Raw genomic sequence first — 57,671 nt, forward strand, 5'->3', positions numbered from 1 at the left:
ACACCATCGACCCAACCACGGGTTACCCCGTTACCCACTCGCTGCTGAGCGCTACAGTTATCGATAAGACTTCGGCACGCGCCGATGCCCTTGCCACCGCTTTCATGGTGATGGGAACCGAGCGAACCCAAAAATGGCTAAGCGCCAACCCAAAGGTTGACGCTTACCTTATTTTCTCCAACGAAGCCGGAGAGTATGAAATTTGGATGACCGAAGGGATGAAAAAGAGAGTGGTTGAGTAAACCAATGCTCGTTAACCTTTTTGGCGATCAACAGGCATTCCACAAGCACCTGTTCCACAACCACAGCCAAACGATCGGGCATTACTGGTGGCTGTTGAACAGTCGTCGCCTTCGGGCTCCTTTTTCTTTAGCAACGAGAAGGCTACAAAGAAAAACCCGACTATCAATGCAAGCATCCCTAGGGTAATAAGTGTAAGCTTAAGCGTTTCCATTTACTACAATTTAATTTGATTGTAGTTTGTAAACGCAGAGGGCCTGATATTGTTCACTAATTGCGGGCGTGTTCGTAGCAAGTTCCGCACGTAGCTTTTGCACCTTTCTTGGACCAGCACTTTATCTCATCCTGCCTAGCGCAGGTAATGCCACGCTTGCGCATCTCGCGGTTATGCCCCGCCGAGGTCTCGGGGAACTTGTGCGATTTATGAAAAATAACCTTCACGCCCATCAGTAGAAATACCATGGCCATTAAACCTACAACAACGGAAAGAAGTACTAAAAACTGCATCGGTATAATATTTTACGCAAAGTAAGTTAGAATTTTGTTCTAAAGGAACATTTTAAATCAATTTTGAAGATCCTTGAGCTGCTAGAATGTATAAAGGCATACTTTTTGCAATTACCTCAACCTATATATCAACAGTTTACACATTCCACTTATTACGCAGCACATCAGAACTACTATGAGAACAGGATTATTGGCACTATTATTAACCATTCTGATTAGCCTACCAGCCTGGGCAAGCCAAGAGGAGGAGCTTAAGCAGCAAATTGAACGGCTAGCCACAGAGCTGGAGGCAAAATATAGAGGTAGGGGAAAGGTAAAGGTGGCTATCCTTCAGTTTCGCACCAGCGATAATAGGCTTACCCCCTTTAACCAGTTTATGCAAGATGAGCTCAATAGGATTTACAGCTCAAGCGAACGCTTTCAGGTGATTGACCAGAAAGCTGTAAACCAGGTGCTAATCGATTTTAAATGGTCGCTTGAGATGAGTAGCGATTTTAGGCAGTACTCCAATCTTAGCGAGTCAATTTTTATGGCAGTAAGAGAGGTACCCGAGGTTTTTATATATGGGCAAGTAGATGATAAGGGTGGTAAAGTTCGCTTAACCTGTTACCTTGTTCCAAACGGACTAACCAGCACCAACCTATACTCATCGCAGGAATTCTCTGCATCTGATTTCACCAACCGATTACTGGGGAAACCACATCAATAACCGAAAAACAAAACATAGTGGTATAACTTCGCCATAAAGGAATTTAAATCGACCCTAAAACAAACCTAAAACACAGAATCATGAAAAAACAACTCATCGCAATTGCAATTATTTGCCTTGCCACATCGGTATTTGCACAGAACAACAAGCAAACTAAAACACCAAAGGATAACCCACAGGATTACTGGGTTGCCGTTGAGCGAAATGGGCTGGTTGGCTATATCGATGGATTTGGGAAAGAGGTAGTTGAAGCAAAATACAATAGCATATCGTCGTTTGGCGAGTTCGCAGCAAGCTGGGCTCTAGTTGAAAAAGATGGCTTGCTTGGCTTTATTGATAAAACTGGTGCCGAGGTAGTTGAACCAAAATACGAAGCCATTGATAGGTTTGACGAGTTTAAGGAGCACTGGGCGTTGGTTCAGAAAAATGGATTACTCGGGTTTATCGACCTGTTTGGAAAAGAGGTTGTTGAGCCCAAGTACGATGCCATTTCGCCATTTGGCAACCATATGCCAGAATGGGCATTGATTGAGAAGGACGGGCTGCTAGGCTTTATCGACAAAGCTGGCGAAGAGGTGGTTAAGCCTATGTACGAGACGATTGACGGCTTCAAATCAGCATCGAGAAAATAGGCATTTCAATCCCCAACTCATAGCACAAAACACATAATCAGGGTTAATAAAATGTTTGATCGACTTGCTAAATTAAATTTAAACAGTCTCTTAAATAAAGAAATATTTTAATTAATTTTGATTACCCGTTAACCCTAACACGAAAACTATGAGAAAACTTACTTTTTCCCTGATCTGCATTCTGGCCTTCTCCTTTTCGGGATTTGCCAACAACGAGGAAGCTCTTAAACAGAGCATTAGTAAAATTGCTCAGGAACTCGAGTCCAAATACCCCGGCAGAGGTAAAGTAAAGGTGGCAATTCTCCAATTCCGTACCAACGACAACCGCCTGTTGCCCTTTAACCAGTATATACAAGATGAGTTAAACTTCCTTTACCGTTCGAGCAACCGCTTTGAGGTGATTGACCAAAACGCTATGAACCGGATAACAGAGGCTTACGAATGGTCGCTCGAGATGAGTAACGACTTTAAGAATTACTCCGACCTGAGCGAACAGATTTTCAGGGAAATTGGTATGGTTCCCGAGGTTTTCATTTACGGCCAGATTAATGACCGGGGTGATAACATAAGTCTTACAGGATATCTTGTTCCCAACGGCTTAAAAAGCACAAATATCTACTCTACCCTTCTTTTCCCATCGTCGAAGATTACCGACAAGTTACTGGGCAAGCCCATTCGTAAACCACAGTCCAAACCCCAACAACCTCAGGTTGTAGTGGTGGAAAAACAGGTAATTGTGGAAAAACCAGTGTATATCGAGAAAGAGGTTGTTGTTGAGAAACCAGTTTATGTTGATAGACCCACCCCTCCGGCACAACCCCAAGGGAAATTCACCGGCAAAATTGGCGATATGGAATTTGAACTAATTAAGGCCAAAAACTTTGGTGACAGGGTTGAAGTTGAAATGAGCGTTGTTAACAACAAAGCGGACGATAAAATATACTACGTTAACTCCCGCTTTATCGATCCAAATGGAACTGAGTTTGAAAGCCCATATATGCATAGCACTTTACGCAACAGAGATCTGATAGAGGGTATTCAGATTAAAGGAACCATAACTTTCCGTAGGGGCAGTTTCCAGAACGTTACTAGGATGGCTGTCATCGAGATTCAGGTAGTTGGCGATGGTAACAAGCAGCTAGGCACATTGCGATTCCGTGGAGTACCCGTTGAGAAATAATCTATTTACACACTACTTACAAAATGCCCCGAGCGACAAACTCGAGGCATTTTTTTGTAAACCTTATTTGCAGTTCTTTGTTTGAATTATTACCCTATAGGAAACTATTTAATACCTTTACTAAAACAAACATCTAGGAAAATGGCAAGTAAAAAAACCAACATCGAATTCGATAAACAAGAGATACTAAACGACTACTATATTGCAAGGCTAAGCCGCGAGATTAGCTTACTGGGCCGCAAAGAGGTACTAACCGGCAAGGCCAAGTTTGGTATATTTGGCGATGGTAAGGAGCTTACCCAAATTGCGATGGCCAAAAACTTTAAGGATGGCGATTGGCGCTCGGGCTACTACCGCGACCAAACCTTTATGATGGCTGCAGGGCTTTTTAGCGCCGAAGATTTTTTTGCTCAACTCTACGGGCAAACCGATGTGGAGCTTAACCCCGGTAACGCTGGCCGTTCGTTCAACAACCACTTTGGCACACGCTCCCTAAACCCCGATGGCACATGGAAGGATCTAACGGCCATGAAGAACTCATCGGCCGATATCTCCCCCACCGCCGGACAAATGCCCCGATTACTTGGCTTGGCATGGGCCTCGAAGCTTTTCAGAGAGAACAGGGAGCTACACCAGTACAAAAACTTCTCGAACAAAGGCAACGAGGTTGCCTTTGGCACCATTGGCGATGCCAGCACCTCAGAGGGGCACTTTTTCGAAACCATAAACGCTGCTGCTGTGCTGCAAGTCCCTATGGCCATGACTGTGTACGACGATGGCTACGGAATTTCGGTGCCCCGCGAATACCAAACCGCCAAAGGGAGCATCTCCGAACTGCTTTCGGGTATAGAGAAGAAGAAGGGCGATAAAACAGGAATGAAGATATACAAGGCCAAGGGCTGGGACTACCATGGACTAATTGAAACCTTTAGCCAGGGTGTGGATGAGGCACGCACAACGCACACGCCGATCCTTTTCCATATCACTGAAATTACTCAGCCCCAAGGGCACTCCACCTCGGGGTCGCACGAACGTTATAAATCAGCCGAGCGATTACAGTGGGAACAAGATTTTGACTGCAACAACAAGTTTAGACAATGGATAATTGACAACAAGCTGGCCAGCAACGATGAGCTAAAAGCTATTGAGGAAAAAGCCGCTACTGATGCCCGTGAGGCAAAAAATGCCGCTTGGAAAAAATACACCGAGCCCATTAAAGCCGAGCGCGATGCCCTAGTTAAGATTATCGACAACCGCTCATGCGTTTGTAAGCGCGAGCATATCGACAAGGTTGGCCTAATAACCGCCGAGCTAAAAAAGTTTCCCAACCCCATCCGTAAGGATAACATGAGCTCCGCCAAGCGAATTTTAAGGCACGTATGCACCGACTGCTCCATCCGTAAGCAGCTGCAAAGCGACCTATCGATATGGATGAAGGAGAACTACGAGAAGGCCAACGACCTTTATAGCACCCACCTATACTGCGAAACCGAAAAATCGGCGCTACGAATTAAACCGATACCCGCCAAGTTCTCCGATAAGTCGGTAACCGTAACTGGCCGTGAGGTGCTTCGCGACAACTGGCACAAGCAGTTTGAGAAAAACCCTCTGCTAGTAGCTTTTGGCGAGGATGTGGGTAATATTGGCGGGGTAAATCAAACCTACGAAGGCCTGCAGCAAAAATTTGGTGAGATTAGGATTACCGATACCGGCATTCGAGAAACCACCATAATTGGGCAGGGCTTAGGTGCTGCTCAGCGTGGACTTAGACCCGTTGCCGAAATTCAATACTTCGACTACCTACTTTACGCCCTGCAAACCCTGAGCGACGACCTGGCCACCCTACGATGGCGCACCAAGAACGGGCAGATGGCACCGCTAATCATCTCCACCCGTGGCCACAGGCTCGAGGGTGTTTGGCACTCAGGCTCACCGCTCAGCATGGTTATCAACTCCATTAGGGGGATATATGTTTGCGTTCCACGCAATATGACCCAAGCCGCGGGTATGTACAATACGCTGCTTGAGGCCGACGATCCAGCCCTGGTAATTGAACCGCTAAACGGCTACAGGTTAAAGGAGAAAATGCCCGACAATATTGGCGATTTTAAAGTTCCGCTTGGAGTACCCGAAGTTCTCCGCGAGGGAACCGATATAACCCTTGTAACCTACGGTAGCTGCGTTCGCATTGCACAGGAGGCCGTAGAGCAGCTGCATGAGTTTGGCATCTCGGTTGAACTAATTGATGTGCAAACCCTGCTCCCATTCGACTTGCCCAACATGGTGCTCGAATCGGTGAAGAAAACTAACCGCGTGGCATTTTTCGATGAGGATGTTCCCGGCGGTGCCACAGCATTCATGATGCAAAAAGTACTTGAGGAGCGTGGGGCATTTAACTACCTCGACTCGGAGCCCAGAACCATCACCGCCAAGGAGCATAGGCCGGCCTACACCACCGATGGCGACTACTTCTCGAACCCCAATGCCGAGGATGTGTTCGAAACGGTGTATGAAATTATGCACGAGGTTAACCCAAAAAGGTATCCAGACCTTTACAAGTAGGGTGCAAATTAGATATCTAAAGATTGTTAACGGTTGAATATGGCTTAAAACCTATTCAACCGCTTTTAATTTTATAGAGGTAGGTGGTGGTTATGAACAGAGCGTATCAAAATACTTCGGGTCGATATATGAAAACTCTAAATGGGAAGAGTAGGTACCCTGGGGTGTAATTGACATTTTTTCTAGACAACGAAATTGACACGAATGAACTATTGGATTCCAAAAACCTAATCTATCGTCATTGGTTGCAACCACAACTTTTTGTTACCATTCTCCCCCTCACTCAATACGCTGCTTAGAACAGACTTATTTTTCTACATATTTAGGATTTTGGGTTAGGTTGAACAAACTAGCACTTAGTATGGGTTCTAAAGTGAAAGTATTATCCCATCACATTTACAATTTCATTCTTCTTATACAATTTCGGTAGAAATTTTGACTTAATCCTAAACTGGCTTCTTTTTTTTATTTTAGGTTTTGTAGATATATTCTCAAGTTTAATGCCTGGGTCGTAATAAATATTACCCGCAGCCAATTGAGAAAGGAATAACTGGAAATCAGTACCTGTACCTAAAATCACATTATTTCCAAACTTATATTTCCTATCTCCAGTAGTTATAGACTGTGAAGGGACATAGCACGCTTTATCATGTTTTCGATTCCAATGCAAAAGCATTGATGAAAAACTCCATGAAGCTGTTTCGTTCTCATTTTGATCAAGCAGAGCTATTTTTCCGTTGGTGTTTCTAATTTTTCCACTTTCATGATCAAAACCTATTAGCCTCAACTCTAATTGAGTAGTTGAATGGACTTCCCCTGACTTGTGAATTCCCCCAAAATTCATTCGGTCTGGGCGTCCGGTTTTATCAGGGTAACCGTAAGTTCTTACAAAATAATCTGCACCGTGAGTTTTGTAAATTCCACCAGTTGGCTCAGGTGTCATAAGTGTAATTACAGATGAATTTATCCTTTCAAAATTTGTGACACCAAACTGCTTTATCTCCCAACCCAAAAAGTCAGGTTCTGAATAACCATTAGGAGTTATTCCTAGTTCTGCCTCTAAGGTATATCCACAATCATTTTAAGACATTTCTACCTTTGAAAACGAAATTCATTGTGATATTTTAAGAACTCACTATCTGGCAAGAATCTTGATGGCAAAAATATTTCCTTATCTTGATATTGAAAAAAATACTTTTCAAGAATTTCTGTTTTTTTTTGTTTCAACAATACATTTGAAACCTTGATTTTATATTCAGGAGTGATTGTAATTAATCCATTTTCAAAAGCCTTATCATGCAAAGCATTAATTGCTATTCCATTCCTTGGATTCAATCTGTTTTTTTTGTCTTCGCTCCAGGGTTTTATATGCCCTGCAATTAATAAGTCACTTTGATTTAAACCAGTTATGCAACAGGTGTAATTATATGAAGCTAGAATCAAGTGTCGAAAGAATGATTGATTCACTCTAATTTTAATCATCTTTTCTTTTGATTTCCCTTCAGGCAGATCTTTTAAATCTATCTTGGAAATATTCTCAATAGGTTTATTCTCAATTTTAGCAAGAAGTTTCTCGCTTTCAAATGGTAAATCTTCCCAATTATTATAAAATTCATCCCAAATTACTTTGTCCAACCTACTTGCATTATATGCTCCTTTAATTCCTTTGGCTTTGAGACTTGGATCTAGGCTTGCAAAGTTTACAAGCTTGTAAGCTATTGAGCTTGGAGTTCTGTTAATTAAAACCGAGAGGTTAATAACCTGAGGATTATGCCTATGTAATTTTCCAAATGGCAATTTACAATACAAGTTAATGGCTAAAATTAGTTCATCTCTTGTCCATAAACGTTGTCCCTTTTTCATCAGATATCTTCTTCGGTTAAAAACTCAGTTTCACAATCTTGCGATAAACAATGATGAACTTGTGTTTTTTCTGGCAAAAAATATAAGTCTATCAATATTTCTGTTCTACAACCACAATGAGGGCATATTACTGGTTGATCATTATAGATATAAACTTCACTAGTTTCTTGCATAGGGTTAAATTTATGCAGCGAACTGCGTTAAAGGTTGATGTGACGGCCTTTTCTTTGGCCTTAAAGTTTTGTGTAGCGAAGGAGCGACCAGTGGAAACACCTATAACAAACATTTGTAATTATACTGAATTAAAGTTGGAAATACCTAATATAGAGAAGGATTGGCAAGGAAACCCGGCCAATAAAACATCATGTTCTGGAATACTATTCTCGCTAATTACTGTAATATCATCAAATGGCACCTCTCCAAAATTTGCTTCATAAGTCACTTTGGCAAATTTGTTATATTCGGAAGAAAAAACACATTTCCCACCAACCTTTTGGTAAGCTAATCTTATTCCACCTATCCCGGCAAAAAGATCAATGAACTTGAATTTTGGATTCTCCGGGGCAGGAAATGGAATATCCCATTTAAAATTCAATTTCGCTTGCACATTTACACTATGTCTAGTTAAATATGAAATTGCAGGCTCTTCAAAATACTTTACAACAGAATCCCCAAAATTATGAAAATAATGGGTCACGTAAGCCTGCTCATTTTCTATATCTCTTAGCGGATCAATCTTTATCTTATCCTTTAATTCAGAATATCTTAACATAGCATTCTTCTTTCTATCTACTTTTCAATCTTTAGTCTACAAAGGTCTAGGTTTTTTTTGATTTATTTATTCAAATTCTGATTTACTTACAAACCATTTTTCTAATAAAACCTATTATAATCAATGATTAGTTTATTGTTTCTGAACATCCTATAATCTTTTCATTGGCAAAATTTGGCTCTTTTGCAAATTGAATTACCTGCTTTTATGCTGAGACAAGCAATAGTATCAATTGTGATACGTAGTTGGGTGAGCGTCATAACTACTGAATTGTTCTAATTTTAAAAAGCCAATAAACATCTACTTCTCCCCAATATCCTTACCCATAACCTCAAACATTTGGTCAACCCCGCTGGGTCTTTGAGTGAAAAGGCTTACCACAATGGTGGTAATAAGCGATAGCGAAAATGCAGGGATTAGCTCATAGATTAGGTTTTTAAGGAAACCAACCTGATTCCAAACAATTACGGTAATGGCACCCACCACTATTCCGCTAATAACTCCTGCTGTTGTAGCACGTTTCCAGTACAATGCCAGTATTGATGTGGGACCAAAGGCAGCACCCAAACCTGCCCAGGCAAACAGCACCAGCCAAAACACCAGCTCCCCTGCAATAAAACCCATGACCAATGCAATTACCACAACCAGAAATACTACCAAACGGCTGAGAAAAACCAATCGCTTTTGGGGAACCACTTTCCCACGCATCCACCATTTTTCGTACACATCGCGAACAACCGATGAACCGGCAACAAGGAGCTGAGAGTCAGCGGTGGAAACAATGGCAGCAAATATGGAGGCAATTACTAACCCAAAAGCCACCGGGCTTAAATGGCCGTAGGCCAAAACGGGATAGAGGTTCTCGGTATCGGAAGCTGGAAGAGCTGTCACATCGGGAAAGTATAACCTGCCCACCAATCCTATAAATAAAGCGCCAACAGCCATAACAATGTTGGCCAATGTGCCAATAACAGCAACCGAAGGCAACTGCTTGGCACTCTTAATGGACATGTAGCGAGATATGATATGCGGATTGCCCGGCGAACCCAAGCCAATGCCCACAAACCCTATGGCTGCACCTGCGCTTATGGCAATAGGACTAGCAAAACTTCCAGAGTCGACCTGCCTAAGCATATCAATAAACTGTGCGAATCCTCCAAAGTCGAGTATCGACTTAATGGGAACCACCACCAGTGCAATAATTATTATAAAGGCTTGGATGGTATCGTTTAGGCTTACAGCTAAAAATCCCCCTAAAACCACATACACCAGAATTATGGATGTTGTGATTACCAATCCCCACGAGTAATTGATACTAAAACTTGTTGCCAGCGCCTTACCACCCGCAACAAACTGCGCCGAAACGTAAGATACCATAAAGATAAGAATGATAAGCACTACGGCTAGCCTAAGATACCCCTTGGGGTCGGGAAAGCGGATGGTAAAAAAATCGGGAACTGTAATGCAGTCGTACTTCTCGGTGAATCGCCTAAGCCTAACGGCATAAAAGAAGAACAGCAGGAACTCTACCACAATGTAGCCCACGGCTGCCCACAGAGCCGATAATCCCATTGTGTAGGCCATACCTGTAAAGCCCAGTAGTAACCAGGCGCTCCTACCCGACACCACTGCCGACATGGCCACAATTAGCCGCCCCATTTTACGGCCACCAATAAAGTAGTTGCTAATATCCTTTGATGAAAATCGGCTAGAGAAGATACCAATAAGCAGGATAAGCAAAAGGTACCCAATAAATGTGACAACTGTGGAAGTGTTTACCGTCATTTCAGTCACCAAAGATTCGTCCATAGCTTAGGTGTTTTATGTTTTACAAAAACTAAAGTAGCCATTTGCTTCAGCAGAACATACGCAAGGATTAACTTGTGAATGCTCTTCAAATTTATTAAATTTGCCTTAACACCTTTTACTAAACCAAACAAAATTCAACTACTATGGCATTTGAACTTCCAAAACTACCCTACGGATTGGACGACCTAAACCCAATCATTAGCAAGAACACGTTAGAGTTTCACCATGGTAAGCACCACCAAGCCTACGTGAACAATCTGAACAACCTGGTTAAAGGCACCAAGTTCGAGAATGCCGATTTGCAAACCATTATTAAGGAGGCCGATGGGGGCATTTTCAACAATGGTGCACAGGTTTGGAACCACACCTTCTACTTCGAGGCATTCTCTAAAAATCCGCAGAAAGAGCCCATGGGCAAGTTGGCCGAGGCCATTGAGCGCGACTTTGGCTCATTTGCAAAGTTTAAAGAGGCTTTTGCCAAGGCTGCCGCCACGCTGTTTGGCTCGGGTTGGGCCTGGCTAGTGAAGGATGCCTATGGTCATCTTGAGATTGTGCAGGAGTCGAATGCCGGCAACCCCATACGCAATGGGCTTACCCCCATTTTAACCTGCGATGTGTGGGAACACGCCTACTACCTCGACTACCAAAACCGCCGCCCCGACTACATTGAGGCCTTCTGGCAGCTGGTGGACTGGAAGGTGGTTGAGCAACGTTTCTAGCCAAATCAAATTACAGCTATAACCCATCCACCTTTTAGGGGATGGGTTTTTTATTTGTTTAGCAACAAACAACTCAGAACGATTATTAAACATAAAATATTTTCCAATCTCTACATAGCAATCAATCCAATAATTACTAGCTTTGCGGCTTCAAACAGAAATACTTTGAACAGGTTACAACCCATATACAGCAAAATGTTCCCAGCAAACAGCATAATTGGCAAAAGCCACATTATTGCCAGAAATTGCAGGCACGCGCTAAAGTGGGATATTGAGCACACTGGCTAATATTCTACTTTCGAAATGTAGAGTAAATCTCTATGCTTCACATCAACAACCTAATTACAAAAAACATACTTACAAAACCTTATTACACCAGTTAGCATATTGGTGTAACCCTTACTAATAGACAAATGAACAGCATTTTCAAACCAAAACTATTCAGCATCCTGCGCGAGGGGTATAGCAAGCATCAGCTGCAAAAGGATGTGATGGCGGGGGTAATAGTTGGCATTGTGGCTCTTCCGCTGGCCATTGCCTTTGCCATAGCATCGGGCGTTTCGCCTGAGAGGGGTATAATTACTGCAATTGTTGCAGGATTCCTGATCTCCCTACTAGGCGGTAGCCGGGTGCAAATTGGGGGCCCCACGGGCGCCTTTGTGGTTATTGTTTTCGGAGTAATTGAGCAGTACGGAATTGAAGGACTGATTATATCAACCTTTATGGCGGGGTTAATGCTTGTTGCCTTTGGGTTGCTCAGGCTAGGCACCATCATAAAGTTTATCCCCCACCCGCTAATAGTTGGGTTCACCAGCGGTATTGCAATAATTATTTTCTCAACCCAAGTAAAAGAGTTCCTTGGGCTAGGCCTCACAGAGATCCCTTCGGCCTTTATACCCAAGTGGGGAGCATACTTCACCTCACTCGGAAGCATTAATACTTACGCGGTTCTAATCGCTGTTTTCACCGTGTTGATAACCATTTTCTCAAAAAAACTTTTCAAAAAGATTCCTGGCTCGTTCATAGCCATTGTGCTTATGACAGTTGCTGCAATACTTTTCAAACTTCCGGTAAATACCATAGGTTCGGTTTATGGCGATTTGCCTACCACCATCAACCTGAGCTTACCAACCATTAACTTGGGTAGCTTAACCCAGTACATTGCACCTGCATTCACCATTGCGCTGCTGGGCGCAATTGAGTCGCTGCTATCGGCTGTGGTGGCCGATGGGATGATAAGCGGAAACCACCGCTCTAACACCGAACTTATTGCACAGGGTGTGGGCAATATGGCTTCGGCCATTTTTGGGGGCATTCCTGCTACAGGCGCCATAGCTCGTACCGCAACTAACGTGAAGAACGGTGGTAGAACCCCAGTTGCCGGTATGGTTCATGCCGTTACCCTGTTGCTTATTGTTATTTTCTTTGGAAAATGGGCAGCCCAAATTCCACTTGCTTGTCTTGCCGGTATCCTTGTGGTAGTGGCCTACAACATGAGTGAGTGGCGATCATTTTACTCCATCCTTAAAGGGTCGAAGTACGATGTGCTGGTACTGCTAACCACATTCTTTCTAACCGTGCTTGTAGATTTAACCGTAGCCATACAAATTGGAATGGTGCTGGCAGCACTCCTATTCATGCAACGAATGGCAAACACCAGCAATATAATTGCAGCCGACGCCGATATGGATGCTCTGGAAGACTACTCCGATTTACCAAAGGATATAGAGGTGTACGAGATTAAAGGACCTTTCTTTTTTGCTGCAGCCCAAAAATACAGAGAGACCCTCAAAAACTTTGGGAAAACAAACAAGGTGCTTATCCTCAGGATGCGACATGTCCCATTTATCGACTCCTCGGGTATACACAACTTTAGGGAAACGATAAAGTACCTGAAGGTTCGAAACGTTAAAATAATTCTTTCGGGGGTACAACCAGGGGTGAAAAAGGAGCTAGAGAAGACTAGAATTGATTTTCTGATTGGCCGCAACAATATTTGCGACAACTACAACGAGGCTAAAACCAAAGCCCTGAAAGTGCTTGGTTAGAGTCCGACATATGTCCACACGAACATATAACAACCACTCACGGGGTGACTATTTGCTCAGCAATTAGTCACCGTGAGTTAACCTGAAGATTAAAGTAGCGTTATTGCAAAAAAAGAGTGGCCACATTGGGCCACTCTTTTTATATACAAATAGTAAAATCAACTATTTCAGCCACTTATCGAGCCAGCCAAAGAACTCGCGCTGCCATACAACTGCATTCTGAGGTTTAACCACAAAATGTGTCTCATCGGGGAAAACCAGCAAACGGCTAGGTACGCCAAGCAGCTGGGCTGCATTAAATGCCTGCAGTCCCTCGGAGTAGGCAATACGGTAATCGTGCTCACCCACAACCACCATTATGGGCGTGTTCCAGTTCTGAACCAGCTTATGCGGGCTATTAGCATAGGTACGCTGTGCAACCCTGTTGGTTTTGTCCCAATAGGGGCCACCAAAATCATGGTTGGGGAAGAATGTCTCCTCGGTAGATGCATAGAAACTCTCGAAGTTGAACATGCCGTTATGTGCAATAAATGCCTTAAAGCGATTTTGATGTACGCCAGCAAGGTAGAATGCAGAGTATCCGCCATAACTTGCACCAACAGCGCCAAGCCTATCCTCATCCACCCAAGGCTCCTGCTTCACATTATCAATGGCGCTTAGGTAGTCCTTGATATTCTGTCCGCTATAGTCACCCGATATTTGTGCGTTCCACTCCTGACCAAACGAAGGCACTCCCCTACGATTGGGCGCAACAATTACATAGTCGTTAGCCGCCATAATCTGAAAATTCCAGCGATAGCTAAAGAATTGGCTCACGGCGCTTTGTGGCCCACCCTGGCAGTAAAGTAGTGCTGGGTACTCCTTGTTTGGGTCGAAGTTGGGCGGAAGAATTACCCAAACCAGCATATTCTTACCGTCGGTGGTTTTAACCCAGCGCTGGGTAACCTCACCCATCTTGATATTATCGTAGATATGCTTATTGATAAAGGTTAGCTGCGTGTCCTCACCCGTTTCGGGGTTGATGGTGAACAGCTCAGTGGCCATGCTCATGCTCATTTTTTGGGCAACCAGTGTTCCCTTTGCTGGCGAAAACCAGCTGTAGTTGTGCCATCCATCGGTTACTTGAGTAATCTCTTTCGACTCAAGATTGATTTTATAGATTTGCTGGGTAGCATTAATCTCGCTGATAAAAATTAGATTGTTACCACATCCACTCCAGGTAATGCTATTGGCGTTTTGGTCGAACCCTTTGGTCATGTAGGTACGCTCGCCAGTCTCGAGATTAAGCACGTAAAGGCGTGCCTTGTCGCTCTCGTAGCCAGGAGTTTCCATACTCTGCCAAGCAATCATCTTGCCATCGGGCGAGAAAACAGGGTACTTGTCGTAGCCCATCATCCCCTCGGTGATGTTCTCGGTTGTGCCATCCTCAATGTTGTACAAATAGATGTCGGAGTTGGTGGTAACGGCCAAATCCTTACCATGGAATTTTTTTGATGTGTAGGCAATTATCTTTCCGCAGGGACTCCACGCAAGCTCATCGTCGCTAAAATATGGCGACATGGGCGAATCCCAAGGCTCACCCTCCATAATATCCTTGCCTGTGCCAACCTTACCGTTGGTGTAGTCGGCAACGAAGATATGCCTGAAGCTACCATCGCGCCAGTAGTTCCAATGGCGATACATCATATTATCGGTAATACGCACGTTAACCTTGGGCATATCGGGATGGAGATCCTTAGGCGTTTTCTCAATCTGCACATTCTTGGTGTACATAATCCTATCGCCTGTTGGCGCGTAGGCAAACGAGCTAATGCCTCCCTCGATATCAGTTACCTGCACAGGGTTTGCACCATCAACGTTCATTTCCCATAGCTGGGTTGCCCCACCACGAGTCGAGAGGAATCCAATTCGACTGCCATCAGGTAGCCACTGTGGGCTAAAATCGTTGGTGGCATTGGTGGTTAGCTCCTTGGGCTCTCCTCCCTCAACAGGAACGGTGTAGATATTAGTCACACCCTTGTTAGCATCCATAGAGTAGCGGGTTACCGTAAACAGAACGGTTTTTGCATCGGGCGAAACGGATGTGCTTCCAATTCTTCCGAATTTCCATAGTACTTCGGGGGTTAATACTCCATTCTGAATTTCCTGAGCAGTAAGCTCAACGTCGGGGGTAACGGGCTCGGACTGGTTACTAGAACCATCGCCTTGGCAGCCCAGTAGCGTGGCAGCAAATGCCATAACGATAACTGTTTTTAATTTGTGTACTTTCATATTCTACTTGTATTTAGGAGTTTATTTTATGATTGATACTTTCATTTTTCCCCTTTGATGGATTTATTTACCCTAAAGTTTAGCTTCAATATTAAACTATATATGGAGCAAACAACACTACTTGAACTCGCTTAGGGTTTCATGAATACCCTTATGAATCTCGTACCAGAAGTCAAGGGCTGCGGATTTCTTGTTATCTTCAAACCGTTGGAGCCACTGCTCAAGGTCAACGTCTTGCACCCCATCCTCGTCGCGCTTCTTCATCAAAAAGGTATGCACAAAGTCGATGCTACGTTCGCTCTCCCAGAATATGGATGCATTTCGGCTGTTTATTCGGCTTGCAGTAAGCAACAACGACTTCAGAAATTGATCCTTAAGCCCATAGAGAGACCCTATAATGTCAGGCATAATATCTTCGGCCCACGCTCTATGGAAACGGCACACCCCAGTATTATCCATCATCAGCTCCTTTACCATACGGCGGCCATTCTCGCGGCCAAGTTCGCGTGGCGGGATAAACTCTTTGCCATAGTTCATATAGTATTTCCCCATAATTGCCATGGGCGACATAGCCCCAGGTGTCCAGTACTGGTTGGGGACAACCCATCCCTCACGAGCAAAAGCGATATAAACAAACCTATCGAGTATCGCCACGCCTTTCTTTCGGGCTAAACGCCGGCCAAACTTCCTTGCCCCATGCGAAAGGTCTATTGCTCCTCCCTCAATAGTCATCTGATCGAGTAGAGCAATACCCAACTTTGCGTTGTGCATTGAATCTTCCACCACATTAAACTTCTCCGGAGAGAAAACAGGGACATCCTTAACGCCCAAATCTTCGGGCTTAAGTAACCCCTCATGCAGACACTCCATGAGCCACGCCAAAACGCCCCCTACCGATATGGCATCGAACCCAAGGGTATCGGCATGGTGGTTAAGCAGCTCCGCTGCACGCTGATCGAAAATTCCGCAGAGAGGCCCCATGGTTTGGTATGGCTCGTAGTCCTTCTTGAACTTTCCATTCATCTTTTTGCAAACGGCAGCACAGGGCTCTCCACAGTTTTTCTGCTGCTTAGGCTTTATGGTCTCCTCGTTAAACTGCTTAAGGTAATGATTTAGGATGAAGTCATTATGAATTTTCAATCGCTCATCCTTAGGCATATAAATGCTTTTGTAATTGAAAGCAATTATTCGTTCGTTTATAGTGGCATAGTTAACACCCAAAGTTCCTCCCGTATCGAAGTTGGGGTCGAATCGGTATTTGGTTGTGGCCTCAATATCTTTGGCTGCCAGCTTCTTATTGTATTTATCTTGAAACCACTGATCGGCCACATTGCGGTCGCGAAAATCTTCATCAACATGGGTTCCTCCGTATATTATCCCCACTATGCCATGCTCCTGAAGCATCTTGGAGCCAAAGCCTCCCCTGCCAGCCCAAGTATCGACGTACGTTAACTCACCATTCCGAATGGGTGCCGAGGCAATACCACCAAAATCGGTGAACATCGATGCAGGCCCTGCGGCAAGAACTCGGGGATCATTCTCGTATCGGTGCCCAAAATGCTCCATTGCTTTCTCCATAACGGCGTAAACGCCTCCTCTACCCGTATTCCAAACCTCTCGTCGTCTCACTGGTAGGAGTTCAAGCTCAATGTCCTCGCCATGGTTTCTGTTAAGATATAAAATGGAGGGCGTGTAACTTTTACCCACAATGGAAAACATATTAATTCCTAGGTTATCGAACACAAGGCCGGCACCACCCATTGAAGAAATGTAAAAGCCATGCCAACTGGGCGACACCCCAGTAAATATCAAACGATTAGATCCAGGAAAAATGGAACCAGCAAGTAAACCAACGCCCACATTTAGGCTATTGTACTTGTGAGCTAGGTGTATTCCCAGATCGACTGGCCCAAAAAAGTCACCAACGCTGTACCTGTTTAGCTTGTAGTAGGAGTTGGATGCATCAATCATTAATACTTTTTGGGTAGGAGCAGTTGGATTTGTCATTCCAGGAAATTTTAAGTATGGTTCGTATCCGTTTATCCACAAAAATAGAGAAATTTAGCAAGCCTTACTATCATTTGGTGGAGATTACAAAACTTTTTAGCCAACAACAACCTTCGAATTGATTAATTGCTTATCTTTAAAAAACAAACAGCTGGCTCGCTCAAAAAAAACTGAGTTTGGCAACTGCCCTGAAATTACGTGAAAAAAAACCCCTTTATACCTTCAAGTTTTAGGCTGTGGCTTTCGTCACTTCTAACCCTAGCATTTATACTGGGGCATTGTGGCTCTATGGCACAAATACCATTTTCTCTTTCGGGTGAACTTCATAAGAGATACAACATAAATCATCACGTAGAGATACTACCAGACGCAAAGGGAACCATGGATTTTGGTGATGTTCTTAAAAAAGAATACGCCCAGTATTTCACTGGAGACACGAACCTTACCCGAGGGGCGGCATACCATTGGATAAGGTTTTCGGTTGAGAACAGAATGTCTGAGCATATCAACTGGCATTTGTATATAATGCCAAAGCAATACAACGAGATTTTTAGGGTTTGCCCAACAGACACCTTCTATTTGGCTAAAAATGGAGAGTATGTGAAAAACTCGGAGAGTATATTCCCCGAAAACCCTTCGGTGATACCGATAAAAATACCTAGCAACCAAACGTCTACCTTCTATGTTAAGGTAAACACCGAGATCTACCAAGAGTTTAAACCATTGGTTAGCATAAGCCTTAGGCCAGCCGAGAAGGAGATGAAAGCATACACACGCAACTGGATTATACTGGCCGTTCTGGTAGGCGTACTGTTCTCGCTGGGGTTTTACATCCTTTTTCAGTACATCCTTTTTCGCGATAAAAGTTTCCTATACTTCTTCCTCGCATTCACCTCAATGGCTCTGTACTTCATCGCTTTCGAGAGGGTTGGCTACGCCATTACTGGTTGGGAACCATTTACCCGTTTTACGGGTAATTACATTGCGCTTCTATGCACATTCTCGTACATAGGTTTTTCGCGCTATTTCCTCGACTCGGAGAAGAGATTCCCCAAATGGCATAGGTTCTTTAGGTATTTTCAGGTGTTTTATGCTATTCCACTTACTTTAATTATTCTCATTAACCTAGGGTTCTTTTGGAACTTTACTCCCTACATTCACATCATCCATATTATTGCATTTGTTTTTCTGCTAACCTTTGCCATCACCACGTTTCGCAAAAACCACTACCTGGCGGGTTACTACCTATGGGCCAACACCATATTCTTTATCTTTTTATGCATTTTTGTGATATATGTAATTATTAAACCAAGTGCTGAGACCCTCACTACACACCTCATGGCTAACAGCCTAAAAATAGGATCGTTTGGTCAGGTGCTCCTGTTCACCCTAGCGCTATCGAACCGAGTAGGACTGCTTAATCGGAAGGTGGTAGAAACTGAACTGGAAAAAGAAAGGTTAGAAAAGGATCAGATTCTCAAAATTCAAGACATTATCAGAAACACAAACCTTGAACTTGAGCAAAAGGTAAAGGAACGCACCATCGAGATAAATCATCAGAAGGAGGAGCTACAAGCACAGGCCGAAAATATTGAAGCGGCTTACCAAGAGATTTCTCAGCAAAAGATGATAATTGAGAATGCTCACTCGCAGATAACCGACAGCCTATACTACGCATCGCTTATTCAGCGAGCTGTACTACCAAGCCAAGAGGTAATATCAAAACATTTTGAACAAAACTTCATCCTTTACTGGCCCCGCGACATTGTAAGCGGAGATTTTTACTGGACTGCTGAGGTTAACAACCAGAAGCTTTTTGCTGTTGGCGACTGTACGGGACACGGGGTTCCAGGTGCCTTCATGAGCATGCTAGGCATATCACTACTTAACGAGATTGTAAAAAGGGAGCGCTTAACCAAACCTGAAGAGGTTCTTAATAACATTAAAGACAACCTGCTAAATGCCCTCCAGCAGGAAGACGAGGAAAACGAGGTGCGCGATGGAATGGTAATAGCATTTTGCGCACTCAGCGAGAAGAATGGGAAAATGACCCTGGAGTACGCAGGTTCGCATACCCCATGCTATATTGTAAAGAGCGAAAACCAGAATGTTGAGATTACTACCCATATCGAAAAAACCACGAGTAATGGAGAGGTTGCACTCTACACTATAAAACCGGATATTATTCCCATCTCGAAACATTTTAAGGATAACTCATTTAAAAGCTACAGCATTGAACTAGAGAGAGGCGATATGGTTTACCTCACAAGCGATGGAATAATCGATCAGCTGGGTGGGCCGAGCTACAAAAAATTCTCGACAAAACGTTTACAGAAAATTTTACTTGATATACATTTGCTGGATGGCGATGCGCAAAAAGACTATATCGAGAAAAAGCTACTTGATTGGATTAACTTCCCCGATCCAGAAACGGGATCGCCCAGCGATCAAATCGATGACATCTGCTTAATGGGCATACGGATTTAACTAAACACACAAAAATATGAAGGTAACAACCAAACTATTTGGCCATACACAAAATGGCCATGAGGCACAGCTTTTCACCTTTGAAGCCAGCAACGGCCTCTCCATAGGCATAACTAATTTTGGAGGCATTATTACCTCTGTGAAAGCACCCGATCGATTAGGCAATATTGAAGAAATAACTGCAGGATTCGATAACCTAGAGCAGTACCTAAAAGGCCACCCACACTTTGGCGTTGTTGTGGGGCGATTTGCCAATAGAATTGCCAAAGGAAAATTTTTGATTGATGGCGTTGAGTATAACCTCCCCATAAACAATGGGCCCAACCACCTTCATGGTGGCGACAACGGATTCCATAGCAAGCTGTGGGACTCCGCATTGGAAAGCGATGAAGCTAAGGGCACCCTCACCCTCTCATGCAAAAGCGATGATATGGAAGAGGGTTACCCGGGTAACCTTAAAGCAACAGTAAAGTACACAGTGCATGACAACAACACGTTAGATATTGAGTTTTTTGCAACAACCGATGCCCCTACCCATATAAACCTTACCAGCCACGGATACTTTAATCTTAGTGGATTTAAGGAGGATGTTTGTTCGCATGTACTACAACTTAACGCTAGCCACTACCTTGAGATTGATGGCACTCAAATCCCTACAGGAAAATTGGTTGCATGCAAAAACACCCTCTTCGACTTTAGCCAACCACGCCCACTTGGCCCTAGCATTAAGGGTATAGATGGTGGTATTGATCACTGCTTTGCGCTAAATAATCGCACCAATGATGCATCGGCAGCCATACTAACCCATTCACATAGTGGCAGACGGCTTAGCATAAGCTGTACACATCCTGGCATTCAGGTCTACACGGGCAACTCGCTCGACGGGGTTCATACTGGTCATAATGGTACTGCATATAACAAGAATTGGGCTGTTTGCCTCGAGATGCAGCACTTCCCCGATACCCCAAACCAACCTCATTTTCCTTCTACACTTCTTAAGCCGGGGGAAGAGTACTACCAAAAGGCACGTTTGACTTTTGATACCATCTAGCCACGCAATCAATTTGTTAAATATTGATAAAAGAGCAATGCGATAATCGATAATATTTTCACACACACGACTGATTATGTGCAGTATGCAAACACACTGTGCTTGTTTGGTTATTTAGCAAGGAGAAATCCATTGTACAATTATATATCTTTGCAAGGCAAACTTTATTTTATGGCAACCATATGGCATTATCACTCGAAACGAAGAATTTAGACAAGCTAATTGTAGTTGGCGACAGGGTGCTAATAAAACCGAAAAACCCCGATGAGAGAACAAAAGCGGGATTACTTCTCCCGCCCGGTGTGCAGGAGAAGCAAAAGGTGCAGTGCGGGTTTGTTGTAAAGGTTGGCCCCGGATATCCTATTCCCGCGCCAACCGATTACGAGGAGCCTTGGCAAAAAAGCAGGGACAATTCCCGCTACTTCCCCCTACAAGCCAACGTGGGTGACATGGCTGTATACCTACAAGATAATGGCACCGAGATTGAGTTTAGCAACGAGAAGTATATCGTGGTACCGTTCCAGGCTATCCTTCTGCTTGTTCGTGATGAGGGTCTTTTTGAGTAATTTTTTTAACATACCTTTTTTTATTGAGCATAATCAATATATTTGCAAACGTTTCTATACTAAATACTATTTGTTTAACAAGCCGGTTCAACATCTCAATTTCCGGTTCAACCAATCTTAAGAAATGAAAAATACATCGCTAGTAGTAAACATCGTTTTGGCCATTGCCATTGTAGCGCTTTACGTTTTACATTTTACTGGAACTCCCAAAACTAAAACCACTCAAAGCGAAGACGGGGTTGCCTCCGAACAGTTTGTAGGTGAGCACGCAATTGCCTGGGTGAACATGGACTCGCTACTGAACAACTACGATATGTACTTTGACATTCAAGCAGAGCTTGAAGGCAAGGGTCGCAAAATGGAAACCGACATGACCACCCGCACTAGAGCCTTCGAAAGGCAGATGATCGATTTTCAGGATAAAGTTCAGAAAGGACTAGTAACCCGCTCAACAGCACAACAAATGCAGCAAGATCTTGCCACCAAGGAGCAAGAGCTATACCAGTACAGAGATGAGCTGCGGATGCAATTTGCCGAGGAAGAGCAAGTGATGCTTCGCAGAATCCAGCACAGCATTACCGACTTCCTAAAAGAGTACAACAAAGAAAAGGGTTACCAAGTTATCCTTAGCGGTGCATTTGGCGGCCCAGTGCTTTACGGAAATCCAGCCATCGAAATTACAAGAGAGGTTCTAGTTGGACTAAACGCTGAGTACAGCAAAAGCAAAACAAAAAAATAAGATTTTTTTAAGCAATACACCAAGCCCCAACCCTAACAAGGGAGGGGCTTATTTTTTTTTGATTTAGATGTAACTAAAATTCCCAATGCAGCACCCCTACTTTAAACGGCACAAATCATTTAGCCCAACGCTGACTAGCAATCCAAGCCCCAACCTTGGCATTGCAATTGTGCTGCCATCGTTCAATGAGCCCAACCTATGGCAATCGCTCCAGGCGCTTGCCAACTGCAATGCCCCAACCTGCGATGTGGAGGTGCTAGTTGTGGTGAACTACCCCGAAGAATCATCTCCTGAGGTGATTAACAATGCCCTTAGCTGCATACAGGAAGTTCATCGAGCCAACGAGCTTAGCAAGTATGGCGGCCTAAAGTTTTACCCCATCGACGCATCTAACCTACCCAAGAAACACGCTGGAGTTGGGCTGGCTCGTAAAACAGGAATGGACGAAGCGGCGTGGCGCCTTCTGCAATCCGATTGTGCAACCAGAGTAATAGCATGCTTCGATGCCGATGCAACATGCACAACAAACTACTTGGTTGAACTGGAAAAACTCTGGCTAAGGTACCCTGCAACTGCCGCATGTTCCATCAGGTACGAGCACCCCATTGAGGGCAACGACTTCCAAAGCGAAATATACCAAGGGATAGCAGAGTACGAACTACATCTTCGATACTATGTTCAGGCAGGTAAGTACATTGGCCACCCCTTCTCTGAACAAACGGTGGGCTCAAGCATGGCCTGCAGTGCCGATGCTTACCTCCGGTTCGGAGGGATGAACAAGAACAAGGCAGGCGAGGATTTTTACTTTCTGCAAAAGATTATCCCCCACGGTAATTTCCGCAACTTGAACACAGCCGTGGTTTACCCATCGCCCCGAACCTCGTACCGTGTTCCTTTTGGTACCGGGCGGGCTATGACCAAGTACATTGAGAACAATAGTACTGGCTATTTAACCTATAGCATCAGGGCGTTTCAGGAACTAAAAAGTTTTATCGACCTTGCCCCCACATCACTCTTCAACTCAACTGACGATTACACATACAACTTCATGAAGGGGCAACCAGAACCGCTGAGACTTTTCCTAGAGCAGAACAGTTTTGCACAAGCAATCCAAGAAATTAACAACAACACATCCAGCTCCGAAAATTTCGCCAAGCGCTTCTTCCTTTGGTTCGATGCCTTTAAGCTACTAAAGTATCTAAACTTTGCCCATGAAAAGCATTACCAACGGCAACCCGTTGTTAACGCAGCAAAAACACTGCTAGAGTTACTTGGCAAAAAGACGGACAGCGGATTGCCTGACGCTAAGCAAACGCTATGTACCTATCGTTTGCTTGACGCTGAGAGGATTTAAGGTTGATTCGTGGTTTGGTTACAACAATTATTTTCAGATAGAAATAAAATCAAATAATAAATAGATCCCAGCAAATAATAATTGAAACCCAGCGAATACTTAATCACTATTTTCAATTAGGATTTGCCTAACTATTTTGGCCAAAATTGATTCTATGGTCAAAGTGCTAGTTGTGCCCCATGAGGATATAATTCTTGGAAACCCAAGTACATCAATTGTACTAACAACCTGGTTTAGTATAAATTCTATTCCAGAGCAATCTTTTTCCCTTGAGGAATGGAGCCAGCAAAGCCTGCTTTACTCCAATGGTGAAGTTGAGATAGAGGTTTTAACCAAGGGCGATAATTACTGCTTTTTGCCCATCCCATCAATTGTTAGGGTTGAGCGCGACCTGAATAGTAGCGTAATGTACCTGTTAAATAAACAGGAGTTGATTACCCCCTTTGAGCTTGAGTATTGGGAGAATCTGCTAAGGCTTCACAACTTTTTTCTAATCCATCCAAACCACCTAATAAACATAATGCATATGCAAAGCTATGTGAAGTGCAATGCTTTTGTGAAGCTTAGCAATTCCGATGCAATACCCGTTGTAACCAACGAAGCAGAGGATCTTATTAATTTTTTGGACAAACAAACAATACTATAACAAACAGTAAACTTGGAGGAAAAACTATGAAAAAAATTTACCTAACCTTGCTACCGATTTTCTTATTCTTTTTTACCTCATTTGCTCAGGTAGAAATGGTTAAGCAAATCAATTCGAACGTATCAAACTCTAGTTCCAATCCGCTTGGGTTTTGTCAAGCAGGTGATAAAACATTCTTTACAGCAACCAATCATTTTGGTTATGAACTTTGGGTTACAGATGGAACAGAGGAGGGAACTCAAATGCTTAAGGATATTTATGCTGGTGCAGTAGGTGGCATAGACCAAATGCAACCACAAATAGTTTACGCCAGCGGTAAGGTTTTTTTCCCTGCCAACGATGGAGTTCATGGGAGAGAGCTATGGATGAGCGATGGAACAGTTGAAGGAACCGTTATGGTTAAAGATATTAATCCCGGTTCAGCAGAAGGAAGACCTGATAAGTTGACTGAGGTGAATGGAATACTATTCTTTTCTGCCAATGATGGGGTTAATGGTTTTGAACTATGGAAAAGTGACGGAACCCCTGAAGGAACTTTAATGGTTAAGGACATAAACCCAGGGGTAAACTCCTCATCTCCACAACTTTTCTTCAACTCAAACGGAACGCTATACTTTGCAGCCAGCAATGGCGTTACGGGACTGGAACTTTGGAAAAGCGACGGAACAGAAGAAGGAACGGTATTAGTGAAGGATATATATCCTGGATCACCCAATGGATTTCCCGTCATACGTGCTACTGTTAATGGATTAATTTTCTTTAGAGCAGAAACATCAAGCGGATACGGTCTCTGGGTTAGCGATGGCACGGAGGAAGGAACTATATTGTTAAGAAATGGCAATTTTGGGGGTGGAGTTGAGCATAATGATAAGTTTATTTTTCAAGGTTCAGATTACGAACTGTGGATAAGTGATGGCACAAGCGATGGAACATATTTGCTTAAGGATATTTATCCCGGATCTACGGGTTCGTTTCCAAAAAATTTTACAGCGCTTAATGGCGAAATTTTTTTCAATGCTAGAGATGATGTATATGGCTATGAACTTTGGAAAACCGATGGTACCCCTGAAGGAACTGTAATGATTAAGGATATTAATGTTGGTGCAGGTGATTCAAATCCATCTGAATTGGTGAACATTAACGAAACAATCTACTTTAGGGCTAATGATGGGGTAAATGGAGAGGAACTATGGAAAACAGATGGAACTGCCGAAGGCACTGTTATGGTAAAAAACATAAGGCCAGGAAACTCCTCCTCCCCTCAATATCTTACTAATGCCAATGGTACCCTTTTGTTTAGAGCAAACGACGGAATTAATGGCGCTGAGGTTTGGAAAAGCAATGGGACTGAGGAGGGTACCCTTTTGGTGAAAGATATAAACCAAGCATCAAGTAGTGGTTTAGCGTATTTTGCCGATTTAAATGGCGAACTATTTTTTAGAGCCAACGATGGAGTTTATGGAATTGAACTATGGAAAAGCGATGGCACCCACGAGGGAACCCAGATGGTAAAAGACATAAACCCTGGTTCGGGTACTGCTTTTATTGAATCGATTACCAATGTAGATGGCACACTATTTTTTAGTGCGAGTCACCCCACATATGGTTCAGAACTTTGGAAAAGTGATGGAACAGAAACAGGAACTGTGATAGTTAAGGATATTAACCCGGGAACTGGGCATTCCTCACCACAAATGCTTAGAAATGTAGATGGAACTCTTTTCTTCAGAGCAAATAATGGTGTTAATGGCATTGAACTATGGAAAAGCGATGGCACTGAGGCAGGAACTATTATGGTAAAGGACATTAACCCTGGCACGGGCCATTCAAGTGCTAGCAGTCTAATTGATGTAAACGGAATGCTATTCTTTTCTGCCTCCAATGGTAGTAATGGGACAGAACTATGGAAGAGCGATGGAACAGAAGCGGGTACCGTAATGGTTAGGGATATTAGATCTGGATCATCATCATCGAGCCCATATTTATATGCCAATGTTAACGGAACTCTTTTCTTTAGTGCCGATAATGGTTCAAATGGTCGAGAACTATGGAAAAGCGATGGAACATATTCTGGAACTATATTGGTTAAGGATATTAATCCTGGAGGAAGTAGTTCTTTACCCTCTGGAATAGGTTTTGACAATAAATTTCTTTTTTCAGCAAACAACGGTGTAAATGGCAATGAACTATGGATTAGCGATGGAACCGAATCAGGTACATATATGCTTAAGGATATTTATTCTGGATCAGAAAGTTCTTACCCAAGCAACTTTGTTAACCACAATGGAGTAGTTTACTTTTCTGCTGATGATGGTGTTAACGGAAGAGAGCTTTGGAGAACCGATGGAACATTTGAGGGAACTCAGCTAGTAGTAGATGTAATACCTGGAAATGAAAGTTCATTGCTATCTGCTAGCATTACGTCCTTTAATGGTTATATTTATTTCCATACCTCCACTGGTCAGAACTCTAAACTATGGCGTAGCGATGGAACTGAAGAGGGGACATTCCAAGTTGGAAATGTAACTAATGGTTACATTGGCGGGAGCTTAATGGCTAGCGACAAATATTTATTTTTTGTTGCAACTGACCATAGAGGGGAGCAGCTTTGGAGATATAAGCCTGAGCCTTTTACTCAGGCAAGCAATATCATATTTAGCAACATTACCAGCACCGAAGTAGATATTAGTTGGACCAAAGGAGATGGAGAATCACGTGTGGTTTTTGTTAAGGAGGGTGAGGGTGCCATTTCTTACCCTGAATACTTACAAACATACTCTGCATCAAGCAATTGGGATTCTCCAGGCGATGAACTTAATAATTCAGGTTACTTCTGTGTTTATAATGGAAACGAAAACAGTTTCTCGTTAAGTGGATTATCACTAAACACAAAGTACACAATACAAATTTTTGAATACAATGGTACTCCAGGTGCTGAACAGTATCAATGGCTTACTGCTGAGAGTAATCCAAATACATTCACCACTTTAAATATTCGATTACCTCAATCAATAACACTTGAAGATATACCAATAAAAACTTACGGTGATGAAGATTTTAACCCTTCAGCTTCTGCAAGTAGCGGGTTATCCGTTAAATTTTCATCAAGCAATCCTGATGTTGCAATCGTTGAAAACAACTTAGTGAAGATCGTTGGTGTTGGTTCTTGCACAATATACGCAGATCAGGAAGGTGATGAGGATTATGAACCTGCCGAACAGGTTAGTAAGACATTAACAATTAATAGGAAAGAATTACTCGCCACGGCCGAGGACAAGTCGAGAACCTACGGCTCCGACAATCCCGTGCTCACCATTGCTTACAATGGATTTGTTAATGGCGAGGACGAGTCGGTTATCACTGAGCCCATCGTTTCTACTTCAGCCACTGCCACCAGTGTCGTGGGCAAGTACCACATCACCTTGGAAGGCGGTAGCGCCACCAACTACGAGCTAACGCTAGTGAATGGTGAATTGGAAATCACTAAAGCGTCCCTCACTGCCACTGCCGAGAGCAAGTCGAGGACCTACGGGGCCGACAACCCGGTGTTGACCATCGGCTACGTTGGCTTCGTGAACGGCGAGGACGAATCGGCCATCACCGAGCCCAACATTAGCACCACGGCCACCGCAACGACCTTCGTGGGCAAGTACCCCATCGAACTGACAGGAGGTGATGCCACCAACTACGAGCTAACGCTAGTGAATGGTGAATTGGAAATCACTAAAGCGTCCCTCACTGCCACTGCCGAGAGCAAGTCGAGGACCTACGGCGCGGACAACCCTATGCTGACCATAGCCTACACTGGTTTCGTGAACGGCGAGGACGAGTCGGCCATCACCGAGCCCACCATTTCTACTTCAGCCACTGCCACCAGTGTCGTGGGCAAGTACCCCATCACCCTTGATGGCGGTAGCGCGACTAATTATGAGCTAACGCTAGTGAATGGTGAATTGGATATTACAAAGGCATCCTTGACAGCCACGGCCGAGAGCAAGTCGAGGACCTACGGCGCGGACAATCCCGTGCTAACCATTGCTTACAATGGATTTGTTAATGGCGAGGACGAGTCGGTTATCACCGAGCCCAACATTAGCACCACGCCCACCGCAACGACCTTCGTGGGCAAGTACCCCATCGAACTGACAGGAGGTGATGCCACCAACTATGAGCTGACGCTGGTGAATGGTGAATTGGAGATTACTAAAGCATCCCTCATTGCCACGGCCGATGATAAGTCGAGGACCTACGGGGCCGACAACCCCGTGCTCACCACCGCCTACGCTGGCTTCGTGAACGACGAGAATGAGACGGCCATCACCGAGCCCATCGTTTCTACTTCAGCCACTGCCACCAGTGTCGTGGGCAAGTACCCCATCACTCTTGATGGCGGTAGCGCCACCAACTACGAACTAACGCTGGTGGATGGCGAGTTGGACATTACAAAGGCATCCTTGACAGCCACGGCTGAGAGCAAGTCGAGGACCTACGGGGCCGACAACCCCGTGCTCACCATCGCCTACGCTGGCTTCGTGAACGACGAGAATGAGTCGGCCATCACTGAGCCCATCGTTTCTACTTCAGCCACTGCCACCAGTGTCGTGGGCAAGTACCCCATCACCTTGGAAGGCGGTAGCGCCACCAACTACGAGCTAACGCTGGTGGATGGCGAGTTGGACATTACAAAGGCATCCTTGACAGCCACTGCTGAGAGCAAGTCGAGAACCTACGGCGCGGACAACCCCGTGCTCACCATCGCCTACGTTGGCTTCGTGAACGATGAGGACGAGTCGGCCATTACTGAGCCCACCGTTTCTACTTCAGCCACAACAACCAGTGTCGTGGGCCAGTACCCCATCACCTTGGAAGGCGGTAGCGCCACCAACTACGAGCTAACGCTGGTGGATGGCGAGTTGGACATTACAAAGGCCCCGCTAACGGCTACGGCTGATGACAAAACTCGCTATGAGGGTGAGGAGAACCCAATATTCACTATTACATACTTAGGATTTGTAAACGGTGAAGATGAATCATTAATTAATGAACTACCTATTGCATCAACAATTGCCACAGTTAATAGTCAACCTGGGGAGTATGATATTACAGTAGCTGGGGGCGATGATAATAACTACGCCTTTACATACATTAGTGGTAGTTTAACCATTCTGAACACACCAACCTATCAGGTAACTTTTAAAGTGATTAACAGTTCAAATGGTGCATTGGCTGGAGTTAATATTGAAATTAACGATGAGACCATTACTACAGATGAACAGGGAGAGGCATCCATAATGCTTTCTAATGGCACATATGCCTATACTCTAACAGCCCAAGGTTATGAATCAATCAACGGGGAGGTTATCATAGAAAATGAGGATTCAATAATTTCTGTGAGCCTAATTGCTGTGAGCGTAAACTATGATCAGGAATCAAAAGCAAATGTTTATCCAAACCCATTTAGCAATAGGCTGGTTGTAAACAATGCCATCAATGCGAAGCGGATTATTATTGTGAATATTGCAGGACAACAAATCTTATCCAAAGAGAACATCAATAACGATCAAGTCTTCATAGACACAAGCAACCTGCCTAATGGTGTATACTTGGTTAGAATCATTGATAATAGCGGGATACAAACAGTTAAAAAGATAGTAAAAAACAACAGGTAAACTGAACAAGCTTTTCTTCCAGATTAACAACTAATTAAATTCTACCAGCCAGCCACAAAGTCCCACTTGTGGCTGGCTATTTAGTTAAAAAAAAAAGGATGAATTGAACTACTTCAAATGGAGTAAGACTAATCATTGGTTATCTATCACAAAATTTTCACCACCGCACACAACCTGTTCGAAAGCGAACACTATTTTAACAACACAAAACAATGATTAATAACCCCTACAAGCTAATTCGTCAAACCTACACCTAATTATCAATATTTTAGAAACTTTGGCATAGGATTAGAAGTATAATGAAACAGAGCTAATAGAAAACTATACAAGAATTATTTAAAATTTTGGTCAACAAGTTAGATTACTAGATGTATTCAAAAAAGTTTTTAGGTTTAGGTTTACAAATAGGGCTGGAGAAACCCTATAAAAAAGGCTCACCCTGCGGGTGAGCCTTTTCTTTGTCAATCAGTTTAGCACACTAAATGCAAAAGCCCATTACCAGGGGTAATGGGCTTTAAATATTAGTACCTTCTGCTAACTATGCAGGATGAATAGCCTCAACTGGGCAAACATCAGCACAAGCACCACAATCGGTACATACATCTGGGTCAATTTTATAGATATCACCCTCAGATATTGCCTCAACTGGGCACTCGTCGATGCAGCTACCGCAAGCAGTGCAATCATCAGTAATTACGTAAGCCATTGTTTTGGTTTTTTAGTTAAACTTTAGCATGTATGCACCACAAAAATACTAGCATTTATTTAAATCGGAAAGAAAAAAAGGCTTTTTATGATATTTATAACCAGTATAAATCAAGATAAGGTAGGCTTGCTAACAATTTATACTACTGCAACTTACCAATCAAACCAATGGCTAACCAAGCCAACAATCCACCTGCCTGCTCAATAACATGCTCGTTCACCACCAACTTCCCATTGTGAAGGCCAGCATTTTCTGCGTTTTCGAAACCCGCTCCCACCCTAAAGTAAACCGAGGGGATGCTCTGAACGTAATATGCAAAATCATCGGTGGTCATACGGATTGGGAGGTCAACAACGCCCTCAGGGCCTATGTACTCCTTAGCTAAGCTGTTAGCAAATGCTGTAAGCTGGGGATGGTTGCTTAACGTAGGATACCCTTCTTTAATTTCGATTAGGCAATCGCCACCCATACTTTGAGCAATACCTTTGGCTTTTTGAGCAATAAGATTGTGCGCTTTAGCCCTCCAGCTTTCGTTCATGGTTCGAAAGGTTCCTTCAATCTCAACCAAGTCGGGAATAACATTGGTTGCCCCATTGCCAATAATTTTACCAAACGAAAGAACTGTGGGTACATCAATAGGTGCGTTTCGGCTAACCACCTGTTGCAATGCCAAAACAATGTGTGATGCCATAACAACAGGATCGACAAGGGTATGAGGCATTGCGGCATGCCCGCCTTTACCCTTTACGGTTAAGTATACCTCATCGCCGGAGGCCATGTATGGGCCTGAGCGAAAACCAACTCTCCCAGCCTCCAACTCTGGCAGTATGTGCGCTCCGAGCATTAGGTCGGGCACATTCTGTTTAAACACCTGGGAGTTGATAATACTAAGCGCTCCACCTGGGAGTAGCTCCTCGCCAGGCTGAAATATCAGCAGAATTTTTCCTTTAATCTCATCGCGAAGCTCCCACAAAATTTTTGCTGTGCCAATAAGGTTGGCCATATGCACATCATGCCCGCAGGCATGCATTACATTCGGATTAGCACTGGAGTAATCCAAACCTGTTTGCTCTTGTATTGGCAGGGCATCGAGTTCGGCTCTAATGCCTATGGTTGGCCCAGATGAATCGCCATTAACAATGGCAACAATGCCCGTTTCGCCAACCCCTGAATGATAAGGAATACCAATTTTATCGAGTTCTTGGGCAATTCGTTTCGCAGTGTTCACCTCTTTAAACGAAAGCTCTGGGTGTTGGTGTAAATACCTGCGCAACTCAACCATTTGGTTGAACTGAGATTTAGAAAGATTGCGTATAGTGTTGAGCATACCAAATGCTATTTATTGAAAATCATTTTAAGGGAAAGGGCGAGCAGGGCAAAGCCAAAAACCTTTTTCAAAATCTTTTCGGGCAAATTGATTGACATAAGCGAACCCAGGTAACTTCCCACAACAAAAGCGACTGCCAACACAAGCACATACTTAATATTTACAAATCCAGAGCGATAATAGTTGTATGCACCTAGAAAAGCAACAGGAAACACAATTACCGCCAAGCTTGTACCTTGCGCTTGATGCTGGCTAAACCCCATAATAAAAACTAAAGCTGGCACAATAATAATTCCACCCCCAAGCCCTAGCGAGCCACCGGTAAAACCGGCAAGTAACCCTATAACAAGTAGTATAACAAGTTCTACTAAGCTCATTGCAAATCGATTTGAATACAAATGTACTCAAAAAAAATCCAATCGTCCTATAGCCTTGTGTTTAGATAGAATACAGGCATATTATGCAAACATCATCCTTAGCTAAATAAAAAGATGGAATGGCTTTTGCCATAATATAAATCCATTTAGAGTACAAAAAAGAAATAAAACTTATTAATTTTGAGACTCGTTTACCATTTACATTTCTATTAAAAGTTAATCTACAGGCATATGAAAAGTATTCTTTTTACAATTCTATTTGCATTTTGCTCAATACCTTTTTTGGCACAAACCAATACTCCAGTCCCCCAATTCGAGAAAGTTGTTCATAACTATGGGGAAATTCTTGAGAATAATGGCCCTGTAACTGCTGAGTTTAAAGTTAAGAACACTGGTGATGTTCCTCTTATTATCACTAGGGTGGCCACATCATGTGGTTGTACAGCATCGAACTGGACCAGAGAACCTATACTGCCTGAAACGGAAGGCTTTGTAAACATTACCTACGACCCACGCGGGCGCCCTGGCGCAATTAACCAGCGGATTACGGTATTTACCAACGCACCGGGCTCGGGTATAGTTCTGTCGCTCAGGGGTCAGGTTCTTCCTAGGGAAAAAACCAAGGAAGAGATTTATCGTCGAAGGATTGGCGATCTAGGCCTCACTAACTCTCACGCTTCATTGGGTATCGTTTATGTTGATCAGCAAAAAACCGACACCCTTAAGATGTATAACTTTGGTAAGGAAAAAATTGAGGTCTCATTCGACAGGGTACCCAAGCATATAACTGTAACACCAGTACCAAGCACACTTGCCCCAGGGCAAGAGGGTGAAATTATTGTATCTTTTGATGCCAAGGGAGTTGATGACTGGGGATACTCCGTTAGTCGCGCAACCGTTATGGTTAACAAGCAAAGGATTCAGGGCAATATCATTAACATCAGCGCTCGTATTGAGGAGGACTTTTCCAAGCTAACGAAGCAGGAGCTTGATAACGCTCCAAAGATTGAATTCTCGGAGATAACCAAAGATTTTGGCAATGTAGACGAGGGCGACGTAATTGAGCACGAATTCGTTTTCACCAATGCAGGTAAAAGCGATTTGGTAATCCGAAAGATACAGGCGAGCTGTGGTTGTACCACAGTTGCACCCAAGGTTACTGTAATTAAGCCCGGCGAGCAGAGCTCCCTCTCAGCATCGTTCCGCACGCGCGGCTTCACCGGTAGGCAAAGTAAAACCATTACCGTTATCACCAACGACCCCAAGAGTTCGAATGTAGTGCTAAGGCTTACAGGAACTGTAAACAAAAAGTAATATTGGGACTAAAACGTAAAAAGGGGCCTCTAAGAGCCCCTTTTTTTTTGATCTCATATTCGATTCTTACTCCTCATCCCCATTGACTCCTCTTGCCTCCTGATTCTTAGAGTGGCCATAAATTTCTTCAAGTATCGATTCATACCTATCGTAGATTACCCTACGGCGCAGTTTTAGGGTAGGCGATAGTTCTCCGGTTTGAGGAGTCCATTGTTCCGATACCAAACGGATACGCTTAATTTTCTCATGGCTCCCCAGCTGATTGTTCAGGACATTTATCTCCTTCTGGAAACGAGCAATCACCTCGGGAATTTTTATCAACTCAATATTATTCTCGTAGTGTATTTTGTAGCGCGAGCACCAGTCGTGAACAAAGCTGAAGTTGGGCGATATGATGGCACTCACAAACTTCTCGTTTTCACCAACCACCATCGCCTGCTCCACAAAGAACGATTCCTTAAGCTTGTTCTCAATCACCTGAGGAGCAATATACTTGCCATTGCTGAGCTTAAACATCTCTTTCTTCCTATCGGTAATAACCAAAAACTTTCCCTTCTCAAACTTACCAATATCGCCTGTATGGAACCAACCATCGGCATCGATAGCCTCAGCTGTTTGCTCAGGCGATTTGTAGTACCCTAACATTTGGCTTGGGCCCTTCATCAGAATCTCTCCATCGTCGTCAATCTTCACCTCTATATTTTTTATTACCGTACCAACCGAACCAAACATGATGCAATCGGGGTCAATAGGCTGATTAGCTGCAATAACCGGAGATGTTTCGGTGAGCCCGTACCCCTCATAGATTGGAACCCCTGCCGCAAAGAACACACGTGCCAAGCGAGGTTGTAGGGCTGCTCCTCCACTGATAATGAATTTGACCTTACCTCCCAGGGCGGCTTTCCACTTGCTAAAAATAAGCTTACGGGCCACCTTAAGCTGGAGGTTATAGAAAAACCCATTACCCTGCTCCTTGTAGCGATATCCAAGGTTTACAGCCCAAAAGAATAGCTGCTTCTTAATACCTGTCAAATCCTTGCCCTTGGCAATTATCTTATCGTAGGTTTTTTCTATAACTCTGGGTACAGCTACAAAAACGGTAGGACTAATCTCTCTAAGGTTATCGGCAATCGTCCCCATATTCTCGGCGTAATAAATGGATATACCCTTATATTGATAGTAATAGCTTACCATCCGCTCGTACACATGGCTTAGGGGAAGAAAACTTAAGCAAACATCGCCAGGGCCTAAAGGAAACAGCTGCGAACTTGCCTCCACATTACTCAGAAAATTCCTATGCGATAGCATAACACCCTTGGAAAGACCAGTAGTTCCTGAGGTATATATTATCGACACTAAATCATCGGGTTGTACCGTTGGCTTTATCTCGCTTAGCTTACCGGCCATACCTTTGGCGTTATCTTTACCATTCGCAACAATTTCCATCCAACTTGGAATACCCTCAACATCATTAAAAATATATACACTCAGGATGGTGGGGATTTTATCGGCAATGGGCTTAATACTTTCGTAGAGCTGCTTATCGGACACAAAGACCACCTTTGCTTCCGAATGAGATAGTATATGTGCATACTCCTCGTTGCTAATGGTTGGGTAAATGGGCACGTGCACCATACCAGCCTGGCTTACCCCCATGTCAACAAAATTCCACTCTGGCCTGTTATTGGATATGGTGGCAACTTTATCGCCCTTGGTTAACCCCTTGGCAAGAAGGCCAAAGCTAAGGTAATTTGCATTTTCGATGTAATCAGCAATGGTGTACTCAATCCATTTCCCATTCTGCTTGCAAGCAAGCACAGGCCTATTGCCATAAATTGATTTGCCTTGCTCAAGCAAATCGAATAGACGGGTAATCTCCATGGTAACTAATTTAAATTTGCACTAAGAATAAAATGATTATTAAATCAATATATTTAGCTTTACGTCGAACTTAAACGCGTTAAATGTATGAAAAAGATAACTATTTTGTTGATCGTTTGTTCAATTTTTTCAATTTCAATAGCGCAAACGCTTGATGCATACCGCATATTTACAGGGGAAGGTGAGTTGTCAGATTTTGGCACCATGGCCAACCAGGTGAGTAATAACCAGGTAGTACTATTCGGGGAGCTGCATGATAATCCCATAGCCCACTGGTTGCAGCTGGAGCTGACCAAAAGACTATTTGATATAAAAGGGCACACCTTAATCCTTGGTGCCGAAATGTTTGAAACCGACAACCAGCTGCTACTTGATGAGTATCTTCAGGGATTAATATCGCAGGGCAGGTTTGAGGCCGAGGCACGGCTTTGGAACAATTACAAAACGGATTATAAGCCTCTGGTTGAGTTCGCCAAGGCGAATAATCTTTTTTTCCTAGGGACAAATATCCCGCGTCGTTACGCATCGATGGTTGCAACGGGAGGGTTTGAGGCACTTGAAAAACTAACCGATGAAGCCAAAAGGTACATTTCTCCCCTGCCCCCTCCTTACGACCCTGAACTACCTGGCTACCAAGCTATGCTAAGCATGATGGGGATGCCCGGCAAAGGTGGGTCGACCAACGAAAATTTTCCCAAAGCACAGGCCATAAAAGATGCTACCATGGGATGGGTTATTGCCGAGCACTTAACTGACCATAATACCATTTTGCACTACCACGGCACGTACCACTCCAACAACTACGAGGGCATTGTATGGTACCTAAATCAGTATAAGCCCAACGTCACAATCAGCACCATTGCCACAGTTCTGCAGAACGATTTGAGTAGCCTTTACGAGGATCATTTAAATCTTGCCGATTTCATAATTGTGGTGCCCACATCAATGACTAGAACATACTAAATGTGCAATTACACCAATTGGTTGAAACAATGGATAAGCGCTTAATCCCATTAGCAGTTGCTTTGCTCATCAGCCTCAGCTCAAGGGCTAATTGCGACGATACATCTCTGCCCGACTCGTCGCACCACAACAAATTGTATATTGTTGCTAGCGCTGGTGGGGGGATCTATGTTGGTGGGCTTTCATTCCTAAGCTTGGTTTGGTATAAGGATCACGAGCGCGTTCCATTCCATTTTTATAACGATGGTAAAGGGTACCTGCAGATGGATAAATTTGGCCATGCATACGCCGCTTACTGGGAGAGCTACGCCGCCTACCATGCGCTTCGTTGGGCTGGCCTTAGCAATAATCAGGCATTAATTTGGGGAGGTCCTGTGGGTTTTCTTTTTCAGCTACCCATCGAAATTTTTGATGGGCTATACGAGGGCTGGGGTTTCTCATGGTGGGATGTAGGCGCCAACGCCTTTGGCTCAGCAATTTTCTCGGCACAACAAGCGCTGTGGGGCGAGCAAAAAATGCTGATGAAATTTTCGTACTCGCCCAGCGGGTACCCTAAGTATCATCACATACTTGGGGAAACCCCTTTGGAGAGCTTTTTCCTCGATTACAATGGGCACACCCACTGGTTGTCGATAAACTTAAAGAGTGTTACTGGATTACAGGCCTTACCCCCGTGGCTTAACATAGCCTTTGGATACAGTGCCAACGGGATGATTAAGGAGTTTGAAAACCCAACCTGGTACAGGGGTGAGCCCTTCCCCCACCTCGACCGGTACAGGCAATACCTATTTTCTTTTGATATCGACTTAACGAAACTACCTGCAAAGCGAAAATGGGTTCGTACCGCACTGCATACAATCAATATGATTAAAGTACCCTTCCCTGCTCTGGAATATAACAGAATAGATGGGGTAAAATTCAGACCAATATACTTCTAACCCAACCGCTTCTCAAAAATCATTCTAACAAATTCTTCGGAATCACTAGGAGCCACGCCCATATTAATGAATCCTTTTTTATCAAGAAGTTTACAAAGTGAGTCATCATCAATAGGGATAATACCTCGTAGCATCTTGAATCCCAGCTCCCGCGAATGCGCCTCGGCAAAATCAATCATCTCCTTGGCTAAGCCTCTGCCCTGATAGTGAGGGAAAATGGCAAGCCGATCGAGGTACGAAACGGTAGCATCTGAGGCGTCGGGTTTAATGGTGATGGTTCCAACGGGTATCCTACCAATAAACACTAGGTACACATACTTACTCCTTATATCGAGCGATATGGCAGCGTAATCGTCATGCGTATTGTGCCATGATGTTAATCCCTTGGCGATTAGCTGCTCTGCACACTCGCGGATAATATAAAGCACCTCCAGGAGCTGGTTCTCCTTGGCTGGTTGAATAGTTAAAGGTTTAGGGTTCATTGCAAATCTTTTATTTGATAGAATAAACCAATTCACCATTCACAAAGGTTTTCTCAACCTTAACGCTGGGCAACTTGCTATTGGGTGCGGTCATAATATCATCCTCAAGCACAACAAAGTCGGCAGCCTTACCGGGTTCTAAGCTACCCTTAACATCCTCCTCGAAGGCAGCTTTAGCTGCCCAAATGGTCATTGCGCGTAATGCCTGTTCACGTGTAAGGGCGTTCTCCATTTGGAAGCCATCGGGAGGAAAACCATCCATGTTCTGACGGGCCACGCCGGCATAAAACCCATAAAGCGGGTTGATGTGCTCAATGGGAAAATCGCTACCGTTGGGTAGCCATCCATTTTGCTTCAGCAAATCTTGGTAGGTGTATGCGTACTTTATCCTATCGCCCAGCCTGTCGACAGCCCAAATCATGTCGGAGGTGGCGTGGGTTGTTTGCACCGAGGGTACAATGGCCAGCCGACCAAAGCGAGGCAAATCGTCGGGGTGAATGGTTTGTGCATGCTCAATGCGCCAGCGCAAATCGTTGTCGGGCTCTAAGAACTCCTCAAAAATATCAATCATTAACCTTGCAGCAGCATCGCCAATACAATGCACGGCCACCTGATAGCCCGATTCGTACGCCTTACGAGAAACAGCCGTTAACTTCTCAGTGGTTTCGAGTTGAAGCCCAATGGTGCCGGGCGCATCGGAATATGGTTCGATCATAAGCGCACCGCGCGAGCCAAGTGCCCCATCGGCAAAAAGTTTTACGGTACGTACCGATAGGTTTGGTGTAACATACACGCCCTTATCGAGAAAATGTGCGTAATTCTCCTGAGTAGGATTTAGCATTACATTTATCTTCATTTTCAGCTTGCCAGCCTTGTGCAGCTCATCGAAAAGCAAAGCATCGGCTAAATCAGTTCCCGCATCGCTTACTGAGGTTAGCCCCACAGCAAAACAGTTTTGCTGAGCATTATCGAGAGCCAGCACCTTATCGTCTTTAGAATCGGCAGGCACCAAATCGCGAACTAGGTTAATGGCATTGTCAACTAGCACACCAGTTGGCTCTCCGTTAACCCTAACTATCTCACCTCCGGTCACCAGCGTATCGGCACTAAAGCCTGCCAATTCCATAGCTTTAGAGTTGGCAATGGCAGCATGTCCATCGATACGGGTAAGCAGAACGGGCTTATCGGGGAAGGCTTTGTCGAGCAGTTCCTTGGTGGGGAACTCCTTCACATCCCACTCGTTTTGGTTCCACCCGCGGCCAAGCACCCAGTCGGAAGGATAATTATTTTGATGTTTCACCAGCCTATCAACCGCCTCGGCCCACGAGCCCACTCCGGCAAGCCAAGCATTCCTGAGCCCAAGCCCATACCCCAAGAAATGACAATGGGGATCGATTAAACCGGGGTAAACAGGTTTGCCCTCAAGATCGATTATATTATCAGCTTTATATTTACTCTGTATGGTTTCGCTATCGCCCAATGCAACAACTTTTCCATTGGCAACAGCCATACTTTGGTATATGGTAAAATCGGCATCAACCGAGTAGATTGTGGCGTTTGTAATAATTAAATCCACATTATTTGAGGTACACGACATAATTAAAAAAATTGATAGGGAAGACAGAAATCCTAATGGTTTTAATTTAAGAAACATAGGTAACAGGTTTTAGTTGCACATACAAATATATTGATTTTGTGCAACAAATAATTACTTTTGGAAATATGCTCGAAATAAGGCTAAATGATTTATACCAAAAGAACGATAACAAGATTTTGAAAACCAAACTTAGTTTAGGTTATCTAACTTACCAAACAAATTAATCTCAAATTCAAACCAACGAACGTTAAAAAAGCCTGAATAGCAACACCTTGTACAGATGAAGTACTTTCATAAAATTACTCTGCAATTCCTTGTCATCATTCTATCCCTTAACGGTTTGCTCGCTCAAAGCATACAAGGAGAAGTACTTGATAGTATTACAAAAAAACCAATATTTGGGGTAAACATCCATATAAAGGATAAAGAGAAAGGTACAAACACCAACGAAAATGGAGAATTCTATCTAAATCGCTTTAGCCAAAATTTTGATACTGATACCTTTTACTTTTCACATATAGGATACTCAACCAAAAAGATTTCCTACTCAAACCTTAGGGATGATGGTTTTATAGTATTTCTAGTGGAGAGTGTTAAAAATGTTGATGAGGTAAAGATAACACTACAGAAAACGCGTAACAATCAAACTCTAAGGTATAAAAAACTAGCATCGCTTAAGGAAGGGCTATACTCATTTGGCGCGTTGATGTTGGGGAGTAATATTTATGTTATTGGAGGAAACTCTTCAGACCAAAGTGATGAGGCATTAAAAGCTTTTGCATTGTATGGTGATGATTTTCTAAAAAAACACAAGGCCGATTTTTCATGGCAGAACTACTCGGAGAATATGTATACATATGATATACATTCGGATGAATGGACTACTAGCAATACTAAATTCAGAAAGAGAGCATACCACAATATTAACTATTACAATAACAAAATTATAGTTTTGGGTGGAAAGCAGTTAACAGCGAATAGAAAGTATGAACTATTGGATGAGACTATAGAAATATTCAACATAGAAGTTGGAACAAAAACAGTGGATAGCACCAATCCTCATAAAGCAATAAATTTTGCATCTGTAGTATATGAAAGCAACCTAATTGTTATGGGTGGCTCAACAAAACTAAAACCTGATGGTACTAAGGAATACTCCAATAAGACTCACTTATTAAACCTAGAAACGGGTTACTGGTACGAACTGAACGATATGCCTGCAGCGAAGGAAGTTAAAGGCGTTCTTATAAACAACAAAATTTTCCTAGTTGGTGGGTTTAACACCACACCTCTAAATGAAATTGAATCCTACAACATTACTACAGGTGAATGGCAAACCGAGTCTCGGCTCTACTTTCCTGTTGAGAGACCAGCATTAACATACTATGATGGTACCATTTACATTTATGAAAACGGGACAATACAAACCTATAACGTTCAAAGCAAAGAAGTTCGCTCATTCCCAATTGATCTATATCTAAAGTATTCCGAACTTTTTGTGACGAACAATAGCCTACTGATACTAGGCGGTTATCTTGAAGATGAGTATTCTACCACCCCATCACCTTACCTTTACAGCATTGATTTAGATGATTTTAAATAGGATTTAAAAAGTGTAACCAGATTACGATATCACTGCAGAATCACATTTGCCATACAATATTTACTCTACAATAATTAGGCATTTACATCTATAATTTACAAATCGCCCAAGGCAACAATATTTACTATATTTGGTGGTTCTATTTATTGAGTTGATGTATACCATACATGCTCAATAGCATTAAAATATTTTATTAAATGAAACGGGCTCTCCCCCCTATTCTTGTCCTAATTATAATTTGGTTTTCGAGTTGTTATAAGGAAACCATCTCAACTGACCCATCCATTAAGCTTAGCTTTAGCGCCGATACTGTGCTGTTCGATACGGTATTCACCACCATTGGCTCAGCCACGCGTCACCTTAAGGTTTACAACCCAAGTAAAAGCGATATTGAGATTGCATCGATTCGTCTTGCGGGGGGGCAAGCATCGCCCTACCGAATGAATGTAGATGGCGAGGCAACCCCTCACGCCCAAAATATTTTTGTTAAAGGCAACGACAGCCTATTTATTTTTGTTGATGTAAATGTAAACCCCACCAACCAAAACGCTCCCCTGCTTATACCCGACTCCATAATCTTCGAAACAAACGGCAATATTCAGGATGTAAAGCTGGTTGCCTGGGGGCAGGATGTTCATCTGCTAAGCAAGGAGGTAATCTCAGAAAATACTAGATTTAGCGCCGATAAGCCCTACCTTATATACAACTACCTTTACGTTGAGCCCAATGTTGAGCTAACCATCGAAGCTGGAGCAAGGCTTCACTTCCATAACCAGTCACAGCTAGTTGTAAGCGGCACGCTGCACGTGAATGGCACCCTCGAAAATCCTGTAGTATTTGAAGGCGATAGGCTTGAACCATTTTACCGCGACAAGGCCGGGCAGTGGGGAGGCATTTGGCTTGCTGCTGGGAGCCATAGTAGCACTATTAATTGGGCCGAGATAAAAAATGCTATTCACGGGATTATTGTTGATACCGTGGGATTGGCCAACACCACTACGCTCACGCTGCACAACAGCCGAATTGAGAATATGAGCGCCACAGCGCTTTGGGCACGTGGCGCCACCGTGGAGGCTGGCAACTGCCTTTTTGCCAACACCGCCGACTACACCGTGGCCCTTACATGGGGTGGCAGCTACAAGTTCTACCACTGCACCATTGCCAACTACTGGGGACAGTACATCAGCCGGAAAAATCCGGCCCTTTACCTTTGGAACTACTACATTGATGAGAACGGAAATGTTCAACCACGAGACATTGATATGGCACACTTTGCCAACTGCATTGTTTACGGATCGCGCAGCAACGAGCTGTATGTAAACAGTAGCTACCAAGGCCAAGTTGTAAATGCCGAGATGAACTTTCTTTTCGAAAACTCCATACTAAGGGTTGATAACGATTTTGATATCAGCAATCCGAATCGATTCAGAAACATCATTACCGAAAACCCAAAATTTACCGACCCATTTGCGCTGAATTACGAGCTCGACACCCTAAGCCCCGCAAAGGATATTGGAAAAACAGATATTGCCACCCTTTTCCCCAAAGACCTAAAGGGAATAAGCAGGCTGACCGATAAAGGCCCTGACCTTGGAGCGTTCGAAAGGGTTGAGGATTCTGACATCAAATAGTGTCAACACATCCAGCGACCCAACACTACATAGCAAAAACTTGCTAACTTTACCGCAAGAAAATCTTAAAAAATTACTTAAGATGAAACATCTAAAACTCACCATAAGGCTTTCTCTTTTGGCCATTGCGTTTTTGGCAACACTAGGCCAGGATGCCTTTTCGCAGGATAGGTTCCGCATCATGTTCTACAACGTGGAGAACCTCTTCGATCCGTTTAACGACAGCCTTAAGAACGACGATGAGTTTACGCCCGATGGCCCAAGGTTCTGGACTTGGCGCCGTATGACCGAGAAGGTAAACAATACCTACAAGGTTATAACTGCCGTTGGCGAATGGGATCCCCCCACAATGGTTGGGTTCTGCGAAATTGAGAACCGATTTGTGCTCGAGCGCATCACCAAGCACACGCCGCTATCGAAATTTAACTACCAGATTGTACATAAGGAGTCGCCCGACTTTAGGGGTATCGATGTGGGGCTAATCTATCGCCCCGATCAGTTCACCGTGCATGAGGAACGATTTTTCCGGGTTACCTACCCCGACAACCCCGACCGTGCAACCCGCGATATTCTATATGCCCGTGGGGTACTATCGACCAACGACACGCTACACGTATTTGTAAACCACTGGCCCTCAAAATTTGGAGGTGCGCTAGCCAGCGAGCCCGGGCGTATTGCCGCAGGCAAAATTGTTCGCGAAAAGGTCGATTCCATCATGGTGTTCCATCCCAATGCGCACATCATCGTTATGGGCGACTTTAACGACACCCCCAAAAGCCGCCCGCTAGTGGAGGGCCTAAGAGCCGAACCTCCAGCCGAACCGCTTAAGCCCGACGGGCTATACAACCTACACTACGAGTATGAAACAAGAGGCGAAGGAACTTTAAAGTTCCAGGGTGCATGGGAAATTATTGATATGATGATTGTATCGAAAAGCTTACTAAACCGAAAGCACGGCATTTACACTCCTTTTGATGGAGGGAAAATATACCGAGGCGATTTCTTGCTCGAGGAGGATGACAGCTTTGTGGGCGTAAGACCCTTTAGAACATACATTGGCTTTAGGTATCACGGCGGCTATAGCGACCACTTACCAATCTATATGGATTTATTCCCCAACCGTTAACACAACTTTTGATTACTGAACAATGGACAACGCATTAATCATTGTATTTGTTGGCCTTATCGTTTTTGTTTCACATCTGTTCACCGGAATTTTCGAGAGGAAAAGGATTCCCGATGTACTGCTGCTCATGATAATTGGGCTAATTCTTGGCCCTGTGCTCAGAGTTGTTTCGCCCGATGACTTTGGCATTGCTGGCCCAATGTTCACCACCATTACCCTAGTAATAATTCTTTTTGAGGGCGGCTTAGCTCTACGTTTCGACACCCTAAAAAAAGCCTTTAGGGGCACATCGGCCCTTACCGTCACAAATTTTATTGCCACCACTACGGTTATTGGCGTATTGGGTTGGCTTGTGTTTCGACTTAACCCTGTGGCTGCGTTCATGCTGGGAGCTATTCTGGGGGGCACATCCTCGGCAGTGGTAATTCCAATGGTACAGCTGCTAAGGGTGCATGAGGATACCAAAACAACGCTAGTGCTTGAGTCAGCCATAAGCGATGTGCTTTGCATTGTGGTGGCATTGGCTCTGCTCGAAACCTTTCAGGTTGATGAGGTACGGGTTGGATTTGTTGTATGGAAAATTATCAGCTCGTTTATTTTTGCTGCTGCCATGGGCTGGCTTGGCGCTTTGGTGTGGTCCATGCTGCTCAACCGTGTAAGAACTATACGAAACACCATCTTCACCACTCCAGCATTTGTTTTTATACTTTATGGTATCGCTGAGATCTTTGGCTTTAGCGGCGCCATATCGGCCTTGGCCTTTGGCATTACCCTGGCCAACATCGAAATCTTTAATGTAAGCTTTCTCAAAAAAATAGTAGCCAACAAGCCCATAAGCCTTAACGAGACGGAGCGAGTATTCTTTGGCGAGATAGTGTTCCTTCTCAAAACCTTCTTCTTCATCTACATAGGGCTCTCCATTGAGCTTAACAACATCTGGGCAATCCTGTTTGGGCTGCTCATCTCCATTATTATCTACTTCATTAGAATTCCAGTGGTGAGCATCTCCATTCGCCGCCCCCTGCCCACCATCGATCTCACCATAATGAGCGTTTTGGTTCCCAAAGGTTTGGCTGCCGCCGTGCTAGCTTCAATACCACTGCAACAGGGCATAGAGGGAGGCGAGTTTATTCGCGATATAACCTACGCAGTAATCCTAATAAGCATCGTATTTAGCAGCGTGCTAGTTCCCCTGGTCGAAAAATCAGGTTATGTTCGGGGCATCTACGGGTTGATGATACGGAAAGGGGTTTTCTTTTGGCGTAGAGATAAGGATAAACCAGTACCATAGCACTCCACCAAATCACAGAACTATCGCAGAGTGATTTATAACACCCCCTTTCCTTATGCAATAACCTGCAAAACGCTTGGCAAATAGCTGAATATTTGCCATTTTTGCCATTGTTTAAAATTCTGATATAGATGGTAACCCTCGATTTTGCAGTATCAAAGGTTTTGGAGTGCGCCAAAGCCGCAATGCCAACCGAAACAGTACCCCTTTGGAACTCTTTGGGAAGGATATTGGCCGTTGATATCACTTCCGATATCAATATGCCCCCATTCAACAAATCGGCTGTAGACGGCTATGCCTGCCGTAAGGACGATTTGGAGTACTCACTAAAAGTTATTGAGGTGATACCTGCTGGGCAGATGCCCCAGAAAGAGGTAGAAAGTGGCACCTGCTCAAAAATTATGACTGGGGCTCCGGTTCCCCTTGGTGCCGACTGTGTAATAATGGTGGAAGAGGTTGAAGAGGTTGGCAACGAAACCATTCACTTTACTGGCAAATTCAAAAAATCGAACATTGCAAAATTTGCTGAGGATGTGAAAATTGGAGATATGGTGCTAGGCAAAGGCACTCTAATTGAGCCACAGCATATAGCCATTCTGGCTGCAGTGGGTATTAACCAAGTGGTGGTAGCGCAGCAACCCAAGGTATCAATCCTTATTACTGGCGATGAGCTGGTTGAGGTAGACGCAAAACCTGTTAACAGCCAAATCCGCAATAGCAATGGCCATCAGCTTTACGCACAGGTTGTACGCGCAGGAGCAATCCCCAACTACGGTGGCATTGTTGATGACACCGAGGAGGCCACTCGCAACGCCATTTCCAATGCGCTAGCTCAAAGCGATGTGGTGGTACTTACCGGCGGCGTTTCCATGGGCGACTTCGATTTTGTGCCCAACGTGTTAAAATCGCTGGATGTTGACATCAAGTTCCAAACCATTGCTGTACAACCCGGAAAGCCAACTCTATTTGGCGTTAAAGGCAATAAATTTGTATTCGGACTACCCGGCAATCCCGTTTCGTCGCTCTTCCAATTCGATCTATTGGTTCGCACAGCAATTCTGGCAATGATGGGCGCCAACAAGCCAAGCAAGAGTATCGTAAAGATTCCACTGGCATCCGATTTTTCGCGCAAACGCTCAGAGCGGCTAGCGTTAGCCCCAGCCAAATTCAACAGCAAAGGGGAGGTCGATTTTCTAGATTACCACGGCTCGGCTCACATATTTTCGCTGGCGCAGGCACAAGCCATGATCATCATTCCCGTTGGGGTAAATTCATTAAGCAAAGGAGACCTAGTTGATGTACGACCACTTTAACCGCCATATCACCTACCTCAGGATATCTGTAACCGACCGTTGTAACCTACGATGCACATACTGTATGCCCGAAGAGGGGGTGAAGTTATTAAGGCACGAGGACATACTTTCGTTCGATGAGATTGCCGACTTTACGCGCATTGCTGCGCATATGGGCATTAACAAGGTTCGCATCACCGGCGGCGAGCCACTGGTTAGGAAAGGAATTGTAGATTTAGTAGAGATGATAGCCAAAATTGATGGCATTACCGATCTGGCTATGACCACCAACGCCATCCTACTTAAACAGCTTGCCAAACCTCTGCGCGATGCAGGCCTAATGCGAGTAAACATTAGCCTCGACACCATAAACCCCGAACGTTTTAAGCAGATTACGCGGGTGGGCAACATCAACGATGTGATTGAAGGAATTCAAGCGGCCAAAACAGCAGGGCTAACACCCATAAAGATTAATTGTGTGGTGAAGGAGTCGTCGAACGAGCCCGATGCCCTTGAGGTGAAGAGGTTTGCCCTGGACAACGACCTGCAGGTTCGATTTATCCCCCTTATGGATTTATACACTGGGGTACACGGAGTGGTTGAGGGCGGCGAAGGCGGCGATTGCGCCATCTGCAATAGGCTTAGGCTAACAGCCAATGGCATTGTTAAACCCTGCCTATTTAGCGATATTGGCTACAACGTAAGGGAACTGGGAGCGCGACAAGCCATACTAAAGGCCATCGATAACAAGCCATCATGCGGAGGAGTAAGCACAAACAGCGAATTTTATAATATTGGAGGATAATCTAACAATCAATCCTGCTCTCGTTATCTCGTCAAATAATGACGAGACCCGAGACAGGCAGGCATCCAAACATCAACAGCATATGAAACCAACATTTTCGCATACCGACGAGCAGGGCAAAGCCAATATGGTAGACGTAGGCGCTAAGCCCAACCAAATACGCGAGGCCAAAGCGTCAGGCCATATCAAGCTAAGCCCCGAAACCATTCAGCTAATCCGCGAGAATAGCATGAAAAAGGGTGATGTACTCACCATAGCTGAAGTGGCCGGAATACAAGCAGCCAAGCGTGCTGCCGACCTTATCCCCCTTTGTCACACCCTGCTCCTCACCAAGGTCGATGTAAAAGCATCGCTAATGGACACTGGAGTTGAGGTGAACAGCCGTGTGAAATGCATTGGCCAAACCGGAGTCGAAATGGAGGCGTTAACAGCGGTATCTGTAGGGCTGTTAACCATTTATGATATGTGCAAAGCTGTTGACAAGGCCATGGTTATTGGCGAAATAGAGCTAAACGAGAAAACAAAAACCGACGTTAAGTAACATCTACAAAACAATACAATTATGCAGAAGGTAAAAGTACTATCAGTAAACATATCCACAGAAAAGGGCACGGTAAAAACGCCACAACCCAGCATTGAGCTGAATGAGATGGGCGTTGCCAACGATGCGCACGCTGGCGATTGGCACAGGCAGGTTAGCATGCTGGGCAAAGAGAGTTTCGACCGGTTTTCGCAGCTTGCCGGCCGTGAAATTAAATTTGGCGAGTTTGCTGAGAATATCACCACCGAAGGGGTTGAACTGGTTAACACCAAGCCTGGCGATAGGTTTGTGGGGAAAGATGTGGAGCTGGAGGTTACCCAAATTGGCAAAAAGTGCCATGGCGATAGCTGCGCCATTTACCGCGAGGTGGGCAACTGCGTTATGCCCAAGGAGGGAATTTTTGTGTGGGTAAAACGCTCGGGCACGCTCAAGCCCGGCGATGAGCTGGAGTACACCCCCAAGATTTACAAGGTAATGGTTATCACGCTAAGCGATAGGGCCCACAAGGGAACCTACGACGATAAGAGCGGCCCTGCCGTGGTGGCTAAGGTTGACGAATTCTTCGAATCGATAAAATGGCAGCACACCGTTGACACTATGGTAATTCCCGACGACGACAGGATGCTCCGCGGAAATTTGCTTAAAGCAAAGGAAATGGGCTACGATCTAGTGATTACCACGGGAGGAACTGGCATTGGCGAGCGCGATATAACCCCCGATGTGGCCAAAGAGATGCTCGACAAGGAAATACCTGGCATTATGGAGATGATTAGGATGAAGTATGGTGCCGAAAAACCCAACGCCTTACTTAGCCGTGGAGTTGCAGGAATCATGGGCAACACCTTTGTTTACACCCTACCCGGTAGCGTTAAGGCGGTTAATGAGTACATGACCGAGATAACCAAAACCCTAAAGCACCTGTACCTAATGCGAATGGGGATTGATAGTCACTAATACAATACTAGACTACCATAAAATGAATTTAATAAACGCTGGTAAGCTATGGTGAGCAAAACCAGCGTTTATTAGTAATGCCTCTAAAATACATTCGACAAAAACTTCTTAGAAACTGTTTAAGTTTTATTCCTAAAAACATTTTGCTAATTGCCACGGGCTTAAGCCCGTGGCAACTGAAAATCAAAGTGCTAATTTAAACTTAAACAGTTTCTGATTTTTTTTCTGATTTAAGCTACCCTTGCCCGTTAAGGTTTTTGTAAAACACCCTAAACTTTTTGTACACAACGCCACCCATCCGTTCCATCTCGGCTCGTACCTTTAAATTTGTCTCCATCTCAAGGTGACTATCAATATGAGTCATACCCGCTTTAATGGCCTCACTGAGCATCGATACACCAAGCATAGTGCTGATGCCTTTATTCTGATACTCGGGTTTTATTGCCCCAAGCAGGAGGTTTAGCTGCTTAGTCTGCCTTTGGGATCTAAGGACATGAAAAACCCCAAATGGCAGCATATACCCCTTGCTACGCCTCACCCCTTGGCTTAAATCTGGGATACCTAAAACAAACGCAACCACTTCATCCTGCTGATTTTTAACAACCTTCAGGAAGCGATAATCAAGAACCATCATGTAGCGAGCAGCAAACTCATCCATCTCCTTCTCCGACAACTCGTCAAATCCATAAATTTCTTTAAACGTTTCATTCACCAGGGTAAGCACAGGCCTAATTAATGGCTTAATCTCCCTTTTCGACTTTAAGCTTACTAGCCTAAGTTCAGGATTGTTGCTAAGAGTTCGCTCATAGATTTTCAGGTAGAACTCAGGTATCTGACTAGGCACCATCACCTTGTAAACCACCAGGTCAAGTTCTTTTTCGTATCCAGCACTTAATACAAAATCGACAAGATAAGGGAGGTTGCAATTGGTGGCAATCACGTTGGGTTCATCGTAACCCTCAATTTGTAGGCCTTGGGGATCCTTGTCGGAGAACCCTAAAGGGCCAATCAGCCGGTCCATTCCATTGCTTAGCGCCCACTGCTCAACTTGCCTAATCAGAGCATGAGCCACCTCTACATCATCATACGCATCAAAGTAAAAGAAACGAGCATCCTTTACGTTATGCTTCGCATTGTACTGATGGTTTATAATTCCCATAATACGACCAACCACCTCCTGCCCCCTTTGGGCAAGTAGAATAATAGTTGTACTATGGTTGAATGCTAAATTCTTTTTGGGGTTGAAGAAAATCCTCTCATCCATATAAATTGGAGGCACCCAATTGGTGTGATCCTTATGAATTTTTGCGGGGAGATGAATGAATTTTCTGAGATCTTTCTTCTTAAGAACTTCAATAACTCGGATTGTATTCAAAGCAATAGGGTATATTTTCCACAATATTAAACAAATGTTGCAAAAATATAATAATCTAAATCATCAAAAATTTGTTTACCATACTTTATGGTTTCAACTACAAGGCTTTACTATTAGTAAAAACACCTAAGTAATCGTTAGTATTGAATAGTGGGGAGTATGGGTATTAAACCCTCCATTTGCAACTGAATCAAAGCAATATAATTTTGAGAATCTAAACTTTTTGCACAAATAGTTGTCTTACATTAGCAAAACATAATTTCAACACACATTATTTATGATAAAGAGGATCATGCATATGGCAGCAATCGCTATTGCGATTACACTTGTTGGAACAAGCTGCAGCGACGAGAAAAAAGGAGGAGACACGAGGAGCGATAGGGCCCGCTCAGGCTTACAGGTTAACGCCTATGTGGTTGAGCTGCACCCCTTAACCCAAGGTTTATCACTGTCGGGAACCCTTATAGCTGGCGAAGAGGTTGAACTTAGAGCCGAAACCACGGGTAAACTCGTAGAGTTTCACTTAGACGAAGGGAAGCAGGTAAAGAAAGGGCAGCTACTTGCCCGTGTAAACGATAGTGAGATAAGAGCTAGAGTGGAAAAATTAAAATCTGATCTTCAGCTTGCTCTAGACAACCTTGAGCGAAACCAAAGGCTTAAAGAAATTAATGCGCTTAGCCAGCAGGAGCTTGATGTGGCTATGAACCGAGTTGACGGAATAAGAGCAGAGATAAGGTTGGCCGAAGCACAAATTGAGAAAGCTGAAATACGTGCTCCTTTCGATGGTAAAATTGGCCTACGCAACGTTAGCCCAGGGAGTTTCATTGGAGCCAGCACCGTTCTTGCCACACTAATACAAGACAACCCCTTAAGGCTTGAGTTCTCAGTACCCGAGCGGTATGCCTACGGTGTGAAGGCGGGTAAAGAGGTGACTTTTACTCTAGGGCACTACCCCACGGAGTACAAAGCCACCATATATGCAACCGAATCGGCCATTGACCAGCAAACAAGGGCTCTAAGGGTTAGGGCTACTTGTGCTAATCCTCGGGGAGAGTTGCTTCCTGGCTCATTTGCAAGGGTATCGTTTGTCCTTAACGGCAGCCCAGAAACGATTCTAATTCCACCACAAGCATTAGTTCCTGTACTAGGTGGTCAGAATGTTATACTTGCCCGTAATGGCAGGGCTACTTTTGTACCGGTTGAAACGGGGATCAGAACAGCCACCTCGGTTGAAGTGGTTTCGGGCATTGAACCCGGCGATACGCTTTTACTATCGGGCTTGCTACAGGTTAGAGAAGGAACACCAGTTAACACCACGATTGTAGACAATTGGTAAACTGAGCATAACGCTTATCCTGCACCAAGCAAGGCTTGAATCATATCTTTGGCTTACAATAGTTACAAAGCCGATTATTAGATACATCAATAACGAAAATCAATGAATTTAACATCACTTAGTATAAATCGTCCGGTGCTAGCCTCCGTTATGTCCATTATCATTGTGATATTTGGGATAGTTGGCTACACATACCTAGGCATAAGGGAATACCCCAGTGTAGATCCACCCGTTGTTTCAGTTGGAACTTCGTATGTTGGTGCAAACGCCGATGTAATAGAGGCGCAAATCACCGAGCCCCTAGAGGCTGCACTTAGTGGTATTTCGGGTATCAAGTCCATCACATCAACCAGCTCCGATGGCCGCAGCAGAATATCTGTAGAGTTTGAGCTAGGGGTAGATATGGAGGCAGCAGCCAACGATGTTCGCGATAAGATGTCGCAGGTGGTTCGCCGACTTCCACCCGATATTGATGCCCCAGTGGTATCGAAAGCCGATGCCGATGCAGAAACGATCATCGTGCTTACAGCACAAAGTGATACTAGAGACCTATTGAGCCTGTCGGATGTTGGGAACAACCTCATTAAGGAACGGCTACAAACCATATCTGGGGTGAGTGAGGTAAGCATTTGGGGCGAAAAGAGGTACGCCATGAGGCTTCATCTTGACCCCAATAGGCTTGCAGCCTACGGAATGACTCCCAGTGACATTAGGGTAGCGCTTAGCCGCGAAAACATTGAACTCCCAACGGGAACCATCGAAGGTTACTACACCGACCTGTCGATCAGAACGTTGGGCAGGCTTGAAACCGAGGACGACTTCAACAATATGATAATCCGAGAGGTAGATGGGATTCCGGTAAAGGTGAAAGATGTTGGTCGTGCTGAATTGGCACCTGAAAACGAGATGTCCCTCTTTCGGGGCAACTATGGCACGCCACAGATTGGTATAGCCATCACCTCGCAGCCCGGGGTAAATTACATATCAATTGCCGATGAGGTTTATCGCCGTGTTGATCAGCTAAACAGGGAACTTCCGGAGGATATTCGCTTGGCAATTGGCATCGACATTACCACCTCCATCCGAAAGGCTGTTAAGGAAGTACAGGACACTATCCTCATGGCATTCATGCTGGTGGTAATCGTTATCTTCATCTTCCTGCGTAGATGGAGAACCACCATTATACCCATGGTTACCATACCCATCGCCCTGATAGGCTCCTTCTTTATAATGTACATCATGGATTTCTCCATCAACGTGCTGTCGCTGCTGGGCATTGTGCTGGCCACTGGGCTAGTGGTTGACGACGCCATTGTGGTGGTGGAGAACATCTTTTCGAAGATTGAGAAAGGGATGAATCCAACCCAGGCAGGGCATGAGGGCACAAAGGAAATTTTCTTTGCAATTATCTCAACCACAGTTACCTTGGTATCGGTATTCTTACCCATTGTTTTTCTTCAAGGTATTACCGGAAGGCTATTCCGCGAATTTGGCATTGTGCTCTCGGGAGCGGTAATTATCTCGTCGTTCGTGGCGTTAACCCTTACCCCTATGCTAAGCGTTAGGGTTTTGGCTGGCAAGCATAAGGAGAGTAGATTCTCCTTATTCATGGGTCGACTTTTCGACAACCTATCGAATGCATACCAACGGGGACTAACTGCGTTCATCAACCGACGGTGGATCGCACTAATTATTGTGGTGGTAGCAGTTACTGTAATTGGTTTGCTGGGTGTAAAAATCCCATCGGAGTTGGCTCCCCTTGAGGATAAGAGTCGAATTACCATTAACGCGACTGCCCCCGAAGGAACCTCATTTGAGCTAATGGATGAGTACGTCATGAACGTCATTAGCTTTGTTGATACCATGCCCGAGCGTAGGGCAATTACCGCCATGTCGTCGCCAGGTTGGACAGGATCGAAGAATAGTGGTTTTGTTAGGCTACTGCTTAGCGAGCCACACGAACGATCAAAGTCGCAGCAGCAGCTGGCCGACGAAATTCAGGCATACTTAAATACCCAAACCTTTGCTCGCGCATTTGTTACCCAAGATCAAACCATTAGAGCAGGCCGAGGCGGAGGGCTACCAGTACAGTTTGTGGTGCAGGCACAGAACTTCGAGAAGCTAAAGGATGCAGTACCTATATTCCTTCAACGGGCACAGGACGACCCACGCTTCCAAGTGGTTGACGTGAACCTAAAATTCAACAAGCCAGAGCTTAGAATAGAAATTGACAGGGATAAAGCCCGCGCAACGGGTGTAACCGTTAGGGATATTGCCGAGGCGCTTCAGATGTATTTCTCAGGCTCACGTTACGGATTCTTTATCCACAACGGCAAACAGTACCAAGTAATTGGACAGGCCGAGCGCCAGTTCCGCGACGACCCATCGGATATTACCAGCATTATGGTGCGTAACGACAAGGGCAGCATGGTGGAGCTAGGAAACTTAATTACCATCACTGAGGAAAGCACCACCCCCCAACGATATCGATACAACCGTTACGTGTCGGCTACCTTTAGGGCATCAACGGCCCCCGGGGTAACGCTTGGACAAGGGATTGAAGCCATGCGCGAAATATCGAACGAGGTGCTTGACGATACCTTTACAACTAGCCTAACGGGTATCTCGGAGCAGTTTGCCGAGAGTTCGGGCAGCATGTACTTTGCCTTTGTGTTCGCATTAATTCTGGTTTACCTTGTGCTGGCTGCTCAGTTTGAGAGTTACCGCGACCCTCTTATCATCATGTTTACCGTTCCGCTTGCCCTTGCGGGAGCCTTCATATCGCTCTATATCATGGGGCAAACCATGAACATCTTTAGCCAAATTGGCATGATTGTGCTGGTGGGTATTGTAACCAAGAACGGAATTCTAATTGTGGAATTTGCCAACCAGAAAAAACAGAAGGGGCTAGATAAAACCAAGGCAGTAATTGAAGCTGCAGGTCAACGCTTAAGACCAATCCTTATGACCAGCCTTTCAACCATTTTTGGTTCGTTGCCCATTGCGCTGGCACTTGGAGCAGCCTCAACAAGCCGAATACCTCTGGGTATAACCATTATTGGAGGGCTGCTTTTTGCACTAGGGCTTACACTTTTTGTTGTACCTGCAATGTACACCTACATATCAAAGAAAACCGCAAATATTATTCATGATGAGGAGGAGTAGTTTAATAGCATTACTGATGGGCTTAATTCCCTTGGTAAGCTTTGCACAGGAGGAGTTAACACTTGAGGATGCCATTAGAATTGGGCTTGAGAATAGCTATTCAATTCAAATTGCACAGAACAATGTTTCCATTGCAACCAACAACAACACCATTGGAAATGCAGGTTACCTGCCACGGTTAGATTTGAATGTTAACCAAAGTAACAACTTTCAGAACAGACACTACGAGTTTGATGATGAGAGCACGCTTACCCAAAAGGGCTACCCAACATACTCCCTTTCATCGGGAGTGCAGCTAAACTGGACCGTGTTCGATGGGTTCGCCATGTTTGTCCGCAAGGAGAAGCTCGATGTGTTCAAGCAGCAAAGCGATTTATACCTTAGGATGGAGGTGGAAAACACCGTGGCCAACATTGCCTACACCTTCTACAACATTGCGCTAAACGAGAAGTTGCTAAAAAACTACGAGGAGCAGATGGATCTTTCGCGCCAACGCCTTCGAATTGCCCGTGAAAAATCGTTAATTGGTGTGGGGTATGGGCTACAGGAGTTGCAATCGGAGGTTGACTTTAGGGCCGACAGCGCGCAGTACATTCGGCAGGGAAGCCACCTGGTAAACCTTAAAGCCGAGCTTAACCGTCTGCTTAGCAGAGATCCAGATATAAAATTTGCAATTAACACTGCTATCCCTGTTCCTGCGGCGGCTAATAACGATGACATATTTCTAAAGATTAAGGAGTTCAATCCGAACCTACTAAGTGCTAGACTCCAGACACAGATAGGAGATCTTGAGCTTAGCGAAGCCTTAGCCTCACGTTACCCCACAGTTACGCTAGGTGGTGCCTACAACTTTTCGCATATTGGCACCCCCGAGGGGTCAACCAGACTAAGCGTAACTAATGGCCCAAACCTAGGGATAGGGGCTTCCATAAGCCTTTTCAATGGGTTTAATGCCAACCGGCGAATAAACAATGCCAAGATACTGGCCGAGAACCAAAGGCTTAACGAGCAGGAGCTGTCGCTTAGGTTAAAAAGCACTGCCTTTAAGCTGGTTAACAACCTAAACCAAGCCATTGAGTTGGTAAAGGTTGAGGAGTACTCGGTGGAACTTGCCCAACGCAACGCCGAGGCATCATGGGAGAAGTATCGATTGGGTGCCATTTCGGATCTGGAGCTACGCGAAAGCCAGAACAAGCTGCTTGACGCACAAACCCGCTTAATCTCTGCCCAAATGAATGCGCAAGCAGCCGAGATTGATATTCTTTCGCTTACCGGTGACTTAGGAGAATACATTGGACGCTAGATAATATTTATGTTCAACTTTAAAAAAATGCAGCCAAGTATTTGTACTTGGCTGCATTTTTAAACCCATAAACCTTAAACAATTTAACAGCAAACCCGGTTGTTTACTTTGATATTTGTATATTAGTAATAAAAAACACTCGCTATGCAACCAATACTGAAAGGAAAAACCATACTTGTTTCGGGCGGAAGCCAGGGATTGGGCTACGCCATTGCCGAGGCTTCGGCAAAAGAGGGAGCCAACGTGTTCTTGGGCAGTCGCAATGAGGAGAAGCTTAAATTCTCATCGATGCGTATTGCAAAGGAGAGCGGTTCGAACGTTGATTTTGGCGCGCTAGATGTTACAAATCCCAAGTCGATTAAGGAATGGGTTCAAGCAGGACTAGCCAAGTATGGCCATATTGATGGTTTGATTGTTAATGCTGGCGGGCCACCAGCAGGTAAATTCGACAATTTTACCGATGAACACTGGCAAGCAGCATTTGAACTAAACCTTATGAGTGCTGTACGCCTTATCCGAGAGGTTTTACCCCATATGAGAAAGGCATCAAAAGGGAGCATTGTAACCATCACCTCGGTCTCTGTTAAGGAACCAATAGATATGCTTTTACTATCCAATGTATTTCGGTCGGGTGTTACCAGCTTGGCCAAAAGCCTATCGCGCGATTTGGCATCTTACAACATCCGAATCAACAATATTTTACCAGGCAGGCTCGACACTGAACGAGTAAAGCAACTCGATGGTATTATTGCCGAGAATAATAGTATTAGTGTAAATGAAGTACGATCGTCATTTCATGATCAGATCCCCCTTGGCCGTTATGGAAAACCTGAGGAGTTAGGAAATCTAGCCGCCTTTTTACTGTCTGATAAAGCATCATTTATCACAGGAACTACCATACCCGTTGATGGGGGAATGCTCAAAACTGTTTGGTAAACTATTAACTAGCAATGAAGGAGCGAGGCCAAGCGGAATATATGCTTGGCCTCGCTCCTTTTCTATGTTCTTTTTACAAATTATTCTATTTTTACAGCCCAATAATGAAACTAAAACAAATCGAAATAATAAATTAAAATGGAAAACTTGACTGATCATTTGGCCAACGCGCACATCCTTAACCAGCTGTGGCTCACCTTCCTGTTGGTGATTACAATGGTTCTGGTGTCGCGCACATTTGTTGCAGGTACTCGCTACTCGCCTATACTAATTATTGTTGTATTTGGCCTCACTATGGGCTTTGTGCTTGTTAGCACGAATATGGGAACCCCCGGACTCGTTGAGTTCCCAATACTAGACTTCACCAGCAAGGTTACAATTACCGCTCTCAGCGCTTCGTTCTTTGTGGGAGGACAAGAAATTCGAAAAATATTCACCAATCAAAAAATTGATAAGGAGGATATTGTAGTTCCCTCATCCGATGAGATGTTTTTGGGAACCACCTTTACACAGTTTATGTTCCTTATTCGTTCATTCTTTGTCCTTATCGGCATTGAGTCGATGAAGCGCGTAATTGTGGGACACCACAATGGAGAACCGCTCGACAACTTTTACCCTCTTATTGGATACCTTGGACTCGTGGGGTCAATCATCTTAATCGACTACAGGGCGAAAATAACCAATCGATCTGTATACATCCGAAAGGGAATTATTGAAACGGCCCTTATTCTTGGGGTACTTGTTTTATCATGGCATATCTCGGGTTGGGTTCGCCCAATTATTGCACTTCCCGAGATCTTTTTTGCCATGATTCTGTCGGTATCATTGGGAATGATTTTTTCACGCTGGAAGTTTGGGCCAACCATCCGATCACTACTCTTTGCCGGAATTCCAGTA

At 44.3% G+C, this 57,671-nt stretch carries 44 protein-coding genes and 1 pseudogene (2 of these 45 cut by a window edge); 30 read left to right on the top strand and 15 right to left on the bottom strand.

The window, feature by feature from the left end:
• Window positions 1-242 carry the final stretch of an FAD:protein FMN transferase gene (locus G8O23_RS02250; protein WP_166361330.1) on the top strand. The gene continues 757 nt to the left of window position 1, outside the view, so only the last 242 of its 999 coding nucleotides appear in the window; the start codon falls outside the window, past its left edge; it ends in the stop codon at window positions 240-242.
• An 11-nt stretch (window positions 243-253) separates the two neighbouring features.
• Here the strand turns inward: G8O23_RS02250 and G8O23_RS02255 are convergent, their stop codons facing one another.
• Together G8O23_RS02255 and G8O23_RS02260 are read right to left on the bottom strand one after the other, a co-directional pair.
• Window positions 254-454, bottom strand: coding sequence for a hypothetical protein (locus tag G8O23_RS02255; RefSeq protein WP_166361332.1), 201 nt, complete (start codon window positions 452-454; stop codon window positions 254-256).
• Window positions 455-510: 56 nt separating this feature from the next.
• Entirely contained in the window at window positions 511-747 is a 237-nt protein-coding gene (locus G8O23_RS02260) for a hypothetical protein (RefSeq protein WP_166361268.1), read from the bottom strand.
• Between the two features lie 175 nt (window positions 748-922).
• Between G8O23_RS02260 and G8O23_RS02265 the strand changes: the two genes are divergently transcribed.
• From G8O23_RS02265 to G8O23_RS02280, 4 genes are all read left to right on the top strand, one after another.
• Window positions 923-1,456 (top strand): hypothetical protein, encoded by a 534-nt coding sequence (locus tag G8O23_RS02265; protein ID WP_166361334.1) that lies wholly within the window; start codon window positions 923-925, stop codon window positions 1,454-1,456.
• Window positions 1,457-1,536: 80 nt separating this feature from the next.
• Complete coding sequence (locus tag G8O23_RS02270) at window positions 1,537-2,088, top strand: WG repeat-containing protein (protein ID WP_166361336.1); 552 nt, start codon at window positions 1,537-1,539, stop codon at window positions 2,086-2,088.
• A gap of 148 nt (window positions 2,089-2,236) precedes the next feature.
• Window positions 2,237-3,268, top strand: a complete 1,032-nt coding sequence (locus tag G8O23_RS02275) for a hypothetical protein (RefSeq protein WP_166361338.1) — start codon at window positions 2,237-2,239, stop codon at window positions 3,266-3,268.
• A 141-nt stretch (window positions 3,269-3,409) separates the two neighbouring features.
• Window positions 3,410-5,830, top strand: coding sequence for an alpha-ketoacid dehydrogenase subunit alpha/beta (locus tag G8O23_RS02280; RefSeq protein ID WP_166361340.1), 2,421 nt, complete (start codon window positions 3,410-3,412; stop codon window positions 5,828-5,830).
• 382 nt (window positions 5,831-6,212) lie between these two features.
• On the opposite strand, the pseudogene G8O23_RS02285 reads toward G8O23_RS02280, so the two are convergent.
• The 4 genes and pseudogenes from G8O23_RS02285 to G8O23_RS02300 form a co-directional block, all read right to left on the bottom strand.
• Window positions 6,213-6,893 (bottom strand): annotated as a pseudogene (locus G8O23_RS02285) (MvaI/BcnI family restriction endonuclease); the annotation flags it as partial.
• Window positions 6,894-6,922: 29 nt separating this feature from the next.
• Window positions 6,923-7,693, bottom strand: coding sequence for an HNH endonuclease (locus tag G8O23_RS02290; protein WP_166361342.1), 771 nt, complete (start codon window positions 7,691-7,693; stop codon window positions 6,923-6,925).
• 292 nt (window positions 7,694-7,985) lie between these two features.
• The gene (locus G8O23_RS17665; protein ID WP_166361344.1) at window positions 7,986-8,465 is read right to left on the bottom strand and encodes a DNA cytosine methyltransferase; all 480 of its coding nucleotides are present in this window, start codon (window positions 8,463-8,465) and stop codon (window positions 7,986-7,988) included.
• Between the two features lie 300 nt (window positions 8,466-8,765).
• A complete protein-coding gene (locus G8O23_RS02300; protein WP_166361346.1) occupies window positions 8,766-10,274 on the bottom strand; it encodes a sodium/proline symporter in 1,509 nt (502 codons plus the stop codon).
• Between the two features lie 143 nt (window positions 10,275-10,417).
• On the opposite strand from G8O23_RS02300, the gene G8O23_RS02305 reads away from it, so the two are divergent.
• A complete protein-coding gene (locus tag G8O23_RS02305) occupies window positions 10,418-10,993 on the top strand; it encodes a superoxide dismutase (RefSeq protein WP_166361348.1) in 576 nt (191 codons plus the stop codon).
• Between the two features lie 413 nt (window positions 10,994-11,406).
• Complete coding sequence (locus tag G8O23_RS02310) at window positions 11,407-13,041, top strand: SulP family inorganic anion transporter (RefSeq protein WP_166361350.1); 1,635 nt, start codon at window positions 11,407-11,409, stop codon at window positions 13,039-13,041.
• Window positions 13,042-13,203: 162 nt separating this feature from the next.
• Here the strand turns inward: G8O23_RS02310 and G8O23_RS02315 are convergent, their stop codons facing one another.
• Window positions 13,204-15,312, bottom strand: coding sequence for a S9 family peptidase (locus G8O23_RS02315; RefSeq protein ID WP_235942232.1), 2,109 nt, complete (start codon window positions 15,310-15,312; stop codon window positions 13,204-13,206).
• Between the two features lie 117 nt (window positions 15,313-15,429).
• Window positions 15,430-17,319, bottom strand: a complete 1,890-nt coding sequence (locus G8O23_RS02320; protein WP_166361352.1) for an aldehyde ferredoxin oxidoreductase C-terminal domain-containing protein — start codon at window positions 17,317-17,319, stop codon at window positions 15,430-15,432.
• A gap of 288 nt (window positions 17,320-17,607) precedes the next feature.
• On the opposite strand from G8O23_RS02320, the gene G8O23_RS02325 reads away from it, so the two are divergent.
• The 7 genes from G8O23_RS02325 to G8O23_RS02355 all read left to right on the top strand — a co-directional run bounded on the left by G8O23_RS02325 (window position 17,608) and on the right by G8O23_RS02355 (window position 29,831).
• Entirely contained in the window at window positions 17,608-19,806 is a 2,199-nt protein-coding gene (locus tag G8O23_RS02325; RefSeq protein ID WP_166361354.1) for a 7TM diverse intracellular signaling domain-containing protein, read from the top strand.
• Between the two features lie 16 nt (window positions 19,807-19,822).
• On the top strand, window positions 19,823-20,857 hold the full coding sequence (locus G8O23_RS02330; protein WP_166361356.1) for an aldose epimerase family protein: 1,035 nt from the start codon (window positions 19,823-19,825) through the stop codon (window positions 20,855-20,857).
• Between the two features lie 182 nt (window positions 20,858-21,039).
• Complete coding sequence (locus G8O23_RS02335) at window positions 21,040-21,423, top strand: co-chaperone GroES (protein ID WP_166361358.1); 384 nt, start codon at window positions 21,040-21,042, stop codon at window positions 21,421-21,423.
• 124 nt (window positions 21,424-21,547) lie between these two features.
• Window positions 21,548-22,162, top strand: a complete 615-nt coding sequence (locus G8O23_RS02340) for an OmpH family outer membrane protein (protein WP_166361360.1) — start codon at window positions 21,548-21,550, stop codon at window positions 22,160-22,162.
• An 85-nt stretch (window positions 22,163-22,247) separates the two neighbouring features.
• Window positions 22,248-23,516, top strand: a complete 1,269-nt coding sequence (locus tag G8O23_RS02345) for a glycosyltransferase (protein WP_166361362.1) — start codon at window positions 22,248-22,250, stop codon at window positions 23,514-23,516.
• Between the two features lie 154 nt (window positions 23,517-23,670).
• Window positions 23,671-24,162, top strand: a complete 492-nt coding sequence (locus G8O23_RS02350) for a LytTR family transcriptional regulator DNA-binding domain-containing protein (protein WP_166361364.1) — start codon at window positions 23,671-23,673, stop codon at window positions 24,160-24,162.
• Between the two features lie 26 nt (window positions 24,163-24,188).
• Window positions 24,189-29,831 (top strand): ELWxxDGT repeat protein, encoded by a 5,643-nt coding sequence (locus tag G8O23_RS02355; RefSeq protein ID WP_166361366.1) that lies wholly within the window; start codon window positions 24,189-24,191, stop codon window positions 29,829-29,831.
• A gap of 538 nt (window positions 29,832-30,369) precedes the next feature.
• On the opposite strand, the gene G8O23_RS02360 is transcribed toward G8O23_RS02355, so the two are convergent.
• From G8O23_RS02360 to G8O23_RS02370, 3 genes are all read right to left on the bottom strand, one after another.
• The gene (locus tag G8O23_RS02360) at window positions 30,370-30,537 is read right to left on the bottom strand and encodes a DUF362 domain-containing protein (protein ID WP_166361368.1); all 168 of its coding nucleotides are present in this window, start codon (window positions 30,535-30,537) and stop codon (window positions 30,370-30,372) included.
• Window positions 30,538-30,679: 142 nt separating this feature from the next.
• Complete coding sequence (locus tag G8O23_RS02365; RefSeq protein ID WP_166361370.1) at window positions 30,680-31,864, bottom strand: M20 metallopeptidase family protein; 1,185 nt, start codon at window positions 31,862-31,864, stop codon at window positions 30,680-30,682.
• 8 nt (window positions 31,865-31,872) lie between these two features.
• Window positions 31,873-32,241, bottom strand: a complete 369-nt coding sequence (locus G8O23_RS02370) for a sulfite exporter TauE/SafE family protein (protein ID WP_166361372.1) — start codon at window positions 32,239-32,241, stop codon at window positions 31,873-31,875.
• 231 nt (window positions 32,242-32,472) lie between these two features.
• Here G8O23_RS02370 and G8O23_RS02375 point away from each other — a divergent pair, with 231 nt between their 5' ends.
• Window positions 32,473-33,555, top strand: a complete 1,083-nt coding sequence (locus G8O23_RS02375; RefSeq protein WP_166361374.1) for a DUF1573 domain-containing protein — start codon at window positions 32,473-32,475, stop codon at window positions 33,553-33,555.
• 66 nt (window positions 33,556-33,621) lie between these two features.
• Here G8O23_RS02375 and G8O23_RS02380 read toward each other — a convergent pair whose 3' ends face one another.
• A complete protein-coding gene (locus tag G8O23_RS02380) occupies window positions 33,622-35,436 on the bottom strand; it encodes an AMP-dependent synthetase/ligase (RefSeq protein ID WP_166361376.1) in 1,815 nt (604 codons plus the stop codon).
• 87 nt (window positions 35,437-35,523) lie between these two features.
• Between G8O23_RS02380 and G8O23_RS02385 the strand changes: the two genes are divergently transcribed.
• Both G8O23_RS02385 and G8O23_RS02390 read left to right on the top strand, forming a co-directional pair.
• A complete protein-coding gene (locus tag G8O23_RS02385) occupies window positions 35,524-36,399 on the top strand; it encodes a ChaN family lipoprotein (protein ID WP_166361378.1) in 876 nt (291 codons plus the stop codon).
• A gap of 29 nt (window positions 36,400-36,428) precedes the next feature.
• A complete protein-coding gene (locus G8O23_RS02390; RefSeq protein ID WP_166361380.1) occupies window positions 36,429-37,337 on the top strand; it encodes a DUF2279 domain-containing protein in 909 nt (302 codons plus the stop codon).
• Here the strand turns inward: G8O23_RS02390 and G8O23_RS02395 are convergent.
• Complete coding sequence (locus G8O23_RS02395; RefSeq protein WP_166361382.1) at window positions 37,334-37,819, bottom strand: GNAT family N-acetyltransferase; 486 nt, start codon at window positions 37,817-37,819, stop codon at window positions 37,334-37,336. The genes G8O23_RS02390 and G8O23_RS02395 overlap by 4 nt on opposite strands.
• A gap of 10 nt (window positions 37,820-37,829) precedes the next feature.
• Window positions 37,830-39,416, bottom strand: a complete 1,587-nt coding sequence (locus G8O23_RS02400) for an amidohydrolase (RefSeq protein WP_219932374.1) — start codon at window positions 39,414-39,416, stop codon at window positions 37,830-37,832.
• 280 nt (window positions 39,417-39,696) lie between these two features.
• On the opposite strand from G8O23_RS02400, the gene G8O23_RS02405 reads away from it, so the two are divergent.
• The 8 genes from G8O23_RS02405 to G8O23_RS02440 all read left to right on the top strand — a co-directional run bounded on the left by G8O23_RS02405 (window position 39,697) and on the right by G8O23_RS02440 (window position 48,659).
• Entirely contained in the window at window positions 39,697-41,019 is a 1,323-nt protein-coding gene (locus G8O23_RS02405) for a Kelch repeat-containing protein (protein WP_166361386.1), read from the top strand.
• Between the two features lie 197 nt (window positions 41,020-41,216).
• Window positions 41,217-42,650: a hypothetical protein gene (locus tag G8O23_RS02410; RefSeq protein WP_166361388.1), complete on the top strand. Its 1,434-nt coding sequence runs from the start codon at window positions 41,217-41,219 to the stop codon at window positions 42,648-42,650.
• 82 nt (window positions 42,651-42,732) lie between these two features.
• Complete coding sequence (locus tag G8O23_RS02415; RefSeq protein ID WP_166361390.1) at window positions 42,733-43,776, top strand: endonuclease/exonuclease/phosphatase family protein; 1,044 nt, start codon at window positions 42,733-42,735, stop codon at window positions 43,774-43,776.
• 22 nt (window positions 43,777-43,798) lie between these two features.
• Complete coding sequence (locus G8O23_RS02420; protein WP_166361392.1) at window positions 43,799-45,067, top strand: cation:proton antiporter; 1,269 nt, start codon at window positions 43,799-43,801, stop codon at window positions 45,065-45,067.
• A 131-nt stretch (window positions 45,068-45,198) separates the two neighbouring features.
• On the top strand, window positions 45,199-46,380 hold the full coding sequence (locus G8O23_RS02425) for a molybdopterin molybdotransferase MoeA (RefSeq protein WP_166361394.1): 1,182 nt from the start codon (window positions 45,199-45,201) through the stop codon (window positions 46,378-46,380).
• Window positions 46,364-47,164, top strand: a complete 801-nt coding sequence (locus tag G8O23_RS02430; RefSeq protein WP_166361396.1) for a GTP 3',8-cyclase MoaA — start codon at window positions 46,364-46,366, stop codon at window positions 47,162-47,164. The genes G8O23_RS02425 and G8O23_RS02430 overlap by 17 nt, the downstream gene beginning before the upstream one ends.
• A gap of 82 nt (window positions 47,165-47,246) precedes the next feature.
• Window positions 47,247-47,705 carry a cyclic pyranopterin monophosphate synthase MoaC gene (gene moaC / locus G8O23_RS02435; protein ID WP_166361398.1) on the top strand — a complete coding sequence of 153 codons (459 nt, stop codon included), beginning with the start codon at window positions 47,247-47,249 and terminating at the stop codon, window positions 47,703-47,705.
• A gap of 21 nt (window positions 47,706-47,726) precedes the next feature.
• A complete protein-coding gene (locus G8O23_RS02440) occupies window positions 47,727-48,659 on the top strand; it encodes an MOSC domain-containing protein (RefSeq protein WP_166361400.1) in 933 nt (310 codons plus the stop codon).
• Window positions 48,660-48,894: 235 nt separating this feature from the next.
• Here the strand turns inward: G8O23_RS02440 and G8O23_RS02445 are convergent, their stop codons facing one another.
• Window positions 48,895-50,034 carry a hypothetical protein gene (locus G8O23_RS02445; RefSeq protein WP_166361402.1) on the bottom strand — a complete coding sequence of 380 codons (1,140 nt, stop codon included), beginning with the start codon at window positions 50,032-50,034 and terminating at the stop codon, window positions 48,895-48,897.
• A 277-nt stretch (window positions 50,035-50,311) separates the two neighbouring features.
• On the opposite strand from G8O23_RS02445, the gene G8O23_RS02450 reads away from it, so the two are divergent.
• From G8O23_RS02450 to G8O23_RS02470, 5 genes are all read left to right on the top strand, one after another.
• Window positions 50,312-51,370: an efflux RND transporter periplasmic adaptor subunit gene (locus G8O23_RS02450; protein WP_166361404.1), complete on the top strand. Its 1,059-nt coding sequence runs from the start codon at window positions 50,312-50,314 to the stop codon at window positions 51,368-51,370.
• 102 nt (window positions 51,371-51,472) lie between these two features.
• Window positions 51,473-54,535: an efflux RND transporter permease subunit gene (locus G8O23_RS02455; protein WP_166361406.1), complete on the top strand. Its 3,063-nt coding sequence runs from the start codon at window positions 51,473-51,475 to the stop codon at window positions 54,533-54,535.
• Window positions 54,522-55,838: a TolC family protein gene (locus G8O23_RS02460; RefSeq protein WP_166361408.1), complete on the top strand. Its 1,317-nt coding sequence runs from the start codon at window positions 54,522-54,524 to the stop codon at window positions 55,836-55,838. The genes G8O23_RS02455 and G8O23_RS02460 overlap by 14 nt, the downstream gene beginning before the upstream one ends.
• 144 nt (window positions 55,839-55,982) lie before the next feature.
• Window positions 55,983-56,774, top strand: a complete 792-nt coding sequence (locus G8O23_RS02465) for an SDR family oxidoreductase (protein WP_166361410.1) — start codon at window positions 55,983-55,985, stop codon at window positions 56,772-56,774.
• 138 nt (window positions 56,775-56,912) lie between these two features.
• Window positions 56,913-57,671: the beginning of a hypothetical protein gene (locus G8O23_RS02470; RefSeq protein ID WP_166361412.1), read on the top strand. 780 nt of this gene lie beyond the right edge of the window; the window shows 759 of its 1,539 coding nt (coding positions 1-759); its start codon is at window positions 56,913-56,915; the stop codon falls past the right edge of the window.

The organism is Perlabentimonas gracilis (assembly GCF_011174675.1).
Classification (GTDB): Bacteria; Bacteroidota; Bacteroidia; order Bacteroidales; family Tenuifilaceae; genus Perlabentimonas; species Perlabentimonas gracilis.

Coding starts and splice junctions, on each gene's coding strand:
- G8O23_RS02255 (WP_166361332.1), bottom strand. CDS start 454: ATGGAAACGCTTAAGCTTACACTTATTACCCTAGGGATGCTTGCATTG.
- G8O23_RS02260 (WP_166361268.1), bottom strand. CDS start 747: ATGCAGTTTTTAGTACTTCTTTCCGTTGTTGTAGGTTTAATGGCCATG.
- G8O23_RS02265 (WP_166361334.1), top strand. CDS start 923: ATGAGAACAGGATTATTGGCACTATTATTAACCATTCTGATTAGCCTA.
- G8O23_RS02270 (WP_166361336.1), top strand. CDS start 1,537: ATGAAAAAACAACTCATCGCAATTGCAATTATTTGCCTTGCCACATCG.
- G8O23_RS02275 (WP_166361338.1), top strand. CDS start 2,237: ATGAGAAAACTTACTTTTTCCCTGATCTGCATTCTGGCCTTCTCCTTT.
- G8O23_RS02280 (WP_166361340.1), top strand. CDS start 3,410: ATGGCAAGTAAAAAAACCAACATCGAATTCGATAAACAAGAGATACTA.
- G8O23_RS02290 (WP_166361342.1), bottom strand. CDS start 7,693: ATGAAAAAGGGACAACGTTTATGGACAAGAGATGAACTAATTTTAGCC.
- G8O23_RS17665 (WP_166361344.1), bottom strand. CDS start 8,465: ATGTTAAGATATTCTGAATTAAAGGATAAGATAAAGATTGATCCGCTA.
- G8O23_RS02300 (WP_166361346.1), bottom strand. CDS start 10,274: ATGGACGAATCTTTGGTGACTGAAATGACGGTAAACACTTCCACAGTT.
- G8O23_RS02305 (WP_166361348.1), top strand. CDS start 10,418: ATGGCATTTGAACTTCCAAAACTACCCTACGGATTGGACGACCTAAAC.
- G8O23_RS02310 (WP_166361350.1), top strand. CDS start 11,407: ATGAACAGCATTTTCAAACCAAAACTATTCAGCATCCTGCGCGAGGGG.
- G8O23_RS02315 (WP_235942232.1), bottom strand. CDS start 15,312: ATGAAAGTACACAAATTAAAAACAGTTATCGTTATGGCATTTGCTGCC.
- G8O23_RS02320 (WP_166361352.1), bottom strand. CDS start 17,319: ATGACAAATCCAACTGCTCCTACCCAAAAAGTATTAATGATTGATGCA.
- G8O23_RS02325 (WP_166361354.1), top strand. CDS start 17,608: ATGGCACAAATACCATTTTCTCTTTCGGGTGAACTTCATAAGAGATAC.
- G8O23_RS02330 (WP_166361356.1), top strand. CDS start 19,823: ATGAAGGTAACAACCAAACTATTTGGCCATACACAAAATGGCCATGAG.
- G8O23_RS02335 (WP_166361358.1), top strand. CDS start 21,040: ATGGCATTATCACTCGAAACGAAGAATTTAGACAAGCTAATTGTAGTT.
- G8O23_RS02340 (WP_166361360.1), top strand. CDS start 21,548: ATGAAAAATACATCGCTAGTAGTAAACATCGTTTTGGCCATTGCCATT.
- G8O23_RS02345 (WP_166361362.1), top strand. CDS start 22,248: ATGCAGCACCCCTACTTTAAACGGCACAAATCATTTAGCCCAACGCTG.
- G8O23_RS02350 (WP_166361364.1), top strand. CDS start 23,671: ATGGTCAAAGTGCTAGTTGTGCCCCATGAGGATATAATTCTTGGAAAC.
- G8O23_RS02355 (WP_166361366.1), top strand. CDS start 24,189: ATGAAAAAAATTTACCTAACCTTGCTACCGATTTTCTTATTCTTTTTT.
- G8O23_RS02360 (WP_166361368.1), bottom strand. CDS start 30,537: ATGGCTTACGTAATTACTGATGATTGCACTGCTTGCGGTAGCTGCATC.
- G8O23_RS02365 (WP_166361370.1), bottom strand. CDS start 31,864: ATGCTCAACACTATACGCAATCTTTCTAAATCTCAGTTCAACCAAATG.
- G8O23_RS02370 (WP_166361372.1), bottom strand. CDS start 32,241: ATGAGCTTAGTAGAACTTGTTATACTACTTGTTATAGGGTTACTTGCC.
- G8O23_RS02375 (WP_166361374.1), top strand. CDS start 32,473: ATGAAAAGTATTCTTTTTACAATTCTATTTGCATTTTGCTCAATACCT.
- G8O23_RS02380 (WP_166361376.1), bottom strand. CDS start 35,436: ATGGAGATTACCCGTCTATTCGATTTGCTTGAGCAAGGCAAATCAATT.
- G8O23_RS02385 (WP_166361378.1), top strand. CDS start 35,524: ATGAAAAAGATAACTATTTTGTTGATCGTTTGTTCAATTTTTTCAATT.
- G8O23_RS02390 (WP_166361380.1), top strand. CDS start 36,429: ATGGATAAGCGCTTAATCCCATTAGCAGTTGCTTTGCTCATCAGCCTC.
- G8O23_RS02395 (WP_166361382.1), bottom strand. CDS start 37,819: ATGAACCCTAAACCTTTAACTATTCAACCAGCCAAGGAGAACCAGCTC.
- G8O23_RS02400 (WP_219932374.1), bottom strand. CDS start 39,416: ATGTCGTGTACCTCAAATAATGTGGATTTAATTATTACAAACGCCACA.
- G8O23_RS02405 (WP_166361386.1), top strand. CDS start 39,697: ATGAAGTACTTTCATAAAATTACTCTGCAATTCCTTGTCATCATTCTA.
- G8O23_RS02410 (WP_166361388.1), top strand. CDS start 41,217: ATGAAACGGGCTCTCCCCCCTATTCTTGTCCTAATTATAATTTGGTTT.
- G8O23_RS02415 (WP_166361390.1), top strand. CDS start 42,733: ATGAAACATCTAAAACTCACCATAAGGCTTTCTCTTTTGGCCATTGCG.
- G8O23_RS02420 (WP_166361392.1), top strand. CDS start 43,799: ATGGACAACGCATTAATCATTGTATTTGTTGGCCTTATCGTTTTTGTT.
- G8O23_RS02425 (WP_166361394.1), top strand. CDS start 45,199: ATGGTAACCCTCGATTTTGCAGTATCAAAGGTTTTGGAGTGCGCCAAA.
- G8O23_RS02430 (WP_166361396.1), top strand. CDS start 46,364: ATGTACGACCACTTTAACCGCCATATCACCTACCTCAGGATATCTGTA.
- moaC (WP_166361398.1), top strand. CDS start 47,247: ATGAAACCAACATTTTCGCATACCGACGAGCAGGGCAAAGCCAATATG.
- G8O23_RS02440 (WP_166361400.1), top strand. CDS start 47,727: ATGCAGAAGGTAAAAGTACTATCAGTAAACATATCCACAGAAAAGGGC.
- G8O23_RS02450 (WP_166361404.1), top strand. CDS start 50,312: ATGATAAAGAGGATCATGCATATGGCAGCAATCGCTATTGCGATTACA.
- G8O23_RS02455 (WP_166361406.1), top strand. CDS start 51,473: ATGAATTTAACATCACTTAGTATAAATCGTCCGGTGCTAGCCTCCGTT.
- G8O23_RS02460 (WP_166361408.1), top strand. CDS start 54,522: ATGAGGAGGAGTAGTTTAATAGCATTACTGATGGGCTTAATTCCCTTG.
- G8O23_RS02465 (WP_166361410.1), top strand. CDS start 55,983: ATGCAACCAATACTGAAAGGAAAAACCATACTTGTTTCGGGCGGAAGC.